General features: G+C 70.3%; 56 protein-coding genes and 5 pseudogenes (1 of these 61 cut by a window edge). 9 read left to right on the forward strand and 52 right to left on the reverse strand.

Annotated elements, in window-relative coordinates:
- Window positions 1-416: 416 nt before the first annotated feature.
- The 7 genes and pseudogenes from B1L11_RS51110 to msrA all read right to left on the reverse strand — a co-directional run.
- Window positions 417-518: pseudogene (locus B1L11_RS51110) on the reverse strand (peptide-methionine (S)-S-oxide reductase); the annotation flags it as partial.
- A gap of 26 nt (window positions 519-544) precedes the next feature.
- Window positions 545-961 (reverse strand): PIN domain-containing protein, encoded by a 417-nt coding sequence (locus B1L11_RS17660; RefSeq protein ID WP_079315500.1) that lies wholly within the window; start codon window positions 959-961, stop codon window positions 545-547.
- Window positions 937-1,248, reverse strand: a complete 312-nt coding sequence (locus B1L11_RS17665) for a hypothetical protein (RefSeq protein WP_079315501.1) — start codon at window positions 1,246-1,248, stop codon at window positions 937-939. Before B1L11_RS17665 ends, B1L11_RS17660 begins: the two co-directional genes overlap by 25 nt.
- Window positions 1,249-1,341: 93 nt before the next feature.
- A pseudogene (locus B1L11_RS51115) lies at window positions 1,342-1,443 on the reverse strand (peptide-methionine (S)-S-oxide reductase); the annotation flags it as partial.
- Window positions 1,444-1,471: 28 nt separating this feature from the next.
- On the reverse strand, window positions 1,472-1,990 hold the full coding sequence (locus B1L11_RS17670) for a type II toxin-antitoxin system RelE/ParE family toxin (RefSeq protein ID WP_079315502.1): 519 nt from the start codon (window positions 1,988-1,990) through the stop codon (window positions 1,472-1,474).
- Window positions 1,991-1,993: 3 nt separating this feature from the next.
- The gene (locus B1L11_RS17675; RefSeq protein WP_079315503.1) at window positions 1,994-2,302 is read right to left on the reverse strand and encodes a type II toxin-antitoxin system prevent-host-death family antitoxin; all 309 of its coding nucleotides are present in this window, start codon (window positions 2,300-2,302) and stop codon (window positions 1,994-1,996) included.
- Between the two features lie 1,002 nt (window positions 2,303-3,304).
- Window positions 3,305-3,967, reverse strand: coding sequence for a peptide-methionine (S)-S-oxide reductase MsrA (gene msrA, locus B1L11_RS17680; RefSeq protein WP_079315504.1), 663 nt, complete (start codon window positions 3,965-3,967; stop codon window positions 3,305-3,307).
- Window positions 3,968-4,101: 134 nt separating this feature from the next.
- Between msrA and rarD the strand changes: the two genes are divergently transcribed.
- Complete coding sequence (rarD, locus tag B1L11_RS17685) at window positions 4,102-5,007, forward strand: EamA family transporter RarD (protein WP_079315566.1); 906 nt, start codon at window positions 4,102-4,104, stop codon at window positions 5,005-5,007.
- A gap of 76 nt (window positions 5,008-5,083) precedes the next feature.
- Window positions 5,084-5,911, forward strand: coding sequence for a TIGR03621 family F420-dependent LLM class oxidoreductase (locus tag B1L11_RS17690; protein WP_079315505.1), 828 nt, complete (start codon window positions 5,084-5,086; stop codon window positions 5,909-5,911).
- A gap of 2 nt (window positions 5,912-5,913) precedes the next feature.
- On the opposite strand, the gene B1L11_RS17695 is transcribed toward B1L11_RS17690, so the two are convergent.
- Window positions 5,914-6,387, reverse strand: coding sequence for an Rrf2 family transcriptional regulator (locus B1L11_RS17695; protein WP_079315506.1), 474 nt, complete (start codon window positions 6,385-6,387; stop codon window positions 5,914-5,916).
- A gap of 77 nt (window positions 6,388-6,464) precedes the next feature.
- Between B1L11_RS17695 and B1L11_RS17700 the strand changes: the two genes are divergently transcribed.
- A complete protein-coding gene (locus B1L11_RS17700) occupies window positions 6,465-7,208 on the forward strand; it encodes an SDR family oxidoreductase (RefSeq protein ID WP_079315507.1) in 744 nt (247 codons plus the stop codon).
- A gap of 7 nt (window positions 7,209-7,215) precedes the next feature.
- Here B1L11_RS17700 and B1L11_RS17705 read toward each other — a convergent pair whose 3' ends face one another.
- The 19 genes and pseudogenes from B1L11_RS17705 to B1L11_RS17790 all read right to left on the reverse strand — a co-directional run bounded on the left by B1L11_RS17705 (window position 7,216) and on the right by B1L11_RS17790 (window position 26,816).
- Window positions 7,216-8,055 carry a hypothetical protein gene (locus B1L11_RS17705; protein ID WP_143737341.1) on the reverse strand — a complete coding sequence of 280 codons (840 nt, stop codon included), beginning with the start codon at window positions 8,053-8,055 and terminating at the stop codon, window positions 7,216-7,218.
- 149 nt (window positions 8,056-8,204) lie between these two features.
- Window positions 8,205-9,200 carry a polyprenyl synthetase family protein gene (locus tag B1L11_RS17710; protein ID WP_079315509.1) on the reverse strand — a complete coding sequence of 332 codons (996 nt, stop codon included), beginning with the start codon at window positions 9,198-9,200 and terminating at the stop codon, window positions 8,205-8,207.
- 11 nt (window positions 9,201-9,211) lie between these two features.
- Window positions 9,212-10,765, reverse strand: coding sequence for an NADH-quinone oxidoreductase subunit NuoN (gene nuoN / locus B1L11_RS17715; protein ID WP_079315510.1), 1,554 nt, complete (start codon window positions 10,763-10,765; stop codon window positions 9,212-9,214).
- On the reverse strand, window positions 10,765-12,270 hold the full coding sequence (locus tag B1L11_RS17720; protein WP_079315511.1) for an NADH-quinone oxidoreductase subunit M: 1,506 nt from the start codon (window positions 12,268-12,270) through the stop codon (window positions 10,765-10,767). Before B1L11_RS17720 ends, nuoN begins: the two co-directional genes overlap by 1 nt.
- Window positions 12,270-14,111, reverse strand: coding sequence for an NADH-quinone oxidoreductase subunit L (gene nuoL / locus B1L11_RS17725; protein ID WP_079315567.1), 1,842 nt, complete (start codon window positions 14,109-14,111; stop codon window positions 12,270-12,272). The genes B1L11_RS17720 and nuoL overlap by 1 nt, the downstream gene beginning before the upstream one ends.
- Before the next feature lie 66 nt (window positions 14,112-14,177).
- Complete coding sequence (gene nuoK, locus B1L11_RS17730; RefSeq protein WP_030506864.1) at window positions 14,178-14,474, reverse strand: NADH-quinone oxidoreductase subunit NuoK; 297 nt, start codon at window positions 14,472-14,474, stop codon at window positions 14,178-14,180.
- Entirely contained in the window at window positions 14,471-15,400 is a 930-nt protein-coding gene (locus tag B1L11_RS17735) for an NADH-quinone oxidoreductase subunit J (RefSeq protein WP_079315512.1), read from the reverse strand. Before B1L11_RS17735 ends, nuoK begins: the two co-directional genes overlap by 4 nt.
- Window positions 15,393-15,908, reverse strand: a complete 516-nt coding sequence (gene nuoI / locus B1L11_RS17740) for an NADH-quinone oxidoreductase subunit NuoI (protein WP_079315513.1) — start codon at window positions 15,906-15,908, stop codon at window positions 15,393-15,395. The genes B1L11_RS17735 and nuoI overlap by 8 nt, the downstream gene beginning before the upstream one ends.
- Window positions 15,895-17,253 (reverse strand): NADH-quinone oxidoreductase subunit NuoH, encoded by a 1,359-nt coding sequence (nuoH, locus tag B1L11_RS17745; RefSeq protein WP_079315514.1) that lies wholly within the window; start codon window positions 17,251-17,253, stop codon window positions 15,895-15,897. Before nuoH ends, nuoI begins: the two co-directional genes overlap by 14 nt.
- Window positions 17,250-19,646 (reverse strand): annotated as a pseudogene (locus B1L11_RS17750) (NADH-quinone oxidoreductase subunit G). The gene nuoH and the pseudogene B1L11_RS17750 overlap by 4 nt, the downstream one beginning before the upstream one ends.
- Complete coding sequence (gene nuoF / locus B1L11_RS17755) at window positions 19,643-20,929, reverse strand: NADH-quinone oxidoreductase subunit NuoF (protein ID WP_079315515.1); 1,287 nt, start codon at window positions 20,927-20,929, stop codon at window positions 19,643-19,645. The pseudogene B1L11_RS17750 and the gene nuoF overlap by 4 nt, the downstream one beginning before the upstream one ends.
- Window positions 20,926-21,597: an NADH-quinone oxidoreductase subunit NuoE gene (gene nuoE, locus B1L11_RS17760; protein WP_079315516.1), complete on the reverse strand. Its 672-nt coding sequence runs from the start codon at window positions 21,595-21,597 to the stop codon at window positions 20,926-20,928. Before nuoE ends, nuoF begins: the two co-directional genes overlap by 4 nt.
- The gene (locus tag B1L11_RS17765; protein WP_079315568.1) at window positions 21,594-22,910 is read right to left on the reverse strand and encodes an NADH-quinone oxidoreductase subunit D; all 1,317 of its coding nucleotides are present in this window, start codon (window positions 22,908-22,910) and stop codon (window positions 21,594-21,596) included. Before B1L11_RS17765 ends, nuoE begins: the two co-directional genes overlap by 4 nt.
- Window positions 22,911-22,959: 49 nt before the next feature.
- Window positions 22,960-23,625, reverse strand: coding sequence for an NADH-quinone oxidoreductase subunit C (locus tag B1L11_RS17770; RefSeq protein ID WP_079315517.1), 666 nt, complete (start codon window positions 23,623-23,625; stop codon window positions 22,960-22,962).
- A complete protein-coding gene (locus B1L11_RS17775; RefSeq protein ID WP_079315518.1) occupies window positions 23,622-24,173 on the reverse strand; it encodes an NADH-quinone oxidoreductase subunit B family protein in 552 nt (183 codons plus the stop codon). The genes B1L11_RS17770 and B1L11_RS17775 overlap by 4 nt, the downstream gene beginning before the upstream one ends.
- A 2-nt stretch (window positions 24,174-24,175) precedes the next feature.
- Entirely contained in the window at window positions 24,176-24,535 is a 360-nt protein-coding gene (locus B1L11_RS17780) for an NADH-quinone oxidoreductase subunit A (RefSeq protein ID WP_079315519.1), read from the reverse strand.
- A 2-nt stretch (window positions 24,536-24,537) separates the two neighbouring features.
- Window positions 24,538-24,681: a hypothetical protein gene (locus B1L11_RS46915; RefSeq protein WP_179155203.1), complete on the reverse strand. Its 144-nt coding sequence runs from the start codon at window positions 24,679-24,681 to the stop codon at window positions 24,538-24,540.
- A complete protein-coding gene (locus B1L11_RS17785; RefSeq protein WP_256862650.1) occupies window positions 24,678-25,931 on the reverse strand; it encodes a geranylgeranyl reductase family protein in 1,254 nt (417 codons plus the stop codon). The genes B1L11_RS46915 and B1L11_RS17785 overlap by 4 nt, the downstream gene beginning before the upstream one ends.
- Window positions 25,932-26,093: 162 nt before the next feature.
- Window positions 26,094-26,816 (reverse strand): demethylmenaquinone methyltransferase, encoded by a 723-nt coding sequence (locus tag B1L11_RS17790; protein ID WP_079315521.1) that lies wholly within the window; start codon window positions 26,814-26,816, stop codon window positions 26,094-26,096.
- A gap of 101 nt (window positions 26,817-26,917) precedes the next feature.
- On the opposite strand from B1L11_RS17790, the gene B1L11_RS17795 reads away from it, so the two are divergent.
- On the forward strand, window positions 26,918-28,165 hold the full coding sequence (locus B1L11_RS17795; RefSeq protein WP_079315522.1) for a hypothetical protein: 1,248 nt from the start codon (window positions 26,918-26,920) through the stop codon (window positions 28,163-28,165).
- On the opposite strand, the gene B1L11_RS17800 is transcribed toward B1L11_RS17795, so the two are convergent.
- Window positions 28,162-28,371, reverse strand: a complete 210-nt coding sequence (locus B1L11_RS17800; protein WP_079315523.1) for a DUF4229 domain-containing protein — start codon at window positions 28,369-28,371, stop codon at window positions 28,162-28,164. The two genes, B1L11_RS17795 and B1L11_RS17800, sit on opposite strands and share 4 nt — an antisense overlap.
- A gap of 259 nt (window positions 28,372-28,630) precedes the next feature.
- Between B1L11_RS17800 and B1L11_RS17805 the strand changes: the two genes are divergently transcribed.
- Window positions 28,631-28,852: a BldC family transcriptional regulator gene (locus B1L11_RS17805; protein WP_079315524.1), complete on the forward strand. Its 222-nt coding sequence runs from the start codon at window positions 28,631-28,633 to the stop codon at window positions 28,850-28,852.
- 113 nt (window positions 28,853-28,965) lie between these two features.
- On the opposite strand, the gene B1L11_RS17810 is transcribed toward B1L11_RS17805, so the two are convergent.
- Window positions 28,966-29,202: a hypothetical protein gene (locus B1L11_RS17810; RefSeq protein WP_030506849.1), complete on the reverse strand. Its 237-nt coding sequence runs from the start codon at window positions 29,200-29,202 to the stop codon at window positions 28,966-28,968.
- Window positions 29,203-29,211: 9 nt separating this feature from the next.
- Entirely contained in the window at window positions 29,212-30,207 is a 996-nt protein-coding gene (locus B1L11_RS17815) for a hypothetical protein (RefSeq protein ID WP_256862651.1), read from the reverse strand.
- Window positions 30,208-30,332: 125 nt separating this feature from the next.
- On the opposite strand from B1L11_RS17815, the gene B1L11_RS17820 reads away from it, so the two are divergent.
- Entirely contained in the window at window positions 30,333-30,635 is a 303-nt protein-coding gene (locus tag B1L11_RS17820; RefSeq protein ID WP_179155204.1) for a PLD nuclease N-terminal domain-containing protein, read from the forward strand.
- A 41-nt stretch (window positions 30,636-30,676) separates the two neighbouring features.
- Here the strand turns inward: B1L11_RS17820 and ccsB are convergent, their stop codons facing one another.
- The 6 genes and pseudogenes from ccsB to B1L11_RS17850 all read right to left on the reverse strand — a co-directional run bounded on the left by ccsB (window position 30,677) and on the right by B1L11_RS17850 (window position 36,422).
- A complete protein-coding gene (ccsB, locus tag B1L11_RS17825; protein WP_079315569.1) occupies window positions 30,677-31,636 on the reverse strand; it encodes a c-type cytochrome biogenesis protein CcsB in 960 nt (319 codons plus the stop codon).
- A 3-nt stretch (window positions 31,637-31,639) separates the two neighbouring features.
- A complete protein-coding gene (locus B1L11_RS17830) occupies window positions 31,640-33,358 on the reverse strand; it encodes a cytochrome c biogenesis protein ResB (protein WP_079315571.1) in 1,719 nt (572 codons plus the stop codon).
- Window positions 33,358-34,089 carry a cytochrome c biogenesis CcdA family protein gene (locus B1L11_RS17835; protein ID WP_079315527.1) on the reverse strand — a complete coding sequence of 244 codons (732 nt, stop codon included), beginning with the start codon at window positions 34,087-34,089 and terminating at the stop codon, window positions 33,358-33,360. Before B1L11_RS17835 ends, B1L11_RS17830 begins: the two co-directional genes overlap by 1 nt.
- Complete coding sequence (locus B1L11_RS17840) at window positions 34,082-34,684, reverse strand: TlpA disulfide reductase family protein (protein ID WP_256862652.1); 603 nt, start codon at window positions 34,682-34,684, stop codon at window positions 34,082-34,084. The genes B1L11_RS17835 and B1L11_RS17840 overlap by 8 nt, the downstream gene beginning before the upstream one ends.
- A 214-nt stretch (window positions 34,685-34,898) precedes the next feature.
- Window positions 34,899-35,501: pseudogene (locus B1L11_RS17845) on the reverse strand (histidine phosphatase family protein); the annotation flags it as partial.
- A 12-nt stretch (window positions 35,502-35,513) separates the two neighbouring features.
- Entirely contained in the window at window positions 35,514-36,422 is a 909-nt protein-coding gene (locus B1L11_RS17850) for a LysR family transcriptional regulator (protein WP_079315529.1), read from the reverse strand.
- Between the two features lie 352 nt (window positions 36,423-36,774).
- On the opposite strand from B1L11_RS17850, the gene B1L11_RS17855 reads away from it, so the two are divergent.
- Complete coding sequence (locus B1L11_RS17855; protein WP_079315572.1) at window positions 36,775-37,371, forward strand: Uma2 family endonuclease; 597 nt, start codon at window positions 36,775-36,777, stop codon at window positions 37,369-37,371.
- A 1-nt stretch (window position 37,372) separates the two neighbouring features.
- Here the strand turns inward: B1L11_RS17855 and B1L11_RS17860 are convergent, their stop codons facing one another.
- The 6 genes from B1L11_RS17860 to B1L11_RS17885 are packed head-to-tail and all read right to left on the reverse strand — an operon-like array spanning window position 37,373 to window position 43,902.
- Window positions 37,373-38,350, reverse strand: a complete 978-nt coding sequence (locus tag B1L11_RS17860) for a dipeptide ABC transporter ATP-binding protein (protein WP_179155205.1) — start codon at window positions 38,348-38,350, stop codon at window positions 37,373-37,375.
- A complete protein-coding gene (locus B1L11_RS17865; RefSeq protein ID WP_079315530.1) occupies window positions 38,347-39,303 on the reverse strand; it encodes an ABC transporter ATP-binding protein in 957 nt (318 codons plus the stop codon). The genes B1L11_RS17860 and B1L11_RS17865 overlap by 4 nt, the downstream gene beginning before the upstream one ends.
- Entirely contained in the window at window positions 39,296-40,264 is a 969-nt protein-coding gene (locus tag B1L11_RS17870) for an ABC transporter permease (protein ID WP_079315531.1), read from the reverse strand. The genes B1L11_RS17865 and B1L11_RS17870 overlap by 8 nt, the downstream gene beginning before the upstream one ends.
- Window positions 40,264-41,292, reverse strand: a complete 1,029-nt coding sequence (locus tag B1L11_RS17875; protein ID WP_079315532.1) for an ABC transporter permease — start codon at window positions 41,290-41,292, stop codon at window positions 40,264-40,266. Before B1L11_RS17875 ends, B1L11_RS17870 begins: the two co-directional genes overlap by 1 nt.
- Window positions 41,289-42,983, reverse strand: coding sequence for an ABC transporter substrate-binding protein (locus B1L11_RS17880; RefSeq protein WP_079315533.1), 1,695 nt, complete (start codon window positions 42,981-42,983; stop codon window positions 41,289-41,291). Before B1L11_RS17880 ends, B1L11_RS17875 begins: the two co-directional genes overlap by 4 nt.
- Window positions 42,984-42,999: 16 nt before the next feature.
- Complete coding sequence (locus tag B1L11_RS17885; RefSeq protein ID WP_079315534.1) at window positions 43,000-43,902, reverse strand: proline iminopeptidase-family hydrolase; 903 nt, start codon at window positions 43,900-43,902, stop codon at window positions 43,000-43,002.
- Between the two features lie 142 nt (window positions 43,903-44,044).
- Between B1L11_RS17885 and B1L11_RS17890 the strand changes: the two genes are divergently transcribed.
- The gene (locus tag B1L11_RS17890) at window positions 44,045-44,950 is read left to right on the forward strand and encodes a FadR/GntR family transcriptional regulator (RefSeq protein ID WP_239108658.1); all 906 of its coding nucleotides are present in this window, start codon (window positions 44,045-44,047) and stop codon (window positions 44,948-44,950) included.
- Here B1L11_RS17890 and B1L11_RS17895 read toward each other — a convergent pair.
- The 8 genes and pseudogenes from B1L11_RS17895 to B1L11_RS17930 all read right to left on the reverse strand — a co-directional run bounded on the left by B1L11_RS17895 (window position 44,928) and on the right by B1L11_RS17930 (window position 54,090).
- A complete protein-coding gene (locus tag B1L11_RS17895) occupies window positions 44,928-46,310 on the reverse strand; it encodes a leucyl aminopeptidase (RefSeq protein ID WP_079315536.1) in 1,383 nt (460 codons plus the stop codon). The two genes, B1L11_RS17890 and B1L11_RS17895, sit on opposite strands and share 23 nt — an antisense overlap.
- A gap of 89 nt (window positions 46,311-46,399) precedes the next feature.
- A complete protein-coding gene (hemL, locus tag B1L11_RS17900; protein WP_079315537.1) occupies window positions 46,400-47,695 on the reverse strand; it encodes a glutamate-1-semialdehyde 2,1-aminomutase in 1,296 nt (431 codons plus the stop codon).
- Window positions 47,696-47,755: 60 nt separating this feature from the next.
- A complete protein-coding gene (locus B1L11_RS17905) occupies window positions 47,756-48,400 on the reverse strand; it encodes a bifunctional DNA primase/polymerase (RefSeq protein ID WP_079315538.1) in 645 nt (214 codons plus the stop codon).
- 121 nt (window positions 48,401-48,521) lie between these two features.
- A complete protein-coding gene (hemB, locus tag B1L11_RS17910) occupies window positions 48,522-49,508 on the reverse strand; it encodes a porphobilinogen synthase (protein ID WP_079315539.1) in 987 nt (328 codons plus the stop codon).
- Between the two features lie 69 nt (window positions 49,509-49,577).
- A complete protein-coding gene (locus B1L11_RS17915; protein WP_079315540.1) occupies window positions 49,578-51,167 on the reverse strand; it encodes a uroporphyrinogen-III synthase in 1,590 nt (529 codons plus the stop codon).
- Window positions 51,164-52,074 (reverse strand): annotated as a pseudogene (gene hemC / locus B1L11_RS17920) (hydroxymethylbilane synthase). Before hemC ends, B1L11_RS17915 begins: the two are co-directional and overlap by 4 nt.
- Window positions 52,071-53,366, reverse strand: a complete 1,296-nt coding sequence (locus B1L11_RS17925) for a glutamyl-tRNA reductase (protein WP_079315541.1) — start codon at window positions 53,364-53,366, stop codon at window positions 52,071-52,073. Before B1L11_RS17925 ends, hemC begins: the two are co-directional and overlap by 4 nt.
- A 25-nt stretch (window positions 53,367-53,391) precedes the next feature.
- Window positions 53,392-54,090: a redox-sensing transcriptional repressor Rex gene (locus tag B1L11_RS17930; RefSeq protein WP_079315542.1), complete on the reverse strand. Its 699-nt coding sequence runs from the start codon at window positions 54,088-54,090 to the stop codon at window positions 53,392-53,394.
- Between the two features lie 195 nt (window positions 54,091-54,285).
- On the opposite strand from B1L11_RS17930, the gene B1L11_RS17935 reads away from it, so the two are divergent.
- Window positions 54,286-54,534: a glutaredoxin family protein gene (locus B1L11_RS17935; RefSeq protein ID WP_079315543.1), complete on the forward strand. Its 249-nt coding sequence runs from the start codon at window positions 54,286-54,288 to the stop codon at window positions 54,532-54,534.
- Window positions 54,535-54,640: 106 nt separating this feature from the next.
- Here the strand turns inward: B1L11_RS17935 and B1L11_RS17940 are convergent, their stop codons facing one another.
- Together B1L11_RS17940 and B1L11_RS17945 are read right to left on the reverse strand one after the other, a co-directional pair.
- Window positions 54,641-54,982 carry a putative quinol monooxygenase gene (locus B1L11_RS17940; protein WP_079315544.1) on the reverse strand — a complete coding sequence of 114 codons (342 nt, stop codon included), beginning with the start codon at window positions 54,980-54,982 and terminating at the stop codon, window positions 54,641-54,643.
- Window positions 54,979-55,717, reverse strand: partial view of a hypothetical protein gene (locus B1L11_RS17945; protein ID WP_079315545.1) — the 3' portion only. The gene runs 146 nt beyond the window's last position; the window shows 739 of its 885 coding nt (coding positions 147-885); its start codon lies beyond the right edge, outside the window; its stop codon occupies window positions 54,979-54,981. The genes B1L11_RS17940 and B1L11_RS17945 overlap by 4 nt, the downstream gene beginning before the upstream one ends.

The following is a 55,717-nucleotide window of genomic DNA, read 5'->3' on the forward strand; positions in this document are numbered from 1 at the left end:
CTTACATCTATCTCGGCACCGTGACCGTGGCAGCCCTGGTGATCTGGCTCCGCACGTGATCCAAGAAACAGGACCTAAGTGGGGCGGTCGCGATCGGTCGCCCGGTGCGGCGTTCGCCATGCGAGACGCGGTGTGCTCACCTTTGTTGCGGTGGCCGGTCGTGCACCACGCCGGTGGCCGCCTCGGCCTGGGTGAACGCGACCGTCCGCTCATCCGGCGAGCCGATCGGCGGCCGAAAGGAGCCAAGGCCACGACGCTGAAACGTTCAGTCCGCGTCGAACGCGCCGGGCGTGCATCGGGGGAACATGCAGCGGTCCGGCCTTGTAGTGGAGGTTCTCGCCGAAAACGACTCTGGCCCTCGGTTGGCACCGGGTTAGCCGGGCAATCGAGGGCCAGGATCAGGCGGTTACCACAGGTCAGGTTTCGTCGATGGTCAGGCCGACGGGGCAGGAGACACCGGTGCCGCCGATACCGCAATAGCCGTTCGGCACCTTGAAAAGGTATTGCTGGTGGTAGTCGTATCGCTGGGGCAATAATTCAGCACCTACACCCGCACGAGGCGGACTGCCTTTCCGCAGATCTTGCTCATGTCGTCCTCGTCCGAGGTGAGGACGATGACGGGCCGGGTGGAGCGAAGAGCCGTGGCGGCCACGACGGCATCGATCGCGTACTTGTGGCCGTGAAGACCGCTCTCACGGAGCAGATCCAGCGCGTGGACGGAGACCTCCTCGGTCACCGGCTCGACACGCAGCCGGGACAGATGCCAGCGCAATCGATCGTTTGTCACCCGGTCGTCGAAGGCCTCGATAGGCGTCAACGCACTGATAACAACGCGGAAGTCGTTGTTCTGCGCCTCTCGGACGATCGCCGTGACTCGCTGGTCGGCTGCGCACCACTTCGAGAGTCCCTCGGAGTCCAGGATGACCGTCCCCGCACTCAGCTTGCTTCGTGCGCGTGCCATCCACGCTCCTCCTGTAGCTCCGGAGCGGACTTCACGCTACGGAACAGCTGCTCGGCCTCGTCCCGCAGGTGCTGCGGGATGGGACCGCACTCGTTCTCGTTCGCCTGCAGGGCCTCCTCCAGCAGGTCCCGCTCGATCTGCCGCTCCACAGCGGCGTCGACGTACGCGGAGAACCCGCGCGCGCCGACGCGCTCCTTGATGGCACGGATGTTGCCGGCCCGCAAGGAGACGCTCACCTTGGCAGCGGGCCCTTCCCCCGGCGGGAAGGCGTGTTCAGGCGTACTCATGACGCCAGTTTACTACTTCGAGTAGTAAACCATCGGTACCGGAACACGAAACCTCCGAGCAGCGCGACGCCGCTCGGAGGTCTCACAATGCCGCTACTCGCCGCTGGAGGTCGCCAGGCCGACGGGGCAGGAGACACCGGTGCCGCCGATACCGCAATAGCCGTTCGGCACCTTGAAAAGGTACTGCTGGTGGTAGCGGTTCTCTTTGGGCAATAAGTCGCCGCTAGCGTGGCTTGGACCGGAAGTCAGCCCAGAGGTCGACCGCCTGCTGCAAGTCGAGGGCGGCGACGTCTTCGCGAGACATACCGACGGTGTAGATCAAGCGATCCGCGAGCCAATCCGGCACCGGCTCCCTGGGGGGCGGTTGCTCGACGCGAACGTGATCGGCCAGCGCGCCCAGGCGTTCGATGATCTGGCCAAGCTGCACTACCTCGGGACGGCCCTTTCCAGCGGCACGGACCCTGGCTGTCGCCTCGGCGTACACCTCGGCGTCGGCTCTTTCCCCGACGGCCCATACTTCGCAGATCTCGATCGACTTGTCCTCGGTGATGCGGTAGACGACCCGCCAGGTGTTACGCCCGACCACGAGCTTGCGAAAGCCGGTCAGCTCCCCGCCCAGTGGATAGCCGGCCTCCGGATTGTCCAACAGCAAAAGGATCTTCTTGAGCACCTTCGGCACGGCATCCGGACCGATTCGCCGCAGGTCATCAACCGCCGGGGCGGTGAAGACGACGTCCGACACGGGCTACTCGTCGTCCGGCAGCGCGGCCAGCGACTCCCGCGTGTGCCCGAAAGCGGAGAGCACGTCGTCGAGTGGGACACGCTCTCCGGTGTCGGTGACCGAGCGTGCGAGCACGAGCGCCAAGTCCCTGAGGTCGGCGGCGGCCTTCTCCAACTCTTCCAGGCGACGAATGCTGACGACCGCGGCCACCGGCTGATGCCGACGGGTGACCACCAGATCGGTCCCACGCTCAGCGTCGGCGACCAGACGGGCCACCCCACGCTGAGCCGCTTCTGTGACACTCAACTCGGCAGCTTCGTGCAGCACGGTCATACAACCACTGTACAGCAATCTATACAGAACAGGCAGTGCTCGACCTTACAGATAAGGCCTTCAGTGAAGCCCGTCTATCCCGCGATCGGCACCGGCGTGTCTCCTTCGAAGCACTCCGACTCACGCCGTGGATACTCAGCGAGCTCGAGCCGGCATTCGAGACCGACATCGCTCCAGGCTGGTGGCTAACCTTATTCCAGCTCATGCACTCGCTTCTTCCAACCCATGAGCACCTTCATCGGTCTGGCGGCGATGCCCCCCTGCCCGGCAGCTGTGCAAGAGTTTCCACTGGTAGGGGCGTGGCATCGCGATTAAGTCCCCGCATCTTTCAGATACCTGCAGCCGACCTATTGCCGCGTGCGCTCCTCGCGCGGAGGTAGCCCGAGCTCTGCCCTCGCTGCGTCTTCGATCGCTCGGGCTCTGTCGAATGCTTCCCGGTGAAGGCTATGGCGATACTCCATCCTCCCCCTGGGGTCGTCATACGGTTCGTGTCCAACGTTCTCCGCGAGGTCCGCAGCCGTTGAGACGCGAATTCGGATCGTCCCGGCGCCTCTCGAAGGAGATGAGCGGCCCGATCTGCAAGGCAAAGTCGACACTTGTCCGCACTAAAGCGGAGTACTTTTCCCTACGTAGGTCCGTTAGCCATTGTGCGTGGTTTGCAGCGGCCTGATCCTTAACCTGTTGACGAGTCGCCTCAGCTGTCTTCTCCGCCCCGATACGTGCTCCTCGAACTGCCGCATACCCACCTGCTGCTGCGCCACCGAGGGCCCCGATCATTCCCACGACCCCAGCAACCAGCGCTGCCACCCCTTGATCCATGCGACAAGTGTGCAGCGAGCACCGGGTTAAGCAAGTCGAGCAGTCGGCGTAGGTCTTTGATAACCGCTGGCACATGGAGGACACCGCCGGTCCAACCAGCGCCCTTGCGGGATGGACGTTGGGAATGGCCCATGACCTGCCTTGCGCGGCGGCCACGGGCCAGGATCAGCCAGTTACCGCAGGTCAGGCTTCGCCGGTGGTGAGGCCGACGGGGCAGGAGACACCGGTGCCGCCGATACCGCAATAGCCGTTCGGCACCTTGAAAAGGTATTGCTGGTGATAATCCTCGGCGAAGTAGAAATCGCCGGCGGGGGCGATCTCGGTGGTGATCTCGCCGTACCCGGCCTTGGTGAGCACCTCCTGGTACGCGTCCCGGGACGTCGCGGCCGCCTTGGCCTGCTCCGGGCCGTGGGTGTAGATGGCCGACCGGTACTGCGTGCCGACGTCGTTGCCCTGGCGCATGCCCTGGGTGGGGTCGTGGGCCTCCCAGAACACCTTGAGGAGCTCCTCGTACGACACCTCCGCCGGGTCGAAGACCACCCGGACGACCTCGGTGTGCCCGGTCAGGCCGGTGCAGACCTCCTCGTACGTAGGGTTCGGCGTGTAGCCGCCCGCGTAGCCCACGGCGGTCGAGACGACCCCGGGGGTCTGCCAGAACTTACGCTCGGCACCCCAGAAGCAGCCCAGCCCGAACTCGGCGATCTCGGTACCCTCGGGGTACGGCGGAGCCAGCGGCCCGCCGAGGACCTGGTGGCGGGTGGCCACCGGCATGACCTCGGCACGGCCCGGCAGGGCGTCCGCGGGGTCCACCATCGTCGTCTTGTCTGTGCCGAACAGCCAGCCCATCACGCACCTTCCTTCCGCTCTGCCATCACCAACCAGACGCCCGGCGAGCTTGTTCCTGACATAAGCGCCGCTAAACCTCAGACGTAGAGACCCTTATTTGTGCTGAATCTAGGTAAGCAGCGAAGATGGGGTTCATGCCTGATACGCGCCGCGGTGTCCTTTATGGCGTCGCCGCCTACACTATGTGGGGCCTGTTCCCTCTCTACTGGCCTCTGCTCAAGCCGTCCGGCGCCGTGGAGATCCTCGCTCACCGGATGGTCTGGTCGCTGGTCGTGGTGGTCACGGTCCTCGCCGTACGCCGCCACTGGTCGTGGATCCGCGCCATGACGCGCCGCCAGTTGATCCTCCTCGCCCTCGCGGCCGTCACGGTCTCGGTCAACTGGGGCGTCTACATCTACGCCGTCAACGCCGGTCACGTGGTGGAAAGCGCGCTCGGCTACTTCATCAACCCCCTGGTCAGCGTGCTGTTCGGAGTGCTGATCTTCCGCGAGCGGCTGCGCCTGTGGCAGTGGATCGCCGTCGGGCTCGGCACGCTCGCGGTCATCATCCTGACGCTCGGCTACGGGCGTCTCCCCTGGATCGCCCTCGCGCTCGCCGTCAGCTTCGGCACGTACGGGCTGATCAAGAAGGCGGCGGGGGTGGGCAGCGCGGAGAGCCTGACGATCGAGACGCTCGTGCTGCTGGTGCCGGCCCTGGGCTACCTGCTCGTCCTGCAGTCGAACGGCACCGGGACCTTCGCCGGCCACGGTCTCGGCCACGCGCTGCTGCTGGTGGTGTCCGGCCTCATCACCGCGGTGCCGCTGATGCTCTTCACGGCCGCCGCGCTGCGGGTTCCGCTCACCGTCATCGGCCTGCTCCAGTACATCGCTCCGGTGCTGCAGTTCCTGTGCGGGGTGCTGATCGCCCACGAGACGATGCCCGTCAGCCGGTGGGCCGGGTTCGTGGTCGTCTGGCTCGCACTGAGCGTCTTCACCTGGGACAGCGTCCGCTCCGCCCGCGTCTCCCGGCAGGAGCGTGCGGCCGCGCTCGAGACCGTCTGAGTACACCCCCCGGAGTACCGGGTCCGCCTCCGGCGGGAGGACGACGGGACCGGCCGGAACGGCGAGGATCGGCGGCATGAGCAAGGAATTCCGTTTCGGGATCGTCGCCGGTCTGGCCCAGGACGCCGCCGCGTGGACGGCGACGGCCCGCCGCGCCGAGGACCTCGGCTACTCGACCCTGCTCGTCCCCGACACCCTGGCGACGCTGCCGCCGCTGCTCGCGATGACCGCCGCGGCCACCGTCACGACGAGGCTGCGCGTGGGCACGTTCGTGCTGGCCGCGCCCTACCGCAATCCCCCGCAGCTCGCGCACGAGCTCGCCGGGCTCGACTTCCTGTCCGGCGGACGGCTGGAGGTCGGCGTGGGAGCGGGCCGCCCCGCCGCCGAGGAGGAGGCCCGGGCGCTCGGCATGCCGTACGGCACGGCGGGCGAGCGCGTCGCGCTGGTCCGGTCGGTGATCGGCGAGGTGCGGGCGGCCTTCGCCGGGAGCAGGACCACCGTGCAGCGTCAGGGGCCGCCCATCCTGGTCGCGGGCGCCGGCCGCCGCATGCTGGCACTGGCCGCGGAGGAGGCGGACATCGTCGCGCTCGCCGTACCGGCCGACACGCCGGAGGATGGCCTGCGCGGGCCCGTCGGCACGCTGCGCGAACTGGCCGGGGCGAGGTTCGACGACATCGAGCTGAGCATGAACCTGCTCCAGGTGGGCGACGAACCGCCCCCGTGGGTGCCCGAGGGGCTCAGGACCACGTCGGCGGACGCCGCCGCCGTGCTGCGCGGCTCGCCCCGCGAGATGGCCGACACGCTGCTGCGCCGCCGCGACGAGCTGGGCCTGTCCTACATCACCGTCAACGGTTTCTTCGCCGACGCCCTCGCCCCCGTCGCCGAACTCCTCGCCGGCCACTGAGGTCACCGTGTCGCCGACAGGCGTGACCGGGTGCGGGCAGGCGCCCATGAGGGCAGCTCGGCGAGGATGTCGGCGAGCGTGACCCCTGCGAGACTGCTGCGCCACGCGCGGTGCGCCTCGGCCATCTTGTCGGCGATGACGCAGATGCGCCGGCAGTCCTCGGGAGGCAGCGCCCCCCGTCCCTGCTGACGGATCTCGCGGCACTCGTACGGCGAGGAGGCGCCGTCGACCGCCTCGACGATCTGCAGCATCGTGATGTCGGAGGCCGCCCGGGCGAGCCGGAACCCGCCTCGCGGCCCCGTCATCGCGGCCAGCACGCCGGCTCTGACGAGCGCCTGCAACTGCTTGGCCAGGTAGGGCGCCGGAACGTCGTAATACTCCGCGAGCTGCGCCGCCGACGCGCTGGCTCCCGGCTCGAGCTGCGCCAGCGTGGCGGCGCAGTGCAACACCCACTCGGTGCTCGCAGGCAGCTTCATGCCCTCCAGTGTATTGGAGAGATTGCGGATCTATTTTGTCCGAGATAGCATCCGAGGCGTCTAGCGAAGGAGAAACCATGCGCATCGCAGTCGCCGGCGCCACCGGGAACATCGGGTCGCTCACCGTCGCCGCTCTCGAGCGGAACGGGCACGACGTCGTACGGATCAGCCGCTCCCTCGGCGTGGACCTGATGACGGGCGAGGGACTCGACAAGGCCCTGGACGGCGTCGAGGCGGTGGTCGACGCGATCAGCTCAGAGGCGACCGACCGGGACGAGTCGGTGGCGTACTTCGGCACGACCACCAGGAACCTGCTGGCCGCCGAGGAGCGGGCGGGCGTCCGCCACCACGTGCTGCTCTCGATCATCGGCATCCACCGGGTGGAGGGCAACGCCCACTACGCCGGCAAGCGGGAGCAGGAGCGCCTGGTGTCCGCCGGTTCCGTGCCGTACACGATCGTCCCGGTCGCGCAGTTCCACGACTTCGCCGAGATGGTGGCGGGGTGGACCGAGCAGGACGGCGTCGCCACGATCGCACCGCTGCTGGTGCAGCCGATCGCGCCCGCGGACGTGGCCGACGTCCTGGCCGAGATCGCGGTGGGCGAGCCGCGGGGTCGCTACGCCGACGTGGCCGGTCCCGAGCCCCAGGACCTCGTCGACATGGCCCGGCGCACCTACGCGGCACGCGGCCGGACGGTGAAGCTCGTGCCGACCTGGTCGGGACTCTTCGGCACGGAGATGGCCGGCGACGTGCTGCTGCCCGGCGAGGGCGCCCGCATCGCGCCGACCACGTTCGACGAGTGGCTCGCGGCCCAGCGCTAGCGCTGCGCTATCCCAGAGCCGCCTCGGCCCTGGCGTACGCGGCCTCGGCGATGCGCGGCAGCAGTACGGCGGGGTCGATGCGCGGCTTCGGCCACTGACCGGGAATCCGGATCTCCAGCACGTAGCGTGGCGTCTGGACCACCTCGGCCCACTGCGTCACCGACTTCTCCTCGACGAGCCGGAAGGCCCAGGAGCGGGTGCCCAGCCGCGGCACCGGGAACGGCTCCACCGCTCCGGTGCCGACCCGAATCCCCTTCAGCCTCCGGCACGACTCCACACCGCCGGTGTCAGCCAGGTGGTCCAGCATCTCGGCCGGCCCGGTGATGATGGATTCGCCGAACATGAGTGGGTCCCTCGTATCCGGCGGGTTCGTCAACTGCGTCGCCGCGATCCACACGCCTCGCTGGTCGAAGTCCCGCAGTACGGTGCTCCATGTCCCCGAGGTCCATTTCCCACACAGGGAGGGCCCGTGCAGGGGGCTGCTCATCACCCGAAGTCCGATGAACAGCGACGCGTCGCCGACGGGGGCCGGCAGGCCGACCACCGCCCCCGGGGTCGCATCCGATTCGTGCGCCGGACCGAAATCCGTGAGCAGCGCCGACAGCAGGCGCGGATTCGCACCTCCAGTGCCCGGATTGGGCACGGGGATGGGTTCGCCTTCCTTCAGCGCCCAGCCCATCAGTTCCTCCGACTCTGAAGGGGTGGGGTCCGGTCGTTCCTCATGCGGCGCGGGCGAACCCGGCGCGGGCGAACCCGGTTCGGGCGAAGCCGCCCTGGCGATGGCGTCGAACAGGGCTTGCGCCGAGCCCTCTCCCTCCCCACGCGTGAGGACCTGGTCCTTGTCCACGATGACGGCGCCAGCGGGCGTCGAACTCCCCGGCGTCCGGGGGGCGGATGTGTCCGCGTGTGGCGTAGCGCCGCAGGCCGTGACGGCTACCAGGCACAAGGCGGCGAGCCGGGTGATCCTCACCCAGCCAATGATCCCCTACGAGATGGTCAGCCCGTGCGCTCGACGACGTAGTCGCACAGGGCGATGAGGGCCGTACGGGCCGGGATGTCGGGCAGGCCGGCGAGGGCCTCCTTGGCCCGGTCGGTCCAGCGGACGAGCTCCTCGCGGGCCTGGTCCATGGCCCGGTTGGCCCGCAGCAGCGTCAGCGCCTCCTCGACGTCCTCCTCGGCCACGGGCCCCGACAGCAGGGTGCGCAGCCGGGAGTCGGCGGGGTCGTCGGAGGCCAGGGCGTACAGCACGGGGAGCGTGCGGACGCCCTCGCGCAGGTCGGTGCCGGGGGTCTTGCCCGAGTCGGCCGTGGGCGCGGCCACGTCGATGAGGTCGTCGCCGAGCTGCCAGGCCACGCCGATCGCCTCGCAGGCGTCGGCCAGGCGCTCGACCACGTCGGCGGGAGCGCCCGCGAGCATGGCCCCGAAGCGGCCCGAGGTGGCGATGAGGGAGCCGGTCTTGTCCGCCAGCACGCTGATGTAGTGGGCGATCGCGTCGCGGCCCTCGGCGGGCCCGATCGTCTCGCGGATCTGGCCGCGCACCAGGCGGGAGAACGTACGCGCCTGGATCCGGATGAGCTCGCTGCCGAGGTCGGCGAGGATCTCCGACGCCTGGGCGAACAGGTAGTCGCCGGTGAGGATGGCCACGGTGTTGTCCCACCGGGCGTTGGCGGACGGGGAGCCCCGGCGCACCGGGGCCTCGTCCATCACGTCGTCGTGGTAGAGCGTGGCCAGGTGGGTCAGCTCGATGACGACGGCCCCGGGCACGACGCCCGGGGCGTCCGGGTTGCCGAACTGGGCGGCCAGCAGCACGAGCATCGCCCGGAACCGCTTGCCGCCCGCCTCGATGAGGTGCCTGGACGTCTGGGTGACGAAGGCGTCCTCACTCTCGACCGACGAGAGCAGCAGCTTCTCCACCGCCGCGAGCCCGCCCGCGAGGTCGTCGGCCAGCCGCTCGTCGACGAGAGGAATGTCCACTACGGGCGGCGCGGCCATACGGAGATCTCCTATCGGACGAACAGGGACTGTGCAGCCGTGTGCGCGAGGTCCAGCACGGGCTGGGGGTACACCCCGAGAACTACCGTAGCCAATGCCGCGATACCGACCACAGCCGCGGTCCCCCGCGAGGGCAGCACGACGGACGGGCCGTCGGCGGCCGGGTCGCTGAAGAACATCAGCACGATCACACGGACGTAGAAGAACGCGGCGACGGCCGAGGCCACCACACCGATGATGACCAGCGGCGTGGCGCCGTTGGCGACGGCCGCCTGGAAGATCGCGTACTTTCCGAAGAACCCGCTGGTCAGCGGGATGCCGGCGAAGGCCAGCAGGAAGAACGCGAACGTCCCGGCCAGCAGCGGCGACCGCTTGCCCAGCCCGGCCCACCGGGACAGGTGCCACGCCTCGCCGCCCGCGTCGCGCACCATCGTGACGATGGCGAACGCGCCGACCGTGGTGAAACCATACGCCACCAGGTAGAACAGCAGGCCGGACAGGGCCGAGGTGTTCTCCGCCTGGGTGTGGCCGGTGGCGATGACACCGATGAGCAGGAAGCCGCCGTGCGCGATCGACGAGTAGGCCAGCATCCGCTTGATGTCGGTCTGCGTGATCGCGAGGACCGCGCCGACCACCATCGTGAGAATCGCCACACCGTAGAGCACCGGACGCCAGTCCCAGTCGAGACCGCCCAGGCCGACCCAGAACACCCGCAGCAGCGCGCCGAAGGCGGCCACCAGGGTGCCGGAGGCCATCAGCGCGGTGATGGGCGTGGGCGAGCCCTGGTAGACGTCCGGCTTCCACGCCTGGAACGGCGCGGCACCGATCTTGAACAGCAGGCCGACGCCGAGCATGGCCGCGCCGATGTAGAGCAGCGTGTCCTGGCCGCCGACCGACCCCAGCGCCTGGTTGATCTTCGCGAGGTCGATCGACCCGGCGTAGCCGTAGATCAGGGCCGTGCCGTACAGGAAGAAGGCCGAGGAGAACGCGCCGAGCAGGAAGTACTTGACCGCGGCCTCCTGCGACAGCAGGCGGCGACGCCGGGCCAGGCCGCACAGCAGGTACAGCGGCAGCGACATGACCTCGAGCGCGACGAACGCCACGAGCAGGTCGTTTGCCGCAGGGAACAGCAGCATGCCGCCGACCGCGAACAGCAGCAGCGGGTAGACCTCGGTGTGCGCGGCGCGCTCGACGAGCGACTGCTCCTCCTCGGCCGAGCCGGGCACGGCCGCCGCGGAGCCGACGAAGTGCTCCTCGTCCTTGATGAGCAGCACGCTCACGAAGGCCAGGATGAGGATCGTGCCCCAGATGAACAGGGCCGGGCCGTCCACGGCCACCGCGCCCATCGCGGCGGGCTTGGTGGGCACGCCCTTGACCGCCTGCCAGACGGCCAGCGCGAACGCGCCGGCCAGCGACAGCAGCGTGAGCGGCAGGTGGATCGCCGAGCGCAGGTAGCGCGGGGCGAATGCCTCCACCAGCACGCCGACGATCGCCGCGCCGAAGACGACGAGTACCGGCGCCAGCAGGGCGTACTCGATACTCGGCGCCTGAATGGTGCCGTTCACTACTGGCCCTCCTGAGCAACGGGTACGGCCGGCTTCGGGTCCGTGACGGAGACGCTCGACAGCGTGTCCTTCACGGCGGGGTTGATCACGTCGAGCAGCGGCTTGGGATAGAAGCCGAACACCAGCAGCAGCGCGACGAGCGGCGCCACCACCCACTTCTCCCTGGCGTTGAGGTCGGGCAGCGACTTGACCGACTCGGCCGTCGGGCCGTTCATCGTCCGCTGGTACATCCACAGGATGTAGATCGCGGCGAGGATGACGCCGACCGTCGCGATCACGGCCGGGACGACGTAGCGCTGGTAGGTGCCGGTCAGCACCATGAACTCGCTGACGAACGTGCTGAGACCGGGCAGCGAGAGGCTGGACAGACCGGCCACCAGGAACGTCCCGGCGAGGATCGGGGCCACCTTCTGCACGCCGCCGTAGTCGGCGATGAACTGCGAGCCCCTGCGGTAGATGAGGAAGCCCGCGATCAGGAACAGCGCGCCGGTCGAGAAGCCGTGGTTGACCATGTAGAGCGTGGCGCCCGAGCCCGCGCTGGTGGTCATGGCGAACACGCCCATCGCGATGAAGCCGAAGTGCGACACCGAGGTGTACGCGATGAGCCGCTTCATGTCGGTCTGCCCGATGGCCACGATCGCGCCGTACACGATGCCGATCACCGACAGCGTGATGACCAGCGGCGTGAAGAACTTCGCGGCGTCGGGGAAGAGTTCGAGGCAGAAGCGCAGCATGCCGTACGTGCCGACCTTGTCCAGCACGCCGACCAGCAGGACGGCGGCGCCGGCCGGGGCCTGCGCGGCGGCGTCCGGCAGCCAGGTGTGGAACGGCCACAGCGGCGCCTTGATCGCGAAGGCGATGAAGAAGCCGAGGAACAGCCACTTCTGCGTCGTCACGTCCTGGATGGTCCCGACCAGGTCGGAGAACATGAACGTGCCCTTGCCGGCGATCGAGTAGAGCGCGATCACCGCCACCAGCATCAGGAGCCCGCCGAACAGCGAATACAGCAGGAACTTCACGGCCGCGTACGACCGCTGCGCCCCGCCGTACGACCCGATCATGAAGTACATCGGGATCAGCATGGCTTCGAAGAAGACGTAGAAGAGGAAGACGTCGGTCGCCGCGAAGACGCCGATCATCATGGCCTCGAGCACGAGCAGCAGCGAGAAGTACGTCCGGACCGAGCGCTTGCCCGCCTCGGCGTCGTGCCAGGAGGCGAGCACCACGATCGGCACGAGGATCACCGACAGCAGGATCAGCACCAGGGCGATGCCGTCCACGGCGACGCCGTAGTGCACGCCGAACGCGGGGATCCAGTCGTACTTCTCGGCGAACTGGAACTTGTCGCCGTTCGGGCTGAACTGGACCGCCATGGCGACGGTCAGCGCCAGCACGATCAGCGACACCACGAGGGTGAACTGCTTGGCGAGCTTGTCGTTGCGGACAAGGGTCACGCCCAGCGCGCCGAGTACGGACACGCCCATCAGGGTTGAAAGCCAGGGCATCACAGGTTCCCTACGACGAGCCAGGCACCGGCCAGGACGGCGGCGCCCAGGAATATCGACAGCGCGTACGAGCGGACGAACCCGGTCTGGACCCTGCGCAGCCGCCCGGACGTGCCGCCGATGCCGGCGGCCAGGCCGTTCACGAGGCCGTCGACGCCGCGGTTGTCGAAGAACACGGCAAGGCGGGTCAGCCACTGGCCGGGGCGCATGAACAGCGCCTCGTTCAGGGCGTCGCCGTACAGGTCACGACGGGCGAAGACGGTGAGGAACGAGCCGCGCGGGGCGACCGCGGGCACCTCGGCCCTGCCGTACTTGACCCAGGCGAAGGCCGCGCCGATCGCGACGAGCGCGAGCGTGACCAGACCGGTGAGGCTGAACGGGTGGAACGACGGCATCTCCTCCGGCGCGCCGACGGCCGGCGAGAGGAAGGTCATGAACCGGTTGCCCAGCACCAGGAACGCGCCCAGCCCGATCGCGCCGACCGACAGGATGATCAGCGGCCAGGTCATGACGGCGGGCGACTCGTGCGGGTGGGCCGTGGGCTCCCAGCGCTTGGCGCCGAAGAACGTCATGAACACCAGACGCGACATGTAGAAGCCGGTGATGCCCGCGCCGAGCACGGCCAGCCAGCCGAGGATCGCGTTGTGCTCCATCGCGGTCTCGATGATGCCGTCCTTGGTGAAGTAGCCGGACAGCAGCGGGAACCCGATGATCGCCAGGTAGCCGATGAGGAACGTCGCGAACGTGACCGGCATGACCTTGCGCAGCGCGCCGTACTTGCGCATGTCGACCTCGTCGTTCATGGCGTGCATGACGGAGCCCGCGCCGAGGAACATGTCGGCCTTGAAGAAGCCGTGCGTGATCAGGTGCGCGATCGCGAAGGCGTAGCCCGCCGGGCCGATGCCCGCGGCGAGCACCATGTAGCCGATCTGCGACATCGTCGAACCGGCCAGCGCCTTCTTGATGTCGTCCTTGGCGGTACCGATGATCGCACCGGCGAGCAGCGTCGCGACGCCGACGATCGTCACCACGAGCTGCGCGGTCTCGGCGCCCTGGAAGATCGGGCCGGACCGGACGATCAGGTAGACGCCGGCGGTGACCATGGTCGCGGCGTGGATGAGCGCCGAGACCGGGGTCGGGCCCTCCATCGCGTCGAGGAGCCAGGACTGCAGCGGGAGCTGCGCCGACTTACCGCAGGCGCCGACCAGCAGCAGCAGGCCGATCGCGGTGAGCGTGCCCGAGGACGCCTTGTCGGCGTTCGCGAGGACGTCGTTGAAGGCCAGCGTGTGGAACGTCGCGAAGATCGTGAAGATGCCGATCAGCAGGCCGAAGTCGCCGACGCGGTTGACGATGAACGCCTTCTTGGCCGCGGTCGCCGCCGAGGGCTTGTGCTGCCAGAACCCGATCAGCAGGTACGACGCCAGACCGACGCCCTCCCAGCCGACGAACAGGGCCACGTAGTTGTCGGCCAGCACCAGCAGGAGCATCGCGGCGACGAACAGGTTGAGGTAGGCGAAGAACCGCCGCCTGTTCGGGTCGTGCGCCATGTAGCCGATCGAGTAGATGTGGATCAGCGAGCCCACAAAAGTGATCAGCAGGCAGAACGAGATCGAGAGCGGGTCGACCAGCAGGCCCACCTTCGCCAGGCCCGGGATGAAGTCGTACAGCTCGATCCCGCGGCGGCGCTCGCCGGGGGCGAAGCCGAGCAGCTGCGCGAACGACAGCGCCGCCACCACGAAGGACGCGACGGCCATGAGCACGCCCAGCAGGTGGCCGAACTTGTCGGTCCTCCGGCCGCCAAGCAGGAGGACCGCCGCTCCCACCAGGGGCAGAGCGATCATGAGCCAGGCTGCTCCGATCGCTCCGCCGGAGTGCTGGATGATCTCAGCGGGTTCCACGGCCACCTCTTAGTACTTCAGCAGGCTGACGTCGTCGACCGACGCGGACCTGCGGGTTCGGAAGATCGTCACGATGATGGCCAGGCCGATGACCACCTCGGCGGCGGCCACGATCATCACGAAGAACGCGATGAGCTGGCCGTCGAGGTTGCCGTTCTGCCGGGCGAAGGTGACGAACGCCAGGTTGCAGGCGTTGAGCATGAGCTCGACGCACATGAACACGACAATGGCGTTGCGCCGTACGAGCACGCCGACGCCGCCGATGGCGAACAGCAGCGCGGAGAGCACCAGATAGTGCGTGGTCACTTGCCGTCCTCCTCGCTCAGGGACTCCCTCACGGACTCACCGCGCGGGCGGACGACCCGGCCGGCCACGACACCCTCTTCGTCCATGGGCTCGGTGTCGGGGCCGCCGTCCCTGGCCTCCTCGGCCACGGTGGGCGTGCTGTGGCCGTTGGTGTGCCCGGCGGCGCGCTGCTGCGCGGCCTCCTCCTGCTCCAGCACGCGGGCGACCTCCGGGGGCAGGATGCCCTGGGACTCCTCGTACCGGGCGATGTACCGGTTGACCGACAGCGGCGAGACCGACCCGTCGGGCAGCAGCGCCGGCATGTCGATGGCGTTGTGCCGGGCGTAGGTGCCGGGGCCGGGCAGCGGCGCCGGGTTCTTGCCCGTCCTGCCGAAGGCGACGAAGCGCTGCCGGGACAGGTCCTTCTGCGTCGGCTTGGCCTCGGCGCGCTCCCGGTGCGCGAGCACCATCGCGCCGAGCGCGGCGGTGATCAGCAGCGCCGAGGTGACCTCGAAGGCGAACACGTGGCGCGTGAAGATCAGCTCGGCCAGGGAGGGCACGTTGCCCGCCTGCGTGGCCGCGGCCAGGCCCTTGGCCGGGCCGACGACCGCGTTGCCGATTCCGGCGGCGAGCAGGACGGCGAAGCCGAGCCCGCCCACGATGGCCCAGAACCGCTGGCCCTTGATCGTCTCCACGAGGGAGTCGGACGAGTCCACGCCCACGAGCATGAGCACGAACAGGAACAGCATCATGACCGCGCCGGTGTAGACGATGATCTGCACCGCCGCCAGGAACGGAGCGTCCTGAACCGCGTACAGCACCGCCAGCGAGAGCATGACGACGCCGAGCATGAGGGCCGAGTAGACGGCCCTGCGGCTGAAGACGAGTCCGAGCGCGGCGATCACCGAGACGACCGCGAGCACCCAGAACGTGATGGACTCACCCATTGCTTCGACCCAACCGGTAGTAGTCCTCCTCGGTTTCGCCGAGGCGCATCGGGTGGGGCGGCTGCTCCATGCCCGGTCCGAGCGGCGCGAGGAGCATCTCCTTGGTGTAGATCAACGACTCGCGGCTGGAGTCGGCGAGCTCGTACTCGTTGGTCATCGTGAGCGCCCGTGTGGGGCACGCCTCGATGCACAGCCCGCAGAGGATGCAGCGCAGGTAGTTGATCTGGTAAACGCGGCCGTACCGCTCACCCGGCGAGTAACGCTCCTCGTCGGTGTTGTCGCCGCCCTCGACGTAGATGGCGTCGGCCGGACAGGCCCAGGCGCACAGCTCGCAGCCGACGCACTTCTCCAGGCCGTCGGGCCACCGGTTCAGCTGGTGCCGCCCGTGGAAGCGCGGCGCGGTGGGCCGCTTCTCCTCGGGATAGTTGACGGTCACCGGCTTTTTGAACATGTGGTGGAAGGTGACGCCGAATCCCTTGATCGGGTTCAGCCAATCAGTTGCTCCCACTGGTCACCTCCTTGGCGGCGTCGGAATTGAGGCGCGCGGCGGGCACGACTCCGTGGTAGTGCGGGGCGTCGAGCGGCGGCACCGGGAACCCGCCCGCGGTCGGCTCCTCGCGCAGCTGCTCGAACTCCTCCTCGATAGCGGCCGCCTTGGCCTCCCTGCGGCGCTGGTTGACCGTGTCGAATCGCAGCCAGATCGCGAAGGCGCCGATGATGACGACCGCCCCGATGGTCAGGATGATCGCCCGGTCGGCCTCGGGCATGCGCAGCGCCTTGAACGTGGCGGCCAGCAGGATCCAGCCCAGGTTGAGCGGGATCAGCACCTTCCAGCCGAAGGCCATCAGCTGGTCGTACCGGACACGCGGCAGCGAGGCGCGCACCCAGACGAAGAACCCGAACGCGATGACCAGCTTGATGAAGAACCACAGCATCGGCCACCAGCCGGAGTTCGCGCCGTCCCACAGGGAGATCGGCCACGGGGCCCGCCAGCCGCCGAAGAACAGCGTGATCGCCATCGCCGAGACCGTGAAGACGTTCACGTACTCGGCGAGCATGAACATCGCGAACTTCAGCGAGGAGGAGTACTCGGTGTGGAAGCCGCCGACCAGCTCGCCCTCGCCCTCGGGGAGGTCGAAGGGCACGCGGTTCGTCTCGCCCAGCATCGTGATCGCGTAGATCAGGAAGGACGGGATCAGCGAGACCACGTACCAGGACGGCGCCGGGATCGACAGCCCGAAGATGTCCCAGGTGCCGCCGCTCGCCTGCTTCGCCACGATCTCCGAGGTGGACAGCGTGCCCGCCTGGAGGAACACCGCGACGAACGACAGGCCCATCGCGATCTCGTACGACACGACCTGGGCGCTGGAGCGCAGGCCGCCGAGGATCGCGTACGGCGAGCGGGAGCCCCACCCGGCGAGCACGACGCCGTAGACGCCGATCGAGGCGGTGGCCAGGACCAGCAGGACCGCGACCGGCAGGTCGGTGAGCTGCAGCGGCGTCTTGTGGCCGAACATCCACACCATCGGCCCGAACGGCACGACGGAGAAGGCCAGGAAGGCCGGGACGGCGATGATGACCGGGGCCAGGAAGTAGATCACCTTGTCCACGGTGCGTGGCATGATGTCTTCCTTCAGGCCCATCTTCAGGCCGTCGGCCACCGACTGCAGCAGGCCGAACTTGCCTGCCCGGTTGGGGCCGTAGCGGTGCTGCATGCGCGAGATGAGCTTGCGCTCGGTCCACACGCCGAACAGCACGCCCAGCATCAGGAACACGAAGATCGCGACGGCCTTGATGATGCTGATCCACAGGGGATCATGGCCGAAGTCGTTCAGCGTGGGTACGTTGTTCACGACACGCTCCCGATCGTTACGATGTCGCCGCCCACCGCGCGCAGGTCGCGGGTGACCGACAGGCCGGCGGAGTTGGACGGCAGCCACACGACCCGGTCGGGCAGGTCCGCGATCCGCACCGGGACGACCACGTCGTCGCCGATGGTGATCTTCCCGCCGTCCACCGCGCCGATCTCGGCGGCCGTCGCCTCCGACAGCAGCGCCGCCACCTTGCGGGCGGTCCCCGCCAGGTAGGGCTCGCCGTCCTGCATCCGGCCGTCGTCGAGCAGCAGGTGCCAGGTCGCCAGCACCGCCTCGCCCGCCTGCGGCTCCCTGACCGGGCGGCCGGTGACCGCGGGCGCGGCCGGGCGGGTGCCCTTCCACGCGCCGAGCGCGGCCATCTCGCGCCGGGCGGCAGCGGGGTCGGGCAGGCCGAGGTGGACGTCCATCTGGTCGGCGATCGAGGCGATGGCGCGCAGGTCGCTCATCAGGCCCGGGACGGCCGTGGCCACGCCGAACGAGCGGCCCCTGCCCTCCCAGTCGACGAACGTGCCGGACTTCTCGGCCACCGCGGCGACCGGCAGGACCACGTCGGCCCGGTCGGTGACCGCGCTGGCGCGGATCTCCAGGCTGACGATGAACGGCGTGTTCTCCAGCGCCGCCAGGGCCCTGGCCGGGTCGGCAGGTCGTAGGGGTCCACGCCCGCCACGACCAGCGCGTCGACCTCGTCGTTCAGCGCGGCCTCGATGATGCCGGCCGTGTCGCGGCCGGGCTCCTCGGGCAGCGAGGCGACGCCCCACACCCGGGCGACCTCCGCGCGGGCGGTCTCGTCGGCGGCCGGGCGGCCGATCGGCAGCAGGCCCGGCAGGGCGCCCGCCTCCAGCGCGCCGCGCTCACCGGCCCGGCGCGGCACCCAGGCGAGCCGGGCGCCGGTGGCCTGCGAGAGCCGTACGAGCGCGGACAGGGCGCCGGGGGGCGGTGGCGAGCCGCTCGCCCGCGAGGATGATCGCGCCCTCGGGCAGCAGGTCGCCGCCGACGAGGTCGCCGAGCGCCTCGGCCTCGGCGCCGGGCCGCGTGCGGATCAGCGTGCCCTTCATCTTGGCCAGGCCCGGCGTGGCGAACGGCGCCAGCGAGTAGACCTTCAGGCCCCGCTTGCGCGCCGCCTTGCGCAGGCGCAGGAAGACGATCGGCGACTCCTCCTCGGGCTCGAACCCGGCCAGGAGCACGGCCGGGGCCGTCTCCAGGTCGGCGTAGGAGACCTCGATGCCCTTGCCGGCCACGGCGTGGGCGAGGAAGCGCGTCTCCTCCTCGGAGTGCGGGCGGGCCCGGAAGTCGATGTCGTTGGTGCCGAGGGCGATCCTGGCGAACTTGCTGTAGGCGTAGGCGTCCTCGACCGTCAGGCGCCCGCCGACCAGCACGCCGGCCTTGCCGCGGGCCCGCAGCAGGCCCTCGGCGGCGACGGCCAGCGCGTCCGGCCAGGAGGTCGGGACGAGCTTGCCGCTCTCGTCACGGACCAGCGGCGACCGCAGGCGGTCGGGCGCGGTGGCGTAGGTGAAGGCCCACCGGCCCTTGTCGCAGTTCCACTCCTCGTTGACCTGCGGGTCGTCCCCGGCCAGGCGGCGGGTGACCTTGCCGCGGCGGTGGTCGGTGCGCAGCGAGCAGCCCGACGCGCAGTGCTCGCACGCGCTCGGCGTGGAGACCAGGTCGAACGGGCGGGAGCGGAACCGGTAGGCCGCGCCGGTCAGCGCGCCCACCGGGCAGATCTGGATGGTGTTGCCCGAGAAGTAGGACTGGAACGGCTCGCCGTCGGCGACGCCCACCTGCTCCTTGGCCCCGCGCTCGAAGAAGTCGATGAGCGGGTCACCGGCGATCTGCTCGGAGAACCGGATGCAGCGCGCGCACTGGATGCAGCGCTCGCGGTCGAGCAGCACCTCGCTCGACAGCGGGACGGGCTTCTCGAACGTCCGCTTCTGCTCGACGAACCGGCTCTCGCCCTGGCCGTTCGACATGGCCTGGTTCTGCAGGGGGCACTCGCCGCCCTTGTCGCAGACCGGGCAGTCGAGCGGGTGGTTCAGCAGCAGCATCTCCATCACGCCGCGCTGGGCCTTCTCGGCCACCGGCGAGGTGAGCTGCGTCTTGACCACCATGCCCTCGGCGACCTCGATCGCGCAGGACGGCTGCGGCTTGGGGAAGCCGCGGCCGTTGCCCGCGTCCGGGATGTCGACCAGGCACTGACGGCAGTTGGCCGCCGGCGAGAGCAGCGGGTGGTCGCAGAACCGGGGGATCTGGATCCCCAGCAGCTCCGCGGCCCGGATGATCAGCGTGCCCTTGGGGACGCTGATCTGGAAGCCGTCGATGGTCAGGGTGACCATGTCCACGACCGGCTGCTCCGGCTGCGTCGTCTGAACTGTCACTTGGACCCCCACACCGTGGAAGCGGCGGGATCGAACGGGCAGCCGCCGATCTCGAAGTGCTTGAGGTATTCGTCGCGGAACTGCTTCACCGACGAGTGGATCGGGCTCGTGGCACCGTCACCGAGGGCGCAGAACGAGCGGCCGAGGATGTTGTCGGCGATGTCGGTGATCGTGGCCAGGTCCTCCTCGGAGCCCTGGCCCTTCTCCAGCCGCTTGAGCACCTGCTTGAGCCAGTAGGTGCCCTCGCGGCACGGGGTGCACTTGCCGCAGGACTCGTGCGCGTAGAACTCGGTCCAGCGCAGGACGGCCCGGACCACGCAGGTCGTCTCGTCGAAGATCTGCAGGGCGCGGGTGCCCAGCATCGAGCCCTTGGCCCCGACCGACTCGAAGTCGAGCGGCACGTCGAGGTGCTCGGCCGTGAAGATCGGCGTCGAGGAGCCTCCCGGCGTCCAGAACTTCAGCTCGTGGCCCTCGCGGATGCCGCCCGCCATGTCGAGCAGTTCGCGCAGCGTGATGCCCAGCGGGGCCTCGTACTGGCCCGGCCGGGTCACGTGGCCCGACAGGGAGAAGATGCCGAAGCCCTTGGACTTCTCGGTGCCCATCCCGGCGAACCAGTCGGCGCCGTTGGCCACGATGCTCGGCACGCTCGCGATCGACTCGACGTTGTTGATCACGGTCGGGCACGCGTACAGGCCGGCGACCGCCGGGAACGGCGGCTTGAGCCGGGGCTGGCCGCGGTAGCCCTCCAGCGAGTCGAGCAGCGCGGTCTCCTCGCCGCAGATGTACGCCCCGGCGCCGCTGTGCACGACGAGTTCGAGGTCGTAGCCCGAGCCGAGGATGTCCGTCCCGAGGTAGCCCTTCTCGTACGCCTCCCGGACCGCGGCCTGCACCCGGCGGATGACGTGGAGCACCTCGCCGCGGATGTAGATGAACGCGTGGTTGGCCCGGATGGCATAGGACGCGATGATCACGCCCTCGACCAGCGCGTGCGGGTTGGCCATCATGAGCGGGATGTCCTTGCAGGTCCCCGGCTCGGACTCGTCGGCGTTGACCACGAGATAGTGGGCCTTGCCGTCGCCCTGCGGGATGAAGCCCCACTTCATGCCGGTCGGGAAGCCCGCGCCGCCACGGCCGCGCAGGCCGGAGTCCTTCACCATCTGGATGACGGCGTCGGGCTCCATGCCCAGGGCCTTCTTCGCGGCCGCGTACTCGCCGTACCCGTCGAGGGTGAACGAGTCGGCCCGGTCCCAGTTCTTGGTCAGGACCGGCGTAAGGGTGGTCATTCCGCGCTCCCCTCGGCCTTGGGGGCCTCCCAGCCGTTGGCCTTGGCGACCTTCAGGCCCTCCAGCGACGGGCCGGCGGCCGACGGGCCGTCACCGGCCTGGCCGTCGGGCAGACCGGCGAGGACCCGGGACGCCTCCTTGAACGTGCACAGCCGGCGCGGGCCGCGCGTGGGCGCGACCTCCTTGCCCGCACGCAGGTCGTCGACGAGCTGCTTGGCCGACTCCGGCGTCTGGTTGTCGAAGAACTCCCAGTTGACCATCATGACCGGCGCGAAGTCGCAGGCGGCGTTGCACTCCAGCCGCTCCAGCGTGATCTTGCCGTCCGCCGTGGTCTCGTCGTGGCCGACGCCCACGTGCTCGCTGAGCTCTTCCCAGATCTCGTCGCCGCCCATGACCGCGCACAGCGTGTTGATGCAGACGCCGACGTTGTACTCGCCGGCGGGCTTGCGCTTGTACATGGTGTAGAAGGTCGCGACGCCCACGACCTCGGCCTTGGACAGGCCCAGCATCTCGGCGCAGAACTCCTGGCCGTCGTCGGAGATGTAGCCGTCCTCCGACTGCACCAGGTGCAGCAGCGGCAGCAGCGCCGAACGCGGCCGGGGGTAGCGGCCGATGATCTCCTTGGCGTCCGTCTCCAGACGCTCGCGGACCTCGGGCGCGTAACTCATCGGTCCACACCTCCCATGACCGGGTCGATCGAGGCGACCGCGGAGATGACGTCGGCGACCATGCCGCCCTCGCACGTCGCGGGCACCGCCTGCAGGTTCGTGAACGACGGGTCGCGGAAGTGGACCCGGTAGGGCCGGGTGCCGCCGTCGCTGACCACGTGCGCGCCGAGCTCGCCGCGCGGGGACTCGACCGAGGCGTACGCCTGCCCGGCCGGCACCCGGAAGCCCTCGGTCACCAGCTTGAAGTGGTGGATCAGGGCCTCCATGGAGCTGCCCATGATGTGGGCGATGTGGTCGGGCGAGTTGCCGAGGCCGTCGGGGCCGAGCGCGAGCTGCGACGGCCACCCGATCTTCTTGTCCTCGATCATCACCGGGCCGCCCTTGAGCGGGCCGGACAGCCGGTCGAGCGCCTGCTCGATGATCTTGAGGGACTCCTCCATCTCGGCCACGCGGACGAGGTAGCGGCCGTACACGTCGCAGGTGTTCTGCGTCGGCACCTCGAACTCGTACGTCTCGTAGCCGCAGTAGGGCTGCGACTTGCGCAGGTCCCACGGCAGGCCGGCGGCGCGCAGCATGGGCCCGGTGACGCCGAGCGCCATGCAGCCGGTCAGGTCGAGGTAGGCCACGTCCTTGGTGCGCCGGGTGTAGACCGGGTTGGCGTCGAGGAGCTTGCGCATCTCCTTGATCCGCCCCGGCATGATCTTGAGGAACTCGCCGATCTTGTCGACCGCGCCGGCCGGCAGGTCGACGCTGACGCCGCCCGGCCGGACGTACGCCATGTTCATCCGCAGACCGGTGATGTACTCCATCAGGTCGAGCACCATCTCGCGCTCGCGGAAGCCGAACAGCATCGGCGTCGTCGCGCCCAGCTCCATGCCGAACGTCGCGATCGCGACCAGGTGCGAGGAGATCCGGGTGAGCTCCATCGTCAGGACCCGGATGGCCTGCGCCCGGTCCGGGATCCTGTCGGTGATCCCGAGGAGCTTCTCGACGCCCATGCAGTAGGCGGTCTCGTTGAAGATCGGCGCGAGATAGTCCATGCGGGTGACGAACGTGACCCCCTGGGTCCACGTCCGATACTCCATGTTCTTCTCGATGCCGGTGTGCAGGTAGCCGATCACCGTGCGGGCCTCGGTCACGGTCTCGCCGTCGAGGGTCAGCACGAGCCGGAGCACGCCGTGGGTCGACGGGTGCTGCGGGCCCATGTTGACGACCAGGCGCTCGTCGGCCGACTCGCTGACGGTCTTGACCAGCTCGTCCCAGTCCTGACCGGCGACGTCGTAGATCCGGCCCTCGGTCTCGGTGGTGCTCACGACGCTCTCCTCGCTGCCCTCGTCCACTCGTGCAGGTCGCCGCGGATGCTCACGAGTACGACCTCCTCCGGTCCGGCGCGGGGACCTCGGCGCCGCGGTACTCGACCGGGATTCCGCCGAGCGGATAGTCCTTGCGCTGCGGGTGCCCCTCCCAGTCGTCCGGCATCTCGATCCGGGTCAGCGCCGGGTGGCCGTCGAAGACGATTCCGAAGAAGTCGTACGTCTCGCGCTCATGCCAGTCGTGCGTGGGGTAGACCTGAACCGTGGAGGGGATGTGCGGGTCGGCGTCGGGGCAGGAGACCTCCACCCGGATGCGCCGGTTGTGCGTGATGGAGCACAGGTGGTAGACGGCGTGCAGCTCCGCGCCCGTCTCCTCGGGGTAGTGCACGCCCGAGACGCCGAGCGACAGCTCGAACCGCAGCGCGGCGTCGTCGCGCAGGTGCCGCATCACCTCGGGCAGCCGTTCGCGCCGCACGTGGAAGGTGATCTCGCCGCGGTCGACGACCACGCGCTCGATGGCGTCGGCGAACGCCGGCTCCAGCGCGTCGGCCACCTCGTCGAAGTACGACCCGTACGGCCGGCTGCTGGACAGCTTCGGCGGGCGGCGGACGACCAGGCGGTTGTAGCCGGAGGTGTCGCCGCTGTCCTTGACGCCGAACATGCCCCTGCGGGCGACGGGCTCCTCGGGCAGCCCGGGCAGGTTCTCGGTGGTCACTTCCCGGCCCCCTGGTCGATCAGCGGCAGCGTACGCAGCGCCTGGAGCTCCAGCTCCTCGATCTGCTTCTCGCGGTGCGCGCCGAACTTCATGTTCTGAATCTTGTCGTGCAGCTTCACGATGGCGTCGATCAGCATCTCCGGGCGCGGCGGGCAGCCGGGCAGGTAGATGTCGACCGGCACCACGTGGTCCACGCCCTGCACGATGGCGTAGTTGTTGAACATGCCGCCGCTGGACGCGCAGACACCCATCGCGATGACCCACTTGGGCTCGGCCATCTGGTCGTAGATCTGGCGGAGGACGGGCGCCATCTTCTGCGACAGGCGACCGGCCACGATCATCAGGTCGGCCTGGCGCGGGGACGCGGAGGCGCGCTCCATGCCGAAGCGGGCCAGGTCGTGCTTCGGGCCGCCGGTGGCCATCAGTTCGATGGCGCAGCACGCGAGACCGAAGGTCGCAGGCCAGACGGAGTTCTTCCGGGCCCAGCCGGCCACCTGCTCGACGGTGGTGAGGACGAACCCGCTCGGGAGTTTCTCTTCAAGACCCATGGCTAATCCCAATCGAGGCCGCGACGCCGCCACACATAGGCGTACGCCACGAGAACGGTGACGATGAACAGCACCATCTCGACGAGCCCGAACACGCCGAGTTTGTCGAAGGCCACCGCCCACGGATAGAGGAAGATGATCTCGATGTCGAACACGATGAACAGCATCGCGGTGATCATGTACTTCAGCGGGAAGCGGCCGCCGCCGACCGGCTGCGGAGTGGGCTCGATGCCGCACTCGTAGGCGTCCAGTTTCGCGCGGTTCCAGCGCTTCGGCCCGGTGAAGGGCGCGATACTCACGGAGAACACGGCGAATCCCGCCGCGAGGACCGCGAGCACCACGATCGGCACATACAGCTCCATGGCTACATGTCCTCGCTTACTCGGTGAATTTGGGCGATCACGAGAATGCCGGAGAGCGCGGCCGGCCGCGCGGCCACCTGCGGGGCCGGCGGCGATGTGCGCGTCGTCTCGGTCATGCGGGCTTCAGTCATGCTGGCTTCGGTCATGATGGCGGAGCCACCTTGGACAGGGCGTTGATTATGCGGTCGGAGGCGTCGCCCCGCCGGTCTGTGAGATTAGCGAGCAGCTTGAAGGCGAATCTCATCAGGGTGGGATGGGGCATCCCGTGCCGGGTGGCGAAGCTCATCACTCCCGGCCTTCCGATCGCCTCCACGAACAGGCGGCCGAGGGTGAAGTATCCCCCATGGGCGTCTTTGAGGATACGCGGGTAGGCAAGTAACACGCGCTCACGCTGGGCGGGCGTCGGCCGGGACAGCGCCTGGACGATCACCTCGGCCGCGGTCCGGCCGGTCTCCATGGCGTACGCGATGCCCTCGCCGTTGAACGGGTTGATCGACCCGCCCGCGTCGCCCACGAGAACCAGCCCGCGGGTGTAGTGCGGCTGCCGGTTGAAGCCCATCGGCAGCGCGGCGCCCCTGATCGGGCCCGTCATGTTCTCGTCGGTGAAGCCCCACTCCGCCGGCGTGTTCTTCATCCAGCGCCGCAGCAGGTCGCGGTAGTCGATGTTCTTGAACGCCTCGCTGGTGTTCAGCAGGCCGAGGCCGACGTTGGAGGTGCCGTCGCCGACGGGGAAGATCCAGCCGTAGCCGGGGAGCAGCCGGTCGCCGTCCCACAGTTCGAGCCACGTCTCCAGGTAGTCGTCGTCGTGCCGGGGGCTCTTGTAGTAGGTGCGCACCGCCACGCCCATCGGGCGGTCCTCGCGCTTGTGCAGGCCCATCGCGATCGACAGCCGGGTCGAGTTGCCGTCGGCCGCCACCACGAGCCGCGAGCGGTAGGACACCTCCTCGCCGTCCGCCTTGGCCGTCACGCCCACGACGTGGCCGCTGCGCTCGTCGAGCACCGGGCCTGTAACGTTCACGCCCTCGCGCAGCCGGACGCCCGCGCGCTCGGCGTGCCTGGCGAGGATCTGGTCGAAGTCGGCGCGGGTGCGCACGAGGCCGAAGTCGGGGTAGCTCGACAGCTCGGGCCAGTCGAGTTCGAGGCGCACGCCGCCGCCGTAGACGCGCAGCCCCTTGTTCCTGATCCAGCCGGGCGCGTCGATGTCGACGCCCATGGCGACGAGTTCCTTCACCGCCCGCGGGGTCAGCCCGTCACCGCAGACCTTCTCACGCGGGAAGCGCGTCTTCTCCAGCAGCAGCACGTCGAGACCGGCGCGGGCGAGGTGGAAGGCCGTCGTCGCACCCGCGGGACCCGCACCGACGACGATGACGTCGGCGTCGACATCTCTCCGCGTCACGCGGGCTTGCTCGCTCACGGGGGACCTATCCGTTCCAGGGAAGGAAGGCCTCGAATTGGTTTAGACCTTCGTGCCTTTGTGAACAACTTCACAAACTGTCGCGCCGCAGTCTAACCCCTATCCGGCGCACAGTGTCAGAGGGGTATGGCCAAGCACGCCTCATCACGCTTTGACCGCCCGATGCAGGGCCACGATGCCGAGGGTGAGGTTGCGCCAGGCCACCTTCCGCCAGCCGGCCTCCTGGATGATCCCTGCCAGCGCCTCCTGGTCTGGCCAGGCCCGGATCGACTCGGCGAGGTACTCGTAGGAGTCGGGGTTCGAGCTGACCATCCGGGCCACCGGCGGCAGCAGCTTCATCAGGTACTGCGAGTAGACGAGGTCGAACGACTTGGGCGTCGGCCGGGAGAACTCGCAGATCACCAGCCTGCCGCCCGGACGGGTCACCCGCAGCATCTCGCGCAGCGCCTGCCCGGTGTCGGCCACGTTGCGCAGGCCGAAGGAGATCGTCACCGCGTCGAACGTGTCGTCGCGGAACGGCAGGCGCAGCGCGTCGCCCGCGACGAACGTCACCCCTCGCACGCCCCCGCCGTACAGGCCGGAGCCGCCGCGCCGCTCGACGCCCGTGCGGAGCATGCCGAGCGAGAAGTCGCAGGCGATCGCCCGCGCCCCGAGCGCGGTGAACGCGTCGGTCGAGGTGCCGGTGCCCGCGGCGAGGTCGAGGACCAGCTCGCCGGGCCCGGCGTCGATCGCCGCCGCGGTGGCCTTCCGCCACAGGCGGTCCTGGCCGAGCGAGAGGACGTCGTTGACCAGGTCGTAGCGCCGGGCCGTGCGATCGAACATCGCGGCGACCTCGTGCGGCTGCTTGTCCAGCGATGCGCGCGTCATGCACGCAAGCCTAGGCGGCGACGGGCGCGCCCCCTCACCGCCGCCACCGTATGAGCGGAACGTAGTTCTCCGATTACGCTGCGTCTGCTAGAAATTGGGGAATGCGCGTCACCACCGCACTGCTCCCAGTCGCATCGCTCGTCACATGCGCCACCGTCCTCCCCGCCGTCCCGGTGTCCGCCGGGGTGCCGCAGCCCCGCGTGGCCTCGGAGAACCCGGTGAACACCACTCCGCACGTGCTGGACGGCATCGTCACCGCGTTCGCGCTGGTCGGCCGCACCGTCGTCGTGGGCGGCGAGTTCAGCGCGGTCCGCGAGGCCCGGGGCGGGGAGGACCTGCCGCGGGCGAACGTCTTCGCCTTCGACCTCTACACCGGGCGCGTCCTGCGCGACTTCGCACCGGACCTCGACGGGCCGGTGGCCGCGCTGGCCGCAGGTCCCGGCGGCACGGTCTTCGTGGGCGGCGCGTTCGGCGCGCCTTCCCGGGGACTGGTCCGCCTCCGCGTGTCCGACGGCGCCCCCGTCGACAGTTTCTCCGCCCCCGTCTACGGCGGGGAGGTCACCAGCCTCGTACGGCTGGGCGGCGCGCTCTACGTCGGCGGCGACTTCAGCAGGATCGGCCGCAGCCCGCGCACCGCGCTGGCCCGGGTGGACGCCGAGACCGGCACGGTGGACCCCCGGTTCACCGTCACGCCCGGCGACGGGCGCCGCGGCGATCCCCGGATCTACGCGATGGCGGCGGTCCGCGACCGCTTAGTGGTGGACGGCTCGTTCACCACGCTCGACGGCCTGCGCCGCCCGCAGCTCGGCGTGATCGACCTGACGACCGGGCGGGTGGCCGACTGGGGCACCGAGGCGTACGCCCCGGCGTGCAAGCCGGACTTCCCGTCGTACGTGCGGGGGCTCGACCTGTCTCCCGACGGGCGCTACTTCGTGGTCGTCACGACGGGCGGGCCGGCGCCGCGCACGTCCAAGCTGTGCGACTCGGCCGCGAGGTTCGAGACGTACGCGAAGGGCGAGGCGGTCCGTCCGACCTGGGTGAACCTGACCGGAGGGGACTCCCTGTACGCGGTCGCGGTCACGGGGTCCGCCGTCTACGTGGGCGGACATCAGCGCTGGTTGGACAACCCCCGGGGCGCCGACACGGCCGGTCCCGGAGCGGTCCACCGGCCCGGGATCGGGGCGATCGACCCGGTCACGGGCAGGGCGCTGCGCTGGAACCCCACGCGGGAAAGGGGAATCGGGGTAAAGGCCTTCCTGACCGTAAAGACAGGTCTTTTGGTGGGAAGCGACACGACGGAGCTCGGGCATGAGTACCATGCCCGCGTCGGCATGTTCCCGACGACCTAGTTCTTCCCCGCCTCCCGCCGTTTCCCGGCGATGCGCTCGCTCACCGCGTCGCGCTGTTTGGTCAGCAGCACATAGCTGGCCAGGCCGCTGACCAGGACCGCGAGCAGGAGCAGTGGGAACGACCGCAGGCCGACGAGATACAGGACGCCGAGGGCCACGGCGAACAGGCCGAGGCGCGAAAGGGTGTAAACGACAACCGGATGCACAGCGTCGAGGTTACGTCACTCTCCCGACGCGCCGGTCTCTCTTCGCATCTGCTGCGGGCACTGCTAGTGTTCACAACAAGGCGCTTTTGTAAAGAAACACCCATGAGCGCCCCAAAGAGGCTCTATCATATAACAATCGGGCACTGAGCCGGTAACAACCCGTGATCTTCTGCGAAAACCACGGATAAATCAGGCTTCGCTCGGCACACTGGTTACCTGTCCGCCCGCTGCAGGACGCGGGACGCGAGGGGGAGAGATTGTGGAGAGTAGCAGCGAGCGACTGCTGACTCCTGGAGAGGTTGCCGCTCTCTTCAGGGTCGACCCGAAGACCGTGACCCGTTGGGCCGCGGCCGGGCGCATCAGCAGCATCCGTACCCCCGGGGGGCACAGGCGGTTCCGTGAATCGGAAGTGCATGCCCTCCTTCGCGGTGAGGACGTCCTCACGGCCGAACGGCCGAACGGCGACTCCCCGCGAGTCTGACGCAGTACCAGCACCGGGTGATCCTGCGCGCTACCCGGACGCCGCAGGGTCACCGGAGTCAGCCCCACGTCGAGTCTGCGTCCCCGGCCTGTCCTGCTCCCTTGCCGGGAACGTCAGTCCTGCTCCGCCTTGAAGGCCAGGAACGCCTGCTCGAGCGCGTCGTCGCCCTCACGCCAGCGGCGCCGCCGTTCGGCGTCCTCCTCCTCGGTGATCGACTCGGCCAGCCAGCGTTCGTAGTCCGGCTCTCCCGGCGCGACCTCGACGTACGCGTTGCCGATGAGGCGCCCGTCATCGGTGGTGAGTGACCTGGGCACGCGCAGCGTCCCGTCGCCGAGCCGGATCACGTACATCCGAATCACCTAGATTCCGTAACGCCGGTTGAAGAAGAGCATGACGTTGAGGGCGGCCCGCGTGTCCCCGCCCAGCATGTCGACCAGGGCCGGACGCTGCCGGGACGCGATCGCCGCGAACGCGTCGGCGAAGAACTCCTTGCGCCCCAGGCCGCCGGGCTGCCGGTGGAACGACGACGCGAACAGCGGCAGGCACTCCTCGTAGAGCGCCGCGAACTCCGGGGAGTCCGACACCCACTCTCCCGGACCGGCGTCCACGTCGTCCAGCGCATGTCCGACTTCGTGCATCATCACGTCCGGCGTGGGCGACGGCCGGTCCCCCACCACGATCTTGCGGTCGCCGTACGCGCCGGCGCAGATGTCCCAGGTGGCTCGTCCCGACGGCAGCGGCGCGCCGCGCAGGTAGCCCATGTCGTCCAGGTCGGGCACCCCGCCGCGCCCGACGTAGATGCCTTCGAGCCCGATGGCGAGCTTGGTCTTGAGCTGCTCGGGCAGGCTCGCCAGGCTGTCCACGGCCCGTACGGCGTCGGCGGAGGGAGGCCCTTCCGCGGCGTCCCACTCGCGGTACAGGATGCGCTCCAGCGGCCCGCAGTGCCGCCTGCCGTCCCGCAGGTCGGGCGCGTCGGGAGGGTGCGGCGCGGCCCGCGTCGGCAGGTCGTCGAGCTCGAAGTCCTGCCAGGTGTACTGCGGCCGGTCGTCCACCACGGGCGCGGTCACGGTGTGGGCCCGGTCCACCGGCTGCTCCGGCTGCTCTGGTGGCCAGCCGGGCCAGTCGGATCCCCATTGCCCGTCCCACTGCCTGCGACGGCCCTGCGGCCGTTCCCCGGGCCGGTCCTGGGTGCGCTCCACCGTACGGTCGGCGGCGGCCCGGTCGGAGACACGGTCGGTGACACGATCGGGAGGGCGTTCGGGGAGGTCCGTACGGCGGTGGGAGGACCAATAGGGCCCTCGCTGCCACCACCGCGACCCCCGCCGGTGGCGGCCCCTGTCGCCCGGCTCCGCCATCGCACCCCTCTGTCAGGCTCCGCGTTCCCGGCATGCCGTGTACCGGTCCACCGTACGATGCCCGGCTGTCCCCGTCACCCCGAAGGCCGACACGATCAGTCGCCGGCATGGCTTACCGTGTGGGCATGCCTAGCGTGATTATCGGCCTGGCGCTGCTTGCCCTCTGGCTTTACTGCCTGTTCGACGTGATCACGACCCCCGAGGAGGACGTGCGCAACCTCCCCAAGTTCATGTGGGTCCTCATCGTGATCTTCCTGGCGGACGTGGGCGCGCTGACCTGGCTCCTCGTGGGTCGCCCCCGTGCCCGGCACGCCATGTACGCGTCGGGTGGCGGCCAGTGGGTCCAGAGCGGCGACGCGCCCCGCGGCCCCGACGACGACCCCGAGTTCCTGCGCAGCCTGGAGCGGCGCCTGCGCGACGAGGACTGATGCCCCCCTCGGGCGCCGCCCCCTCCCTCAGGCGCCGCCCGTCACTTCGGCACGTCGGCGTAGGAGTGCAGACCCGAGAAGAAGATGTTGACGCCGATGAGGTTGAACAGCAGACAGCCGAAGGCGACCAGCGAAATGATCATCGCGGCCTTGCCGCGCCACCCGGCCGTCGCCCGGGCGTGGAGGTAGGCGGCGTAGACCACCCACGTGACGAACGCCCAGACCTCCTTGGGGTCCCAGCCCCAGTAACGGCCCCACGCCCGGTCGGCCCACAGCGCGCCGGCGATGACGGCGAAGGTCCAGATCGGGAAGGAGATGACGATCGCGCGGTGCGCGACGCGCTCCAGACCCTCCCGGCTCGGCAGCACCGACGGCCGCCCGTCCTTGCGGATCAGGTAGAGGATCGCGCAGACGCCCGCCACGATGAACAGCCCGCTGGCCACGATCGCCGCCGTGACGTGGATCGCGATCCAGTAGGAGTGCAGCGCGGGCATCACCGGGCCCGCCTGGACGTGCAGGAACAGCACGGCGAAGCCCAGCCCGAGCGCCGCGGTCACGGTGACGAACGCACCGAGGTAGCGGATCGGCTGGCGGATCAGCAGCGCGAGGAACGCGGTGACGGCGGCGAAGCAGATGGCCACCACGAACTCGTACATGTTGGCCCACGGCCACCGGTCGACGGCGATGCCGCGGGTGAGGATGCCGGCGAGGTTGCCGGCCCACGCGATCCAGGTGAGGACCACGCCGATGGTTCCCGCCCGGACCGCCCACGCGGCCGGCTGCGGGCCTGAATCCTGGGTTGTGTCCCCCGTCGCGTCCTCCGGCAGCGCGGGACCGCCCGCGCCGACCAGCTCCCGACGTCGTACGGCCACGACCGTGCGGGCCCGGCCGAAGGCGAGATCCAGCGCGTAGCAGATCATCGCGGCGAGATACAGCAGGACGGTGACCAGGATGAGCTGGTCGCTCAGCGTGGCGAGACTCTCGTTGACCTCGGCGGGCATCACTCACTCCTCGTCCGGGCGGGTGCCCGGCGCAGCGTTTCCGGTGGGCGCGTCCGGCGCGACGTGCCCGGCGCTCCCGGGCTCGTCCGGCTCGCCGCCCCGATCGCCGCCCTGGTCACCGGCGGGCGCGTCGCGGCCGTCCGGCTCGTCGGCGGGCGCGTCGCCGCGCAGGGCGGTGACGATCTGGGCGAACTCCTCGGCGAAGGCCGCGCCACCGCCTTCGGTGCGGGTCAATCCTCCCACCGTGACCGTCCCGTCCTTCACCCGCACCCAGAGACGGCGGCGGCGGACCGTGAGGGACAGCACGAGCCCGATCACCGCGGCGGCCGCCGCCAGCAGGGCGGGCTCCCGGCCGGGGTCGTAGGTGATCTGAAGGCTGATCCACTCCTTGACGCCGGTGAACTGGATCTTCCCGGCGCCGTCGGCGAGCTCCTTGGTCTCGCCCACGTTGAGCGGGGTCGGCTGGGCCGACATCTTGCCGAGCGGCTTCAGGTTGGTGGTGTCGAGCTGATACACCGACTGCGGCTGCCCCGACTTCAGGCCCAGGTCGCCCGCGAACGGGAAGACCTGCACGGTCGGGTTCGCGGCGCCCGGGAAGACGGACACCCAGGCGTCGCCGTTCGGCACGGTCGTGGGCAGGAAGCGCGCCAGGAACCCGAGCTGGGTCGGCTGGGCGTCCGGCACCTTGATCACGCACTCGGACGTGTACGTGGCCTGGTCGTCGGCCAGGCACGGCACCGGGCCGTCGTAGGCCACCTGGCCCTTGCCGTCGGTCACCCGGAACGTGGGGGCGTAGCCGTGCCCGATCAGGTAGGTGAGCGTGCCGTTCACGTCGAGCGGGTCGTTGACCTTGAGGTCCACCTCGCGCGGCGCGGCCGTCGGCGAGTCCTGCACGGTCAGCTTGGCCAGGTAGTCGAGCGGCTGGCCCTGCTTCTCCCCCGCGGCGACGTAGCTGGCCTGGAAGTCCTTCAGGGTGAAGGAGAACGGCTCCAGCGACTCGGCGGTGACCCGGCTGCCGGGCATGAAGCGGTCGTAGGCCGCCACGGCGTTGGAGAAGCCGTCGCCCTCCACCACCAGCACGTTGCCGCGGTAGCCGAACAGCCCTCCGGCGCCGACGGCGAACAGCAGCACGAGCAGCGCGACGTGGAACAGGAGATTGCCGGTCTCGCGGAGGTAGCCCTTCTCGGCCGCCACCCAGCCGTCGCCGGTGACCACCCGGAACCGCCTGCGCCTGAGCGCGGCGGCGGCCTGCTCCAGGGTGAGACCGCCCTCGAACGCCTCGCTGTGCGGCAGGCGCAGGAGGTTGCGCGGCGCGGCGGGCGGGCGGCGCCGGATCTCCTTGATGTGCGTCAGCGCGCGCGGGAACACGCAGCCGGCGAGCGAGATGAACAGCAGCAGGTAGATCGCGGCGAACCAGGGCGAGCTGAAGACGTCGAACAGCCAGAACCGGTCGAGCCACTTCGCCTGGGTCGGGTTGTCCTTGAAATACTGCGCGACCCGGCCCGGATCGACGCTCCGCTGCGGGTAGATGGACCCGGGGACCGAGCCGAGCGCGAACAGGAACAGCAGGATCAGGGCCGTGCGCATCGAGGTGAGCGTGCGCCAGGCCCAGCGCGTCCAGCCGATCGGGCCCAGGCCGACGGGCTTCGTCCGCTCCTGCGCCTGTGCCTCGTCCACGGGCTTCTCCCGTACGGCGGAGGCGAGATCGTCGGGGGCGCTCATCAGATCACCGGCCTGAAGCCGCCGACCCACACCTGCAGGTGGACGATGATCTCCGACCACTGCCCGGTCACGAGCAGCACGCCGACGGCCACGAGCATCGCGCCGCCGACCTTGGTGATCAGCGGGGTGTGGCGGCGCACCGCCTTGAACGCGTGGAGCGCCTTGCGGTAGGCCAGCCCCGCCAGCACGAACGGCAGGCCGAGGCCCAGCGCGTACGCGAAGGCGAGGGCGGCGCCGCGCAGCGCGCTGCCCTGGTTCACCGAGAGCGTCATCACCACCGCCAGCGTCGGACCGATGCACGGCGTCCAGCCGAGGCCGAAGACGACCCCGAGCAGTGGGGCCGTCGCGATCCCGGCCGCGGGAAGCCGGTGGATGCGCAGGTCACGCTGGAGGCCGGGGACGACTCCCACGAAGGCCAGCCCGAGGACGATCGTCACCACCCCGAGGACCTTGGTGATCACGTCGGCGTTGCCGTGCAGCGCCGCGCCGAGGCTGCCGAACAGCGCGCCACCCAGCACGAACACGACCGCGAACCCGAGCACGAAGAGCGCGCTGCCGAGCACCATCCGGCCCCGCTTGGGGTCGCCGCTCATGCCCGTGACGTACGACAGGTAGCCGGGGACCAGCGGCAGCACGCACGGCGAGACGAACGAAACGAGCCCGGCGGCCGCGGCGATCGGCGCGGCCAGCAGCAGCGACCCGGTCGCGACGGTGCTGCCGAGGTCACTCATCGGTCACCTTGGTGACGGCCGACAGCAGGTCGTCGTACTTGACCGCGCCGAGCGCGCGGGCGGCGATGCGGCCCTGAGAGTCGATGATCAACGTGGAGGGGATGGCGGCGGGCGGCACCGTGCCCTGGAACTGCAGCAGCACCTTGCCGCTCTGGTCGTAGATGCTCGGGTAGCCGGGCTGGACGGCCCGGTCGTACGCCTGCGCGGACGCCTCGAGGTCCTTGAAGTTGACGCCGAGGAACTCCACGCCCTTGGACTTGGTGGTCGCCGCGATGTCCTTGAGCGTGGGCGCCTCCGCCCGGCAGGGCGCGCACCAGGAGGCCCAGAAGTTGAGCACGTGGACCTTGCCCGCGGTCAGCGTGGCGGTGCCGCCGTCGAGGGTCTTCCCCTCGATCACGGGCGCCTTGTGACGCTGCGCGGCGGCGAAGAACTCGACGCGGCCGTCCCCCGCGACGAACCGCGTGTCGCCGGAGCGGGGCTGGGCCGCCTGGCCGCCCGCGCAGCCGGCGAGGGCCGTCACGGCCACTGCCGCGGCGGCGAGCGCGGTCAGGCGCTTGGCGGACACGCGGTTGGCGGACAGGCGCTTGGCGGACACGGGAGGAGGATCTCCTTGTACTACAACCGGTAGAGCTGTAAGCCTACCGACCGGTGCGGGTGCCCCGTTCGCCGGGTCACACGCCGGGGACGGATCGCGAACCGGGCCTCTCCTCGTCCTCCGGGCCGGCCCGAAAAGCGTCGGGGAGCGCCTCGTCGGCCTTGTCGAACAGCGCGGCCTCGCCCTGCGGCGGCGTGCCGGCCCTGAGCAGCGCGCCCGCGGGCTCGCTGTAGCCGACGCTGATGAGCCGATCACCCTCGAAGGTCAGGCTGGTGAGGCTGGCGAGCGCACACTGACGGCGCCGGGGGTCGTGCCACAGCCGCCTGCCCTCGGCCGCCAGCCGGATGATCCAGATGGGCAGCTGGTGGCTGACCAGCAGCGCCTCGTGGCCGCGCGCCGCCGCCCGCGCGTCGTCCACGACCGCCTTCATACGTGCGACGACCTGGGTGTACGGCTCGCCCCACGACGGTCGGAACGGGTTCCTGAAGTGGCGGTAGGAGCGGGGGTCGCGGAACACGTTGTCGCTGCCGGTCATCCGCAGGCCCTCGAAGACGTTGCCCGCCTCGGTCAGCCGCTCGTCGGTCGTCACTTCCAGGCCCAGGACCCGGGCGGCCGGCGCCGCGGTCTCCTGGGCGCGCTCCATGGGCGAGCTCCACACCGCGACGATGTCCCTGCCCTCGACGGCCTTGGCGACCACCTCGGCCATCCGGCGGCCGGTCTCGGACAGGTGGTAGCCCGGCAGCCTGCCGTACAGGACCCCACGGGGATTGTGAACCTCACCGTGCCGGAGCAGGTGAACGATGGTCATCTCTGTCATGACCTGGACAGCCTACCCGCCGGGCAGCTCGGAGCACGCGGAGCGTAGCGCGTCGGCGGCGGCGCGGATCGCGGGACGCCGGGCGGCGTCGGTCCGCCAGACCGCGTAGATCCGCCGCACCGGCGGCGGCTGGACGGCCAGGACGGCGACGCCCTCGGGCAGCGGTCCCCGGCCCAGCCGGGGGATGAGCGCGCAGCCGTGGCCCTCGGCGACCAGCGCGAGCTGGGTGGGGTACTCGTCGGCCATGCAGACGATCCGCGGCTCCCGTTCCTCGGAGCGCAGCAGGAACACCAGGAAGTCGTGACACACCGTGCCGGGGGTCGAGCTGATCCAGTTGTCGCCGGCGAGATCGCTCAGCCGCACCCGGTCGGCGTTCACCAGGGGATGGTCGGCCGGCACGACGACGTCGGCCACGTCGTCGAGCAGCGCCGCGCGCGACAGGCCCTCGGGCAGCGCCATCGGCCGGTTGAGCCAGTCCTGCAGGACGGCGAGGTCGAGGTCGCCGCGCGCCAGTTCGCGGATCTGCCGCTCCGGCTCCCTCTCGTAGACGAGCAGGTCGAGATCGGGATGCTGCCTCTTGAGCGTGGTCAGGGCGCGCGGCACGATGCCGCGGGCCGCGGTGGGGAAGGCGGCCATGGTCAGCTTGCCGACCACCGCCCCGCGCAGCGCCTCGAAGTCGGCCTCCGCCGTCTCCACGAGCGCGAGGATGCGCTCGGCGTGCTCGGCGAGCAGCCCGGCGGCGTCGGTCAGCTTGACCCCGCGCCCGTTGCGTTCGATCAGGACGGCGCCGGTCTCCCGTTCGAGCTTGGCGAGCTGCTGGGAGATCGCCGAAGGGGTCACCATCAGCGCCTCGGCCGCCGCGCCCACGGAGCCGTAGACCGACACGGCGTGCAGGGCCTTCAGCCGGTTCAGATCCAACATGTAGACAGTCTAAACCGTTCTCCTTAGAAAAACTTGTTTGCGCTCAACTGTTTAGCGATGCGACAATATAGCCATGAGAATCTTCAACAAGCTCTTCACGAAGCCCACCCGCTCCGAGCAGACCTCCTATCTGGAGACCCTGGCGAGGCAGGCCCGGCAGACCCGCGAGCGCCGCCCCTCCTCCTCGCGCTGATTCCCCGTTCCATGCGGTTCCCGCCCCCGGAAGGCACCCCCCTCCCCGCCTCCCGCTGATCCTCGCCCTCGCATGCCAATCGGGGGACAATGGGTAAGGGTCACGAGATTGAGTGGAACGGCTACCGTGAGTGACGAGGATGACACTAAAGTGCACGACGTGAGCAGCGCACTCGAGTACTGGCCGGCACCGCCCCCCTGGGGGTGGACCGCGGACGACCTCGATCATCTGCCTTCGGAGGGCCCGAACGGCGAGCCCGACTTCTTCAAACGCGTCGAGCTGATCGATGGAGCACTTGTCTTCATGTCCCCCCAGCGGCGATTCCACCAGAGCCTCATCCGCGGCCTGAACGAACGTCTCAACTCTCAGTCCCCAGCGCACCTGACCGCCGTTGACCAAATGGACGTCAAGCTGGGGCCTCGGACGCGTCCGTGCCCGGATGTGATGGTCATCGACGCCGAGGCGGCGGCGGACATGAACCGTACCTATTACGAGGCGCGGGAGGTCCATCTCGTGATCGAGATCGTCTCTCCCGAGTCGGTGGAGCGCGACCGCAAACTCAAGCCGCTGCGATACGCCGAGGCGGGCATCCCGCACTTCTGGCGAGTGGAGGAGAGCGACGGGCGTCCCGTCGTCTACGTGTACGAACGGGACCCCGCCACGGGCGCGTACACGCCGACCGGGATCCACCACGGGCATCTGGCGGTGCAGGTGCCCTTCCCGGTCGAGGTGGATCTCGATCAGTTGGTGAAGTGAGTCAGGCCCCTGCGGCGGTTCCGGGGACGTTCGGGAAGTGACAGGCCACCTGACGGCCCGCGACCGGGCGCAGGGCCGGGCGTTCGGTGCGGCACCGGGCCTGCGCCACCGGGCACCTGGGGTGGAAGGAACAACCGGCCGGCCGGTCGATGGGACTCGGGACGTCCCCGGTGAGCACGACGCGCTCGCGGCGGGACGCCCCCGTGCCGTCGTCGATCTCCGGTACGGCCGACAGCAGGGCGTCGGTGTAGGGATGCGCGGGCGCGGCGTAGAGCTCCTCCGCCTCGGCCACCTCCACGACCTCGCCCAGGTACATCACCGCGATCCGGTCGGACACGTGCCGCACCACGCCGAGGTCGTGGGCGATGAAGACGTACGTGAGGCCCAACTCCTCCTGCAGGTCGGAGAAGAGGTTGAGTACCTGGGCCTGCACCGAGACGTCCAGCGCCGAGACCGGCTCGTCGGCCACGACCAGCGCCGGATTCAGCGCGATCGCCCGCGCGATGCCGATGCGCTGGCGCTGCCCTCCAGAGAACTCGTGGGGGTAGCGGTCGAGGTGCGCCCTGGTCAGACCGACCAGGTCGAACAGCTCGGCGACCCGCTTCCTGATCGCCGCCGCATCGCCGTACCTGTGGATGCGCAGCGGCTCGGCGACGGCGTCGCCCGCCGTGCGGCGCGGGTTCAGGGAGGCGTACGGGTCCTGGAAGACCAGTTGCATGGCGGGACGCAGCGGGCGGAGCGCGCGGCGCGACAGCGTGGTGATGTCGCGGCCCTGGAACTCCACCGTGCCCGACGTGAGGTCGGTGAGCCTGACCAGGCAGCGGCCGAGCGTGGACTTGCCGCACCCCGACTCGCCCACCACACCGAGCGTCTCGCCGCTCCGGACCTCCAGCGAGACTCCGTTCACGGCCTGTACGGCACGGCCCCGGCCGGCGCGGAAGTGCTTGACCACATCCGTGGCCTTCAGCAGGGTGCTCAACGCGTCTTCTCCTCTTCCGGCAGCCAGCAGGCGTCCAGATGACCGGCGGTCCCACTGAGCGGCGGCGCCTCGGCGCACGCGGCGAAGCGGTGGGCGCAGCGGTCGGCGAACGGGCACCCCTGCCCGGCCGCACCCGGCGTCCCGGGAATGGTGGGCAGGCGGCGCACCCGGGGGCCGCTCACGCGTGGCACCGAGTCGAGCAGCCCCCACGTGTACGGGTGGCGGGGGCTGTGGAAGACCTCGGTGCGGCTGCCGCGTTCGACGGCCCGCCCGCCGTACATGACGAGGACCTCGTCGGCGATCTCCGACACCACGCCCATGTCATGGGTGATCATGACGACGGCCGAGCCGTGGTCGGCGCGCAGGCGGCGCAGGAGGTCGAGGATCTGCGCCTGCGTGGTGACGTCGAGCGCGGTGGTCGGCTCGTCGGCGATGAGCAGCGCGGGATTGCAGGACAGCGCCATCGCGATGACGGCCCGCTGGCGCATGCCGCCGGAGAACTCGTGCGGGTAGGCGTCCACGCGCTGCTGCGGGGCGGGAATGCCGACCTCGTCCAGGAGCCTGATCGCACGGTCGCGGGCGGCCCGCTTGGACACCTTCTCGTGTGCGCGGACCTGTTCGGCGATCTGCCAGCCGATCGTGTAGACGGGGGTGAGCGCCGTCATCGGGTCCTGGAAGATCATGGCGATCTCGCGTCCCCGGATGGCCCGCATCTCGGCGTTCTTCAACGCGAGCAGGTCACGCCCGCGGAAGACGACCTTCCCGGAAATCTTGGCCCCCGGAGTGCGGATCAGGCCGAGCACGCCGAGCATCGACACGCTCTTGCCCGAGCCCGACTCTCCCACGACGCCAAGCACCTCGCCGGGCCGCACCGAGAACGACAGCCCGTCCACGGCCGTGAAGCCGCCGAAGCGGATCCTCAGGTCACTGACCTCGAGCAGCGGTTCAGGCACGGCGCACCCTCGGGTCGAGCCGGGCGTACAGGACGTCCACCACGGCGTTGGCCAGCACGACGAAGAAGGCGGCGTACAGGACCGTACCCATGATCACGGGCAGGTCGAGGTTCTGCAGCGCCTGGTAGGTGAGCTTGCCGACCCCGGGAAGGCCGAAGACCACTTCGGTCAGCAGCGCCGCACCGCCGACGAGCGCCCCGAAGTCCAGGCCGAACAGCGACACGATCGGGATCAGGGAGCAGCGCAGCGCGTGCCTGATGAGGATCCGCCGCTCCGACAGGCCCTTGGCCCGGGCCGTACGGACGTAGTCCTCGTTCAGCGCGTTGATCAGCTCGCCGCGCAGCAGCCTGGCGTAGATCCCGGCGTACAGCAGGGCCAGCGTGAGCCAGGGGAAGAGCAGGTGCAGCGCCCACTGGCCGACGCCCTGCGAGAGCGGCGCGTATCCCAGTGGCGGCACCCACGAGAACACCGAGCCGTGCAACTGCTTCTGGGTGACCAGGTTGACGACCTCGCCCAGCCAGTAGACCGGCAGCGAGACGCCGAAGACACCGAGCAGCATGACCAGCGGGTCGACCAGGGTGCCGCGCATGGCGCCGGCGAGGGTGCCCATGCCCACCCCGAGGACCATCCAGATCACCGCCGCACCCACGACGAGCGAGAGCGTGACCGGCACGGCGTCGATGATCTGCGGGATCACCAGCGTGCCCCGGTTCACGAACGAGGTCAGGTCGTGCGAGACGAACAGGTGCTTCATCATCAGCACGTACTGAACGGGCAGCGGCCGGTCGAACCCGAACGACGCCCGCACCTGGGCCAGCGTGGCCGGGTCGGCGTTCTTGCCCGCGATGCGGGCGGCGGGGTCAACGCCCGGGGTGGCGAAGAAGATGAGGAAGACCAGCACGCTGATCGCGAACAGCACGAGGACGGCGGCGCCGAACCTGCGCAGGATGTAGCCGATCATCAGGCCCCTCCCCGCAGCCGGGCGTTCGGGTCGAGCGCGTCGCGCACGCCGTCGCCGAGCACATTGAGCGCGACGGCGGTCAGCCCGACGCACAGGCCGGCCCCGATCGTGATGGCCGGCCGGGTGTAGAGCAGGGCGAGGCCGTCGTTGATGATCGTCCCCCAGCTCGCGTCGGGCGACTGCACGCCCACCGACAGGAACGACAGGGCCGACTCCGTCAGCATGTTGAGCGCGGTCATCAGCGGCAGGAACACCACGACCGTGGGCAGCACGTTCGGCAGCACCTCACGCCGCATGATCCGCAGGTCGGACGCGCCCAGGCCGACGGCCGCGTGCAGGAACTCCTTGTTCCGCAGCGCGATCACCTGGCCGCGCAACGGCCGGGCGACGTACGGCACGTAGATGAGCGCGATGATGACGACGGGGAGGGCGAGGCTGCCCGCGTCGATGTGGATCGGCCCCACGTGGAGTCCGCTGGTGAGCAGCACCACCGACAGGCAGATCGCCAGCAGGTACACGGGGAAGGCCCAGATCACGTCGAAGAAGCGGGAGAGCACCGCGTCGATCCATCCGCCGAAGTAACCGGCGAGCACACCGAGCACGGTGGCGAGCACGCAGCACAGCGCGGCCGAGGACAGCCCGATCATCAGGCTGTTGCGGCCGCCGTACAGGAGCCTGGCCATCACGTCGCGCCCCTGGTTGTCCGCCCCGAGGAAGAAACTGCCCGGATTCCAGGTCGGGCCGATCGGGGTGACGCCGAGGCCGAGGCCCTCGGTGCTCTGGGCGAGGACCGGCACCCGCGCGCCGTTCACCACGGCGGTGCCGGAGGCGTTGGACGTGAAGGGGTCGGTGTGGGCGATCGAGCCGGCGTACACGGGGGCGAGGGCGCAGGCCAGCACGATGAGCACCAGACCGGCCGCCGCGATCATCGCGGAGCGGTTGCGCGCCAGCCGGCGCAGCGCCTGCCGCCACGGCCCGGCGGACGGCCTCGCCGCCCGCGGGGCCACGGTCTGGACGGCGGCGGTCACTTGACCCACATCTGGTCGAGCAGCGCGTGGAACTGCGCGTGGAACTGGTAGTTGCCGACGTTCTTGGACACGAAGTCGATCTGCTTGGGGTTGAACAGCGGGATGATCGGGCCCTTCTGCATGAGCTCCCTGTCGATCTCGCCCCAGAGCTTGCCCGACGCCGCGGGGTCGGTCTGGTCCAGCTTCATGGCCTGGGCGATCTTGGCGTCGGCGTCCTTGTCGCAGAAGCCGGAGATGTTGATGCTGGAGTCGCTGCCCGGGTGGTACGACGCGCAGGAGAGCAGGACGTTCAGGAAGTTGGAGGCCGCCGGGTAGTCCGCGTACCACTGCGAGACGCTGAGCTGCACCTTGTTCTTGCTGTTCTGGATGTAGGTGAACTGGATGTTGGTCGAGATCACCTTCACCTTGGCCTGGTAGCCGATCTGCTCGAGGACGCTCCTGGCGTACTCGCCGATCTGCTTGCTCACGTCGTCGTCGGCGACCACGATCGACACCTCCTGACCGGCCGTGCCCGACTGCTGCACGAGCTGCTTGGCCTTGGCCAGGTCCTGCTGCGGGAAGTCGCAGAAGTCGGCGTGGCCGGGGAAGGCCGGCGGCAGGATGGTGCAGGCCGGCTGCGCCAGGTTCGCCCCGCCGAACATCTTGACCAGCGCGTTCTTGTCGAACGCCCACTGGAGCGCCTGCCTGGCCTCCAGCTTGTCGAACGGCGCCAGGTTGACGTTGACCGGGATGTACCAGAAGGCGGCGAGCGGGTTGACGTGCGCCTGCTGCTCGTACGACGTGCCGATCTCGGTGAGCCGGTCGGCGGGCAGCGGGTCGAAGATCCAGTCGGCCTGTCCGTTCTCGACCGCGGTGACGGCCGCCTCGGAGGTGAGGCCGTAGTTGTAGTCGATCTCGTCGGGATATCCCTGCGGCTGCGCGTCCCGCGACCACTCGGTGAAGTTCGGGTTGCGCACCAGCTTCATCAGCTGGTTCGGGTTGTACGACTCCACCTTGTAGGGCCCGGTGCCGGGGATCGGGGTGGTGCCCTGGTCCTTGGCCGGGGTGCCCTTGGGCAGCACGACGGCGTGCGGGAGGGCGAGCTTCTGCAGGAACTCCGAGTCGGGCGCGACCAGGTTGATCGTGACGGTGTTCGCCGCCGCGTCGGCGACCACGCCCTTGTCGAGGGTGCAGCCCGCGGGCTTCTTCACGCATTCGGCGGCGCCGACGATGCCGGAGTAGAACGTGCCGGACGTGGGCCCGGAGACCCGGAAGATCCGCTGGAACGACGCCACGACGTCGTCGACCGTGACCGGGTCGCCGTTGCTGAACTTGACGCCCGTGCGCAGCGTGAAGGTGTAGGTCTTGCCGTCCGCGCCGACCTGCGGCAGCTTCTCGGCGAGGTCGGGGACGATGTCGTACGCCGCCTTGCCGCCGACCTTCCGGAAGGACACCAGGCCGTCGTAGAGGGCCTGGAAGATCTGCCACTGGCCGTTGCTGTAGTTGATGTGCGGGTCGAGGGTGCCGTCGCCCGCCTTGGCCAGCAGGCGGAGCGTGCCTCCCTTGTGCTGCTCCTGGAACCCGGCCGCGGCCTGCGTGGTCTGCCCGCTCGGGCCGGCGCCCGAGGTGGCGGCGCCGTCGCCGCCTCCCGAGCAGGCGGCGACGCCCGCGGCCAGCAGTGCGGCGCCGGCGATGGCGGTGATGCGCTTCATCTGGAGTCCCTCACGATCAGTCGGTGAAGTCGAGGAAGTCGCCGACGATCTGGAGGTAGCGTTCTTCCTCCTCGATGTGCGGCATGTGACTGGAGTGCTCGAACAGCTCCCAGCGGACGTCGGGGATCCGGTCCGCGAAGGGCTGGACGGTGCGAGGGGTCGCCTCGTCGTGCCGGCCGGAGACGAGCAGGGTGGGTGCGGCGATCCGGTCGAGCCTGTCGACGACGGACCAGTCCTTCAGCGTGCCGACGACGTGGAACTCGCTCGGCCCGTTCATGGTGTGGTACACGGTCGGGTCCGCGGCGGTCTTGGCGTCGCTGGCGAGCACCTCCGGCGGGTTGGGCACGATCGTGCAGACGTGCCGCGCGTTGAACACCTTCTCCGCCGCCCGGTACTCGTCGCTGTCCGTGGTGCCCGCCGCCTCGTGCTCGCGGAGGGTGCGCTCCACGTCCGGCGGCAGCTCCGACCGCAGCCGGTCGCACTCCTCGCGCCACAGCCGCATCGAGGCGGGCGAGTTGGCGATGACCAGGCCGCGCAGCCCGGACGGCGCCCGTACGGCGTGCTCGGCGGCGAGCATCCCGCCCCAGGACTGCCCGAGCACGTGGTAGCGGCCGGCGATGCCCAGGTGGGCGAGCAGGTTGTCCAGCTCGTCGAGGAAGAGCCCGACGGTCCAGAAATCGGCGCCCTTCTCGGGCAGGTGGGTGGAGAGCCCGACGCCGATCTGGTCGTAGTGGACGACGGCCCGTCCGCGCTCGGCGAGACGGGCGATCCGCAGGGTGTAGTCGTGGGCCGCTCCCGGCCCTCCGTGCAGCACGACGAGGGGGGCCTTGGGCGCCGCCAGGTCGCCGGTCACGCGATACCAGGTATGCCACTCACCGAAGGGCGCGAGGCCCTGCGCGGTCGGTTCGGGGATGGCCAACGCACAGCTCCGGGGGAGACGGGGTGGAAGAGATGTCGCCAGATGGGACAGATGTCCGTTGTGTGGACAGCATATGGATAAATGGCCTGGACACAAGACCTTTTTTGGAATCCGCTGGTTGGGTAAGGTGCGGATCACCGCTGTGCCCGCAAGAAAGGACTTTTCCCTGACTTCCCGGACCCCCGCCGAGGACCCGTCGCCCGCGCATCGCGAGCCCCCACGGCGCATCCCCCCGCAGGAGCCCGGCGACGACTCCCCCGCCGACGACCTGTCCCGCGTACTCGGCCAGGTGCTCGACGGCGGCCGGCCGTCCGACGTGCTCGGTCCTGTCCGCGTGCCCTCGGTGGCGACCGAGGTGGCCGACCGTCTCATGACCGCCGTCGCGATCGGCGACTACCTGCCCGGCCAGCGTCTGCCCGGCGAGCGCGAACTCGCGGCCCTGCTCGACGTCAGCCGGGCCACGATCCGCGAGGCAATCGGACGCCTGCAGGCCGTCGGCCTGATCGAGATCAGGCGCGGCCGCACCGGCGGGGCCTACGTCCGCACCGGCTGGACCGAGGCGACCGCCGCGGCAGTCAGGCGTACGCTCGTGCCGCGCTGGCCCGAGCTCGAGCAGCTCTTCGACCTCCGGGGCCTGGTCGAGGGCATGGCGGCCAGGACCGCCGCGCGGCGCCGTACGGACGAGGACCTGGCGGCGATGCGGGCCGCGCTCGACGCGTACGCCGGGGCGGCCACCCTGCGCGAGGAGCAGGAGGCCGACGCGGCGTTCCACTCGGCCGTGGTGACGGCCGCGGGCAACCCCCAGATCAACGCGCTCAGCCGCGACCTGCTCATGCGGGTCAGCCTCGGCTTCCCCACGGAACCGTACGGCGACGACGACCCGGAGGCCTACCAGCAGGCCCTGAGCGAGCACCGCGCGCTGTACGAGGCGATCTCCGCGAGGGACGCCGAAGGCGCGGGGTCCATCGCGGAGCGCCACTTCACCATGACCGCGGACGTGATCCGGACGATGTTCGAACGCGGCCTCAACGACTCTCGAGATAGCTGATCAGGGTCCTGACCATCGCGCCGGTGGCCCCCGCGGGGCCCAGGTCGGTGGACTTGTCCAGGTAGGCCGTGGCCGCGAAGTCCAGGTGCGCCCACGGGACGTCGCCGGCGAAGTTCTCCAGGAACAGCGCGGCCAGGATCACGTCGGCGTGCTCGCCGCCGTCGTTCTTGAAGTCGGCCACGTCGGACCTGATCCGCTCCAGGTACGGCCGCCACATCGGCATCTCCCACATCGGCTCGCCCTGCGCCTCGCCCGCCGCGGTGAGCGCGCCGAGCAGCGCGCGGTCGTTGCCGAGCACGCCGGTGATGTCCTCGCCGAGCGCGTGCATGACCGAGTAGGTGAGGGTGGCCGCGTCGATGATCGCGTCCGGCCGCCGCTCGGCGAGGTAGGCCAGGGCGTCGGCCAGCACCAGCCGCCCCTCGGCGTCGGTGTCGGCGACCTCTGTGGTGACGCCGTTGCGGTGCCGCAGGACGTCGCCGGGGCGCGTCGCCGACCCGCTGACCATGTTCTCCGCCGCCGGGACCACCGCGACCACACCGGTCGGCAGGCCGAGCCGGGCCGCCGCCCGGACCACCGCGAGCATCGTGGCGCCGCCCGCCATGTCGCTCTTCATCGTCGACATGGCCTTCAGGCTCTTGATGCCGAGGCCGCCCGCGTCGAAGGTGATGCCCTTGCCCGCCAGGCCGACGACGCCGCTCTTCCCGTCGCCGGGGTAGCTCACCTCGATCAGGCACGGCGGGTTGGCGCTGGCCGCGCCGACGCCGAGGATGCCGCCGAAGCCGCCCTCGCGCAGGTCGTCGGCCGCGAGGACGCGGGCGTCCAGCCCCGCCTCCTCGGCCATCTCCACCGCCCGGCGAGCCAGGGTCATCGGGACCAGGTCGCCGGCCGGGGTGTTGACCAGGTCGCGGGTGAACGTCACCGCCTCGGCCACCACCTCGGCCCGCGCGACCGCCTCGGCGTCCTCGGGACCCAGCAGGAGCAGCCGCTCGACGGCCCGGCTCTCCGGGGCGCTCTTGTAGCGGTCGAAGCGGTAGCCGCCCAGGCGCACACCTTCGACCACCGCCCCCGGGTGCGGCAGGGCGACCGCGACGGTGGCGAAGTCCACCATCCTGGGCGCCGCGTGTCCCACCGCCCGCCGTACGGCCCGCTCGTCGGCGTCCGGTTCGAGTCCGACGAGCAGCACGGCGCCCGCCTGGAACGGGTCTCCGGCACGCCGCGGCAGCAGGAGCTCCTCACCCGGCCGGCCCGTGAACCCGGCGAGCCGGATCTCGATGCCGAGGCCGAGGGCGGCGGACGCGGGCAGGACGAGGAGGTCGGCACCAACCTCTGCGGGCGCGTGCGGGGAGAAGGACACCTCCACGAGGCACTCCTAACGGGGGAAGTTCAAAATGGTCCGTTGAGTGAACCATAAAAACTTCCCCGTTGGCCACAGTGGATGTGCCCTGCGCCTCAGGCCCCCGCGGCCTGGGCGGCGGCCTTGGCGGCCAGGGGCAGGGCCTCGGCCACCCGGGTGAGCGCCTCGTCGTCGTGGGCGGCCGACAGGAACCACGCCTCGTACGCCGACGGCGGCAGGTAGACGCCCTGGTCGAGCATGCTGTGGAAGAACGCGCGGTAGGCGCCGGTGTTCTGCGTCCGAGCCGAGTCGAAGTCGGTGACCGGGGTGTCGGTGAAGAAGATCGAGAACAGGTTCCCGGCCCGCTGGAGGCGGTGCGGAACACCGGCTGCGGCCAGCGCGTCGGAGGCGGCCCTGCCGATGACCAGCGCGGACGCGTCGATCCTGTCGTACACGTCGTCGTCGCAGGCGCGCAGCGTGGCCAGCCCGGCCGCGCAGGCGAGCGGGTTGCCCGACAGCGTGCCGGCCTGGTAGACGGGCCCCTCGGGGGCGAGGGCGGCCATGACCTCCGCCCGCCCGCCGAACGCGGCGGCGGGCAGCCCGCCGCCCATGACCTTGCCGAACGTCATGAGGTCGGCCTCGACGGGGTCCAGGCCGTACCAGCCGGAGGCGGACACGCGGAACCCGGTCAGCACCTCGTCGAGGATCAGCAGCGCGCCGTGCTCGGTGCACAGCTCGCGCAGGCGCCGGTTGAAGCCGTCGGCGGGCGGCACGACGCCCATGTTCGCCGGGCACGCCTCGGTGATCACACAGGCGATCTCGAACGTGCGGAACGCCTCCTCGACCGCCTCGACCGAGTTGTACGGCAGCACGATCGTGTCGGCGGCGGAGGCGCCGGTGACGCCGGGGGTGTCGGGCAGGCCGAAGGTGACGACCCCGGACCCGGCCGAGGCCAGCAGCGCGTCCACGTGCCCGTGGTAGCAGCCGGCGAACTTCACGATCTTCGCCCGCCCGGTGAAGCCGCGGGCCAGCCGTACGGCGGACATGGTGGCCTCGGTGCCCGAGCTGACCAGGCGGACCTTCTCGACGGGGGCCACCCGGGAGACGATCTCCTCGGCGAGCAGGACCTCGCCCTCGGTCGCGGTGCCGAACGAGAAGCCGCGCGCGACGGCCTCCTCCAGGGCCTCCACCACGGCGGGGTGGCGGTGGCCGAGGATCATCGGGCCCCAGGAGCACACCAGGTCGACGTAGCGGTTGCCGTCCACGTCGGTGATGTACGGCCCCTCGCCCGACGCCATGAAGCGGGGCGTGCCGCCCACGGCGCCGAAGGCGCGCACCGGCGAGTTGACGCCGCCGGGAACGATGTGGCGGGCGCGTTCGAACAGGTCCTCGGAGGTCTGCGTGCGAGTCACGCCCTCCAGATTACGGGCCCGCCCGTCCGGGTCCCGTACCGGGAATCACTCGCCCGGGAATCACTCGCAGAAGTCGGCGAGCAGGTCGAGCACGCGCAGCGGGTCGGGCAGCGGACGCCCGTCGGGAGGCCTGATCCAGCTCACAACCGCTCCGGAGGGCAGGGTGGACGGCGGCGCGAGCACGTAGCTGTCCCGGCAGTGCCAGCGCAGCCCCGGCGTGCTGTCGATCGTCTCGGGTCCCGCGTCGAGGCTGCAGGACCACCACTCGTCCTCGTCCTCGGGCGCCCCACGCGTGGCCACGAAAAAAAGCACCCGGTCGCCGTTCTCGGCGACCGGGCCCGTGTCGAAGCCTGCGGCGTCCATGGCGGCCAGGGCGGGACGGCCCGCCGAGGCCGGTACGTCGAACACGTCGAACACCCTGCCGGTGGGCAGGATCACGTTCGCGTCCGGGTCCTGTTTCCACCACCGCGTGAGCAGCGCGGTGTCCTTCGTGGCCTGCATCTGCCACGCGGGCGACAGCGGGTGCATGCCGGGGTCGGGACAGCCGACCCGGTCACAGGAGCACGCCCTGCCTCCCTCGCTCAGCGGATGGGCGCCCATACAGCTCGCCCAGCCCAGCTGCGCGTACTCGAGCACCGACGTCATCTTGCGCGGCGCGTGATGCGCACGCCGTTTCGCACGTCGGGCCAGCGGTACCCCCACCATGGCGCTCCTCCCCACAAGCGTCACACCCGCTGCCCTCCTGCGGTACGCAAGATGCTCGCGGTACGTACCTGATAATGCCTTCTGGCCGATTCCGGCGCGGCAGGACCCCCCTGATGAGGTGTCAGGATAGTCCGCGGGCGACCTCGGTGGCCCAGTAGGTGAGGATCATGTCGGCACCGGCGCGGCGGATCGCGATCAGCGACTCCATGATCACCCGCTCCCGGTCGATCCAGCCGTTGGCCGCCGCCGCCTCGACCATCGCGTACTCGCCGCTCACCTGGTAGGCCGCGACCGGCACCTCCACGGTGTCGCGCACCTGCCGCAGGATGTCGAGGTAGGCCAGGGCGGGCTTGACCATGACGGCGTCCGCGCCCTCGGCCAGGTCGAGGCGCACCTCGCGCAGCGCCTCGCCGATCGGGCCTGCCGGGTCCTGCTGGTAGGCGCTGCGGTCGCCGAACTGCGGCGCGCACTCCGCGGCGTCGCGGAACGGCCCGTAGAACCCGGAGGCGTACTTGGCGGCGTACGCCAGGATCGGGACCTCGGCGAAGCCGTTGGCGTCGAGGGCCGCCCGGATGGCGCCCACCTGGCCGTCCATCATGCCGCTCGGCGCGATCATCCTGGACCCGGCCGCCGCCTGCGCGACCGCCGCCGACGCGTACCGCTCCAGCGTCGCGTCGTTGTCCACCTCGCCGTCGGCCGTCAGCAGGCCGCAGTGGCCGTGGTCGGTGTACTCGTCCAGGCAGGTGTCGGTCATCAGCACCAGCGCGTCGCCCAGGTCGGAGGCGAGGTCGCGCAGCGCCACCTGGACGATGCCGTCCGGGTCGTCGGCGCCCGAGCCCCGTGCGTCCTTGTGCGCGGGAATCCCGAACAGGATGATCCCGCCCACGCCGGCCTCGGCCGCCTCGTGGGCCGCCTTGCGCAGCGACTCGCGGGTGTGCTGGACGACCCCGGGCATGGAACCCACCGGCTGCGGCTCGGCGATGCCCTCCTTGACGAACATCGGCAGGATGAGCTCGGCCGGGTGCAGCCGCGTTCCCGCGACCATCCGGCGCATCGCGGCGGTACGGCGCAGCCGCCGAGGCCGCGCCACCGGGTACTGAGCGTTCACAGTGGTCTCTCCGCTCTGGATCGCGCCGCCCGCCGGGGGCTGTCCCCGGCGGGCCGTACGCGAGTCGGTTCATTTCACGCGTCGTCGCGCGCCCCTGCGCATCTGGGACGGACGGCGGGGCACCTCGCCCGCCGAGACCGCGGCGTGCCGCATCTTCGCACCATAGTCCGCCAGCGCGGCGGCGAGAGCCGAAGCGGACGGCTTGTCGGCCATCACGTCGACCCGCAGGCCGAACTCCTCGGCCGTCTTGGCCGTCTGCGGCCCGATGACCGCGATCACCGTGACGTTGTGCGGCTTTCCCGCGATGCCGACGAGGTTCCGCACGGTCGAGGACGAGGTGAACAGCACGGCGTCGAACCCGCCGCCCTTGATCGCCTCGCGGATCGGGGCGGGCGGCGGCGCGGCGCGCACGGTCCGGTAGGCCGTCACGTCGTCGCACTCCCAGCCGAGCTGGGTCAGCCCCGCCACCAGCGTCTCGGTCGCGATGTCGGCCCGCGGCAGCAGCACGCGGTTGATCGGGTCGAGCATCGAGTCGTACGGCGGCCACTCGGCCAGCAGGCCCTCGGACGACTGCTCGCCCGTCGGCATGAGGTCGGGCTTCACGCCGAACTCCACGAGCGCCCGCGAGGTGGCCTCGCCCACGGCGGCGACCTTGAGCCCGGCGAACGCCCGGGCGTCCAGGCCGTACTCCTCGAACTTCTCGCGCACCGCCTTGACCGCGTTGGCGCTGGTGAAGGCGACCCACTCGTAGCGGCCGGTCACCAGGCCCTTGATCGCGCGGTCCATCTGCTGCGGCGTGCGCGGCGGCTCGACGGAGATCGTCGGCACCTCCTCGGGCACCGCGCCGTACGACCTGAGCTGCTCCGACAGCCCCTTGGACTGCTCCTTGGTGCGCGGCACGAGCACCCGCCAGCCGAACAGCGACTTGGTCTCGAACCAGGACAGGCGGTCGCGCATGCCGACGGCGTCGCCCACCACGATCAGCGCGGGCTCGGTCATTCCGGCGTGCTTGAGGTCGGGACCGAGCCGCCCGAGCGTGGAGACCACCGTGTACTGCTCGGTGGTCGTGCCGTCGCTGGTCACCGCCACCGGCGTCGAGTCGGGCTTGCCGCCCGCGATCAGCGCCTTGCTGATCGGGACCGCGTCCGCGACGCCGTTGTAGATCACCAGCGTGCCCTCGCACGCGGCGTGCTTGGCCCAGTCGTCCACCTGCGCGGCGTCGACGATGCGGAACTCCGGCACCGACGCCGCCGGCGGGATGCCGGCGTACGTCAGCACGGCCGTGGCCGGCGGCACGCCGGGCACGATCTCGAAGTCCACGTCCGCCTTGGCGCAGGCGGCCACCTCGTCGGTGACGGAGGAGAAGAAGGACGGGTCGCCCGAGCACAGCCGCACGACCGTGCGGCCCGCCTTGGCGGCCTGGATGGTCTTCAGCGACACCGAGTTCTCCGCCGCGTCGGCGGAGATGTCGACGACCTCGGCGCCCTCGCGGCAGTGGCGCAGCAGCGGGCCGTACGCCTGCCGGTCGAGTACGACGACGTCCGCCCTGCCCAGCAGGTCGGCGCCGCGCAACGTGAGCAGGTTCTCGTCACCGGGGCCGGCGCCGACGAAGGCGACGAACCCGGACCGGGTCTGAGTGCTGTGATTCGCGGGGCTCAATGGGCCTGCTCCCCCATCAACGTGTCGGCCCCCTCGGCGATCATGGCTGCCGCGAGTTCGCGGCCCATCTCCACGGCCGTCGTAGAGGGTCCGGAGGCGGACTTGCGCACCGACCGTGCGCCGTCGACGGCGACGACGGTGGCGGTCAGATTGAGAATGTGCCCGTCACCGGAGGCGAAAGCACCTACCGGGGCCGCGCAACCGGCCTCGAGGGCGGCGAGCACCGAGCGCTCGGCGTCCACCGCGGCCCGCGTCGGCGGGTCGTCGACGGCGCGCAGCAGCTCGATGAGATCATCACGGTCGGCCAGGCACTCGACGGCGAGGGCGCCCTGCCCGGGAGCGGGCAGCATCTCGTCGACCTCGAACACCTGGGCGATCTCCCCGTCCCGGCGGATCCTGACCAGCCCTGCGGCGGCCAGCACGATGGCGTCGAGCTCGCCCGACGTCACCTTGCCGATGCGGGTGTCCGCGTTTCCCCTGATGGGGACGTAGTCGAGATCCGGCCGGAGCAGGCGCAGCTGGGCCACCCGGCGCGGTGAACCGGTGCCCACGCGGGCCCCGGCGGCAGGTCGCGCAGCTTGACCGGGCCGACGAGCGCGTCGCGCGGGTCGTCCCGCCGGGTGATCGCGGCCATCGCGATCCGCTCGTCCGGCTTGGTCGGCAGGTCCTTCAGCGAGTGCACCGCGAAGTCGACCTCGCCGGCGAGCAGCCGGCCGCGCAGGTCGTTCACGAACACGCCCGTGCCGCCGAGCTGGGTCAGATGGGCCCGGGACACGTCACCGAACGTGGTGACGCCGACGAGCTCCACGTCCCGGCCGGTCAGGGCGGTCAGCCGGTCGGCGACGATCTGCGACTGCGAGGTCGCCATCAGGCTCTTGCGGGTGCCGAGCCGCAGGGGGACCGTCATTGCTCCACCTCCAGGCTCGAAACGGCTTCGGGCTTCTTCGGGTCGAGGCCGAACAGCTCGCGCAGCGCCTCCGCGTACTGGTCGCCGCCCGGGGATGCGGCCAGCCGCTTGACCCGTACGGTCGGCTCGTGGAGCAGCTTGTCCACGACCCGCCGTACAGTCTGGGTGATCTCGTCGCGCATCCGCCCGTCGATGTCCGGCAGGCGGGACAGCAGCCTGCCCATCTCCGCCTCGACCACCCCGGCGGCCTTGCTCCGCAGGGCCACGACCGTGGGGGTGACGAGCGCGGCGCGCGCCGCGTCGAGGTAGGCGGCGACCTCCTCGGCCACGATGCGCCTGACCTCGCAGATCGCCTCGGCCCTGCCGCCGTCGGAGACGTCGCCCACGCCGTCCTGCTGCATCGACTTCAGGTCGACCAGCGTCACACCGGGCACGTCCCGTACGCCGGGGTCCACGTCGTGGGGCAGCGCGAGGTCGAGGACGAACAGCGGCCTGTCGCGGTCCCCGATCGTCTCCGCGGTGATGGTGCGGGTTCCCGCGCCGACGCAGGAGATGACCAAATCGGCCTCGGCCAGCTCGGCGGGTACGTCGGCCAGGTCCGCGGCCCGCCCGCCGACCGTCTCGGCGAGCCGTTCGGCCCGCTCGCGGGTGCGGTTGGCGATGACGACGTCGGTCACGCCCGCGCGCGACAGCGTCGCGGCGGACAGCGAGCTCATCGAGCCGGCGCCCACGACCAGGGCCCGCCTGCCGCCGATCGGGCCGAGCACCCGCTCGGCGAGCGTCAGCCCCACCCCGACCAGCGACGCGCCGGCCCGGTCGATGCCCGTGTCGGCGTGCGCGCGCTTGCCGACGCGCAGCGCGTGCTGGGCCAGTTCGTTGAGCGTGGTCCCGGCCGTGCCCTCCTCCTGCGCCAGGCGCAGCGCGGTCCGGATCTGGCCGAGGATCTGCCCCTCGCCGACCACCATGGAGTCGAGCCCGCAGGCGACGCTGAACAGGTGCTGGACCGCCCGGTCCTCGTAGTGCACGTACAGGTGCCGCGCGAGCATCTCCTGCGGCAGGCCCGAGTGCGCGGCGAGCATGTTGGTCACCGCGGTGACGCCGCCGTGGAAACGGTCGACCACGGCGTAGACCTCGACGCGGTTGCACGTCGAGACGACCAGCGCCTCGGACACGTTCTCGTCCGCCTGCACGTCGTGCAGCAGCTTGACGAGCGCGTCCCCGCTGACCGTGACACGTTCGAGCAGCGCGACCGGCGTGGTCCGGTGGCTCAGGCCGACGACGAGGACACTCATGAGCTCACTCCGATCGATGGCTCACTCACATGACCACCCCGTCCGGCCACTCCTCGGCCATGATGGGCCCTCCATTAGCCTTGCGCTGCTCGTGGAACGCAAGTATCTGCAGTTCGATGGATAAATCGACTTTACGGACATCCACGCCGTCAGGCACAGCCAAGACGACGGGGGCGAAGTTCAAAATACTGGTGACACCGGCCGCGATGACACGGTCGCAGACCTGCTGCGCCGCCGTGGCGGGGGTGGCGATCACCACGATCGAGACTCCGCGCTTCTTGATCACCGACTCCAGCTCGTCGGCGTGCTCGACGACGAGACCCGCGATGCGATCGCCCACGACGTGCGGATCCGCGTCCAGCAGGCCCGCGATCCGGAACCCGCGGGAGGCGAACCCGCCGTAGTTGGCCAGCGCCCGGCCGAGGTTTCCCACGCCCACGATGGCCACGGCCCAGTCCTGAGTGAGACCAAGCTCACGTGAGATCTGGTAGATGAGGTACTGCACGTCGTAGCCCACGCCCCGGGTGCCGTACGACCCCAGGTGGGACAGGTCCTTGCGGAGCTTCGCGGAGTTCACCCCGGCGGCGAGCGCGAGATCCTCCGAGCTCACCGTCGCCGTGCCCCGTTCGGCCATCCCGTTGAGTGCGCGCAGATAGAGCGGCAACCTCGCCACCGTGGCGTCGGGGATGCCGCGGTCGCGGGCCTGCGGGATTCGGCGGATCACTTGCCGGGGCTCCAGGGGGACGGACGGCCGGTTGCGCCCCCGGCCGCACAGCGGTTGCGACGGATGAGTACCAGGTTAGTGCCTTTGTGAAGCTATGCACAAAGTCGATCGTGCGCGGCTTCCCTCACATCCAAGGGTCCCAGGAAGGGGCGGCGGTCTCCATTCCGGGCCGGAGGGATCGCAATAATCGAGAACATGGCTCCTCGAGACCACCGGATCACGCTGCTCGGCAAGCCCGGCTGCCATCTGTGCGACGACGCCCGCGCGGTGATCGAGCGCGTGGCCGCGGAGCTGGGCGTCCCCTGGGAGGAACGCGACATCACCGCCTCCCCGGAGGACCAGGCCGAATATTGGGAGATGATCCCCGTCGTCCTGATCGACGGCGTGCAGCACGACTACTGGCGGGTGAACGAGAACCGCCTCCGCGAGGCCCTGGAGCGTTGAAGCCGAGGCCGGCGCCGATGCGGCCACCCTGATCCTCGCTACCGGCCTCGGCTCAGTGGTCCCGCCGCACTGTGCGAGACCGGGCCATGATCGAGGGGGCCCGGACCTAGAGGACCGTGCGGGTGGGGAGGGGGACCACCTTGGCGGCGTTGACGCTGAGCTCGATGACGTTGGCCGCCAGCACGTACTTCACCCGCTCGGTCGCGAACCGCTCCATGTGCGGCTGTCGCTGGTGCTCGCCGTAGCCGACCTCGTCCCGGTAGAGCTCGTAGACAATGCGCTGGAGCGGGGCCGACTTGACCGCGTGGCAGACGAACAGCAGCGTGTCGGGCTCGTTGCGCTGGACGGCCTCCACCGTCTCCTCCGCCAGCTTGTCGAACGCCTCGCCCGAGCCGTCGAGCAGTGTGAAGACGGTCAGCAGGCCGTAGATGCCGGGGGCCGGCTTCACCGAGCCCCCCTGACCGGCGGCCGGCCCGCCTGCTGCGGCGCCTGCCGGTCCCCCTGACCGCCGCTCTGGCGGCTCATGGCCGGACGGGACCTGCCGCCGAACCCCACGCCGAAGCTCGCCGCGAGGTCGGCCGGGTCGGGGACCTCCGCCCCGGGGTAGAGGGCTCCCGTGGCGGGCATCGCCCGGTCGGGCTCGGCCGCGGGCGGCGCGGGCATGCCGTACTCGGGCCGGCGGGGCTGGCCGTACTCGTCCGCGGCGAGAAGCTGGCCGGTCGCGGGCCCGCCGAAGTCGTCGGCGGCCGGAGGGCCGCCGGAGGGCCGCATGCGGGCGGCGTAGTCGACCTCGCCCTGCTCACCCGCCCGGTATTCGGCCACCAGGTCGCCGAGCCCGGAACGGCGCGGCACACCCGGCATATCGGGCACTCCCGGCACCCCAGGCGCTCCCGGCACCCCAGGCGCTCCCGGCATCCCCGGCGGAACCGCGCCCGGTCCTGCCGGGCGGCCTCCCGGAGCCCCGCGTGGCGGCGCGGGGGGCGCGGGCGGCCCGGAGGGCGCGGAGGGCACGCGGGTCTCGGCCCGCAGGGCGCTGTCGGCCCGGCCGCCGCGCCGCCCCTGCCACTCCTCCTCCGGGGCCTCGTCGTCCTCGCCCTCGTCGTCGTACGGCGCGAGCGGGCGGGCCACGACGTACCAGACGCCTCCGGCGGAGGCGGCCAGCACCACGACGACGACCAGCCCG

This window comes from Microbispora sp. GKU 823 (genome assembly GCF_002027145.1).
GTDB classification, from domain to species: domain Bacteria; phylum Actinomycetota; class Actinomycetes; order Streptosporangiales; family Streptosporangiaceae; genus Microbispora; species Microbispora siamensis.

Coding starts and splice junctions, on each gene's coding strand:
- B1L11_RS17925 (WP_079315541.1), bottom strand. CDS start 53,366: ATGAGTGTCCTCGTCGTCGGCCTGAGCCACCGGACCACGCCGGTCGCG.
- msrA (WP_079315504.1), bottom strand. CDS start 3,967: ATGGGCTGGCTGTTCGGCACAGACAAGACGACGATGGTGGACCCCGCG.
- B1L11_RS17700 (WP_079315507.1), top strand. CDS start 6,465: ATGCGCATCGCAGTCGCCGGCGCCACCGGGAACATCGGGTCGCTCACC.
- B1L11_RS17830 (WP_079315571.1), bottom strand. CDS start 33,358: ATGAGCGCCCCCGACGATCTCGCCTCCGCCGTACGGGAGAAGCCCGTG.
- B1L11_RS17935 (WP_079315543.1), top strand. CDS start 54,286: ATGGCTCCTCGAGACCACCGGATCACGCTGCTCGGCAAGCCCGGCTGC.
- B1L11_RS17870 (WP_079315531.1), bottom strand. CDS start 40,264: ATGATCGGCTACATCCTGCGCAGGTTCGGCGCCGCCGTCCTCGTGCTG.
- B1L11_RS17790 (WP_079315521.1), bottom strand. CDS start 26,816: ATGACGCGCGCATCGCTGGACAAGCAGCCGCACGAGGTCGCCGCGATG.
- B1L11_RS17795 (WP_079315522.1), top strand. CDS start 26,918: ATGCGCGTCACCACCGCACTGCTCCCAGTCGCATCGCTCGTCACATGC.
- nuoF (WP_079315515.1), bottom strand. CDS start 20,929: ATGACCACCCTTACGCCGGTCCTGACCAAGAACTGGGACCGGGCCGAC.
- B1L11_RS17675 (WP_079315503.1), bottom strand. CDS start 2,302: ATGACCGTGCTGCACGAAGCTGCCGAGTTGAGTGTCACAGAAGCGGCT.
- ccsB (WP_079315569.1), bottom strand. CDS start 31,636: ATGCCCGCCGAGGTCAACGAGAGTCTCGCCACGCTGAGCGACCAGCTC.
- B1L11_RS17780 (WP_079315519.1), bottom strand. CDS start 24,535: ATGGAGCTGTATGTGCCGATCGTGGTGCTCGCGGTCCTCGCGGCGGGA.
- B1L11_RS17775 (WP_079315518.1), bottom strand. CDS start 24,173: ATGGGTCTTGAAGAGAAACTCCCGAGCGGGTTCGTCCTCACCACCGTC.
- B1L11_RS17735 (WP_079315512.1), bottom strand. CDS start 15,400: ATGGGTGAGTCCATCACGTTCTGGGTGCTCGCGGTCGTCTCGGTGATC.
- B1L11_RS46915 (WP_179155203.1), bottom strand. CDS start 24,681: ATGACCGAAGCCAGCATGACTGAAGCCCGCATGACCGAGACGACGCGC.
- B1L11_RS17905 (WP_079315538.1), bottom strand. CDS start 48,400: ATGGTGGGGGTACCGCTGGCCCGACGTGCGAAACGGCGTGCGCATCAC.
- nuoE (WP_079315516.1), bottom strand. CDS start 21,597: ATGAGTTACGCGCCCGAGGTCCGCGAGCGTCTGGAGACGGACGCCAAG.
- B1L11_RS17710 (WP_079315509.1), bottom strand. CDS start 9,200: ATGGCCGCGCCGCCCGTAGTGGACATTCCTCTCGTCGACGAGCGGCTG.
- B1L11_RS17835 (WP_079315527.1), bottom strand. CDS start 34,089: ATGAGTGACCTCGGCAGCACCGTCGCGACCGGGTCGCTGCTGCTGGCC.
- B1L11_RS17815 (WP_256862651.1), bottom strand. CDS start 30,207: ATGGCGGAGCCGGGCGACAGGGGCCGCCACCGGCGGGGGTCGCGGTGG.
- B1L11_RS17720 (WP_079315511.1), bottom strand. CDS start 12,270: ATGCCCTGGCTTTCAACCCTGATGGGCGTGTCCGTACTCGGCGCGCTG.
- B1L11_RS17810 (WP_030506849.1), bottom strand. CDS start 29,202: ATGTACGTGATCCGGCTCGGCGACGGGACGCTGCGCGTGCCCAGGTCA.
- B1L11_RS17690 (WP_079315505.1), top strand. CDS start 5,084: ATGAGCAAGGAATTCCGTTTCGGGATCGTCGCCGGTCTGGCCCAGGAC.
- nuoL (WP_079315567.1), bottom strand. CDS start 14,111: ATGATCGCTCTGCCCCTGGTGGGAGCGGCGGTCCTCCTGCTTGGCGGC.
- B1L11_RS17665 (WP_079315501.1), bottom strand. CDS start 1,248: ATGAGTACGCCTGAACACGCCTTCCCGCCGGGGGAAGGGCCCGCTGCC.
- B1L11_RS17880 (WP_079315533.1), bottom strand. CDS start 42,983: ATGAAGCGCATCACCGCCATCGCCGGCGCCGCACTGCTGGCCGCGGGC.
- B1L11_RS17850 (WP_079315529.1), bottom strand. CDS start 36,422: ATGTTGGATCTGAACCGGCTGAAGGCCCTGCACGCCGTGTCGGTCTAC.
- B1L11_RS17660 (WP_079315500.1), bottom strand. CDS start 961: ATGGCACGCGCACGAAGCAAGCTGAGTGCGGGGACGGTCATCCTGGAC.
- B1L11_RS17695 (WP_079315506.1), bottom strand. CDS start 6,387: ATGAAGCTGCCTGCGAGCACCGAGTGGGTGTTGCACTGCGCCGCCACG.
- rarD (WP_079315566.1), top strand. CDS start 4,102: ATGCCTGATACGCGCCGCGGTGTCCTTTATGGCGTCGCCGCCTACACT.
- B1L11_RS17820 (WP_179155204.1), top strand. CDS start 30,333: ATGCCTAGCGTGATTATCGGCCTGGCGCTGCTTGCCCTCTGGCTTTAC.